The organism is Erythrobacter sp. RANMB8 (genome assembly GCF_056848235.1).
The window spans coordinates 1-56,715 of sequence record NZ_JBREHG010000008.1 but is presented as its reverse complement, the minus strand read 5'-3'; the positions used below and the strand labels follow the sequence as shown (position 1 = coordinate 56,715).

Sequence of the window (56,715 nt, the reverse complement as noted above, 5' to 3'; positions counted from 1 at the left end):
CGACGCATTCGACCTTGCCGAACTATCCTCGATCAAGATGCGCTCGTTTTTCTCGTCTGCCTCCGCCCGCGGCGTCCCGGTGACGCTGGTTCTGTCCCGCAAATCGTTCGATAGCTTGGCTGAGGTGGAGCGCCGGTTCTTGCGCGACACGGCAGTACGCAACGACTTCCGGCTTGCACTGGGCGAAGCTGCAGGAGGCTGTTTCGGAAACCATCGTATCGCTGAATTGGTCTCTCAGGACAGCGCCAAGGGTTTCTTTTCACGCGACGAGAATGCAGCGCAGCCCGGCGAGCGATGGGGGGTTGGTGAAACTCATGCTGTCGTTGCCGGCAGCGTCAATCCGTCGACGCCCTTCACTCTGATAGCTGCCGACGACCTGGAGCGCCAAGTCGCTCCCGGGGACAAGGTGGAGGTCATGCTTGGCTTTGGCCAATGCCCGGTGGGACAGTTTGGCAAACGTTTTGGCGCAAAGCTGAAGCAGCATATGGAAGCGGCCGAAATCTGGCATCCGGGCCAGCTCGTCCGAATTTCCTATTCGGACCGCTACCTCAATGCACCGTTACCCATGCTTCTGTTCCTTAGGACCTGCGAGGCTCTTGCCGCAGAACTCAAGGCCGGTGACACAGTCGAAGTCGATGTGGTTGTACAGCCGTTGAAGAAAGACCGCGTGCCGTATCGGATCTTCAATGACTGGGATCATGAGGGCGACCGTGAAGAGGTCGCGCAGTTTCTGGGTAAAAAGCTTGGGCTCGACGTCGCCCTCGAGGTGTCCGATAGCGCAATTCATGGGCGGAAACTCGAACTGGAGTACGCAGACGGGAGCAAGGCTATCATCCTGCTCGATCAGGGTTTTGGTTACTGGCGCATCGTAGGCAGTCCGCCGAGACATGACTTCCGCGCGACACCGGCCGCTCAGGCAAGTGACCTCTTCCGGTCAAACGCTGCAGTGTCGGGGACTGGGGAAAGCTACTTCGCTGTGGCGCGCCGGTAACGTTCACCGCTTTGGAGCGGATGTTTGACCAATAAATCGCTGAGCTACCAACGTGTTCGTTGCGATATTGTAGGCCACCGGTTACTCAAGCGGGAATGGCAATGAGCGATAAAGATAATCTGCAGATTGATGCCTTTGTCGCTCATTGGCGCAATACTGGTGGCAGCGAACTCGCCAACACGCAGAGCTTCATCAACGGCCTGTGCCACCTGCTGGGGCTGGAGCCGCCCGCTGGCAGCCGGACCGACGATGCGCACAACGATTACGTATTCGAACGCCGCGTGTTCCAGGACAACGGCGACGGCACGCAGAGCTTCGGTCGGATCGATTGCTACAAGCGCGACGCTTTCATCCTCGAGGCGAAGCAGGGTAGCGAGGCTGATCGGGCAGCCGCTGACAAGGGCGAGGACGATCTCGACATCTTCGGCCAGACGGCCAGCGCCCGCATAAAGCGCGGCACTGCCCGGCGCGGCACGCCCGGTTGGGCTAAGGCGATGGTCCAGGCCAAAGGCCAGGCCGAACGCTATGCCAAGGCGCTCCCTGTCGATCATGGCTGGCCGCCGTTCCTGCTGGTGGCCGACATCGGTTACTGCATCGAAGTCTATGCGGATTTTACCGGCACCGGAAAGGCCTATGCGCAATTCCCCGACCGGGCGCGTTACCGGATCATGCTGGAGGATCTGCGCGATCCTGATGTGCGCGACCGTCTCCGCGCGATCTGGACCGATCCCAAAAGCCTCGATCCCACCGCCCGGGCCGCCCGCGTCACGCGTGACATTGCCGACCTGCTGGCAAGGGTTGCCCGCAGGCTGGAAAAGCGCGGCTACAATGCCGAGACAACCAGCGGCTTCCTGATGCGGGTGCTGTTCACGATGTTTGCCGAGGACAGCGGCCTGATCCCGGAACGCAGTTTCACCACCCTGCTGAAGAACCAGCGCGCCCACCCGGAACATCTGGAACATCAGCTGTCCGCGCTGTGGGCGGCGATGGACAAGGGCGAGTTTTCTCCCGCACTCGGTGTGCCGCTCAAGAAGTTCAACGGCTACCTGTTCAAGGAACGCACCGCGATCCCGCTCGATGCCGAAGAGCTGGAAGTGCTGATCAAGGCGGGCGAGCATGTCTGGACCGAGGTGGAGCCGGCGATCTTCGGCACCCTTCTGGAACGCGCGCTCAACCCCAAGGAACGGGCTAAGCTGGGCGCGCATTACACCCCGCGCGCCTATGTCGAGCGGCTGATCGGCCCGACCATCATGGAGCCGCTGCGCACCGACTGGGACGGTGTGCGCGGCGCTGCCGCCACCCTGATCGAGGAAGGCAAAGCCGATCAAGCCAAGGGATACGTCGAGGCTTTCCATGCGCGCCTGGCGCAGACCAAGGTTCTCGATCCCGCCTGCGGCACCGGCAACTTCCTCTATGTCGCCATGGCACGGATGAAGGAGCTGGAAGGCGAAGTGCTCGACCTGCTGGTAGAGCTGGGCGACGATCAATATGTGGCGGAACTGACCGGCCACACGATCACGCCGGAAAACTTCCTGGGGATCGAGATCAACCCGCGCGCCGCCGCGATTGCCCAGTTGGTGCTGTGGATCGGCTACCTGCAATGGCACTTCCGCGTGAACGGTGCGGGCCGCGCCCCGCCCGAACCGATCCTGCGCGATGTGCGTACCATTGAGAACCGCGACGCCCTGATCGAATGGGACGACAAGGTGCTGGAACTGGACGAGGCCGGAAAGCCCGTCAGCCGCTGGGACGGTGAGACGATGAAGCCGCATCCAGTCACCGGCAAGCTGGTGCCCGACGAGGAAGCACGGGTCGAGGTGTGGCGCTACGTGAAGCCCCGGGCGGCGAAGTGGCCGAAAGCCGATTTCATCGTTGGCAACCCGCCGTTTATTGGCGGCAAAGACGTGCGCGACCGGCTTGGCGACGGCTATTTCGAGGCACTGTTTGCCACGACTGACGTTCCCGAAAGCGCCGACTTCGTCATGCACTGGTGGGACAAGGCGGCCACTGCCGTGCGCAAGAGCGGCACGCGCCGGTTCGGCTTTGTCACAACCAATTCAATCACGCAGGTGTTCAGCCGGCGCGTGATCGCAAAGCATCTGGACGCGAAGGACCGGGTGAGCCTGCTCTTCGCCATTCCTAACCACCCCTGGGTGGACGAGAAGGACGGGGCGGCCGTGCGCATCGCCATGACGGTCGCCGCACCTGGGAAGGCCGCAGGTCGGCACTGGGGCGTCGCTGATGAAAGCCAGGCCCCCGCCCATCTCGTTTATACAGAGAGGGTCGGCCAGATTAGCAGCGATCTCCGCATCGGCGCCGATGTGACGGCGACCGTAGCGCTCAAGGCAAATGATGGCCTGTGCTCGCCCGGCGTGAAGCTGCACGGCGATGGCTTCATTGTTACGCCGGAACAGGCAACGACACTTTCGCAGGTTCAAATCAGCGGCACGCCACCACCTCACCTCCGCACCGGCGTCGGCGATGGTGATGCGGTGATCTTCGACTATCGCAATGGCCGCGATCTCGCCTCGCGACCGCGCGGTGTGAAGGTGATCGATCTCTTTGGTCTGAGCGAAGCCGAAGTGCGCGAACGGCATCCGGCGGTTTACCAGTACGTGCTGGCCAGCGTTAAACCGCACCGTGACCAGAACAATCGCGCTAGCTACCGCGATAACTGGTGGGTGTTCGGCGAGCAGCGCACAGAACTGCGCAAGGCCTTGCGCGGAGTAAATCGCTACATCGCCACCATCGAAACGGCGAAGCACCGGGTACTCCAGTTCCTGCCCATGTCGATCCTGCCCGACAACAAGCTGATCTGCATCGCACTGGATGACGCCTATTCGCTCGGTGTCCTGTCGAGCCGATTCCACGTGCCCTGGGCCATTGCCAGCGGTGGAAGGCTGGGAATGGGCGACGACCCGGTTTACGTGAAATCTCGCTGCTTCGACCCCTTTCCGTTCCCCGCAGACGTCCCCGAACCGCTTAAGGACAAGATCCGCGCCCAGGCCGAAGCGCTCGACGCGCTGCGCAAGCGTGTGCTGGTCGAACAAGAGGACCTGACCCTCACCCGGCTCTACAATGTGCTCGAAGCCCTGAAGGAAGGCCGCCCGCTCACGGATGCCGAGCGCGGCATTCACGATCGCGGGCTCGTCACCCTGATCCGCCAACACCACGACGCAATCGATGCCCTCGTCGCGGAGGCCTATGGCTGGCCTGCCGATCTCTCCGACGAGGAAGTGCTCACCCGCCTCGTCGAGCTCAACAAGAAACGTGCCGCCGAAGAGGCTAAGGGGCTGATCCGCTGGCTGCGCCCCGAATTCCAGGCGCCGGACTACAAGGCCCCGGTCGCCCAGACGCTCGACCTGGGCGAGGCCGCTGCCGCGCTGCCCGACAATGTCATCCCTTGGCCCGGCTCGCTCCCCGAACAGGTCAGCGCAGTGCAGACCATCCTCTCCGCCGCCGGCGCCCCGCTGGCCCCGCAGGACGTCGCCCGCGCGTTCAAGGGCAAGCGCGCTGCCACCGTACGTCCGGTTCTGGATGCGCTGGCCGGCATCGGCATGGCCCGGCGGCTAATGGATGGTCGCTATGCTGCGTAAAGTTTCGCAAAGGAGTTTCCGGTGAAGATCTGTCAGGCACTTGATAAATTTGATGAGCGGCAGCTCTTCGTTCCGGCTTTTCAGCGTGAATACGTGTGGAAGCGTGACGACGCTAAGCAGCTGATAGACTCTTTGATTAAGGAATATCCCACCGGCACAATGCTGACTTGGGAGACAAACAACCCACCTGAACTTAAAGGCCCCCACAAGTACGATGAGAAGCAAGGTGCTGTGCGAATTTTGCTGGATGGGCAGCAGCGCCTTACGACACTTTACATGCTCATTCGTGGCGAACTGCCGCCATATTACACTGCACCTGAAATCCTGAACGACACCCGCGGCCTGTACGTGAACGTCGAGAGCCTGGAGCTCGAGTACTACAAAAAACTCAAGATGGAGAACGACCCATGCTGGCAGAATGTTACGGACATTTTCCAGCGTAAGGTTCGCGCCAAAGACGTTGTGCGCGCTCTAGAATCTCGAGGTGAAATGGTCTCGCGTGAACGCGACGATCTTATCGATGACAACGTGAAGGCGATCGAGAACATTCTCGATCGCGAGTTCCCTGAACAAACAATTCCGGTCAAGGCGACCATCCGCGAAGCGATCGATATCTTCTACAAGGTCAATGCCAGCGGCGTTTCCCTCACGGAAGCTGAACTCGCACTTGCGCAGATCTCTGGCTATTGGCCGCAAGCGCGCGACACATTCAAAGCCAAGTTGACCGAGCTCGAAGCCCGGGGCTTTTCCTTCAAGCTGGACTTTATCGTCTATGCACTGCTCGCGTGTCTACACCATTCCGGCTCCAACATGCGCCTCTTGCATGATCAGGCCAATGACGGCCCGATCCAGGCAGCATGGAAAAAACTCGAATCACAGACTTTGGATTATGTCGCGAACATCATGCAATCGCATGCGTTCATCGACCACACGGATGAGATCAACTCGATCTATGCCCTCATTCCGATCATTGCCTACTGCTACCAGCTAGATGGCCATTTGACCGACCTGCAAATCCGTAAGGTGGTCAAGTGGTTCTTTTACGCGCAAATCCGAACTCGATATGTCAGTCAGCTGCCGCAGAAGCTGGACCGAGACCTGAAGGTAATAAAGGATTCCTCTCAACCGTTCGATGATCTGCTTCAGATCATAAAGGACGAACGAACCCTAGAAATTAGCCCCGATGAATTTGTCGGAAGAGCAATCTCGCACCCGCTCTATCCGATGATGCGCTGGTATTTCAAAAGCAAAGGGGCAACGTGCTTCACTACGGGCATAAAGCTGGCGCGGCCCATGGGCAAAAAGTACGCGCTAGAGAACGACCACATCTTTCCGTTCTCCAAACTTAAGGCTGCCGGCTACGGGACTGAGAACCGCATCAAATATGCTTTAGCGCAAGAGATCACCAACCGGGCCATTCTCTCCCAGATTGCCAATCGCACCAAGAGCGCGACGACTGCGGAGACCTACCTCGCGGAAATCGCGGCGATTAATCCCGAAGCTCTAGCCCGCCAGTGCATCCCAGCGGATCCAGACCTTTGGAAGCTCGAAAACTATGAGCGCTTTCTGCAAGCTCGCAGGGAGATGCTGGCGAGCGAGCTCAATACCTTCCTAAACTCGATCACTGAACTTACGGTCTCTGACGTTCCGATCACGCTCGAGGAGATGATCGCGGAAGGTGAAAGCGAAGAACTCGAGTTTAAACAGACACTTCGTTGGGATGTCAAAGAAGGACGAGTAAACAAAGAGCTGGAGGGAGTCATCGTCAAGACCATCGCGGCATTCGCGAACAGCTTCAACGGTGGCACGCTGCTCATCGGCGTTTCCGACAATGGCGAATCCGTTGGGTTAGAACACGACTTCGCGTGCCTCGGCGATGCCGACAAAGATCGGTTCGAAATTCACCTGCGCAACCTGTTTGGCCAGTCGTTCGGACAGAACTTCACGGCGAGCAAATTGAAGGTTTCGTTCCCCGTCGTGAACGGGGTTGAAATATGCCAGATCGAAGTAAAGCCTGCGGACGCTGCTATTGTCATCGCTGTGCCCGACAAGCACGGTCTAAAGGCAGAGAAACTATATGTTCGCAGCGGAAACTCTTCGCCTGAAATGCCATTGAGCGAGGTTCAAGCATTCTTGAGCAAGCGGTTCGGCGCGTCGGCACTGACTTAACGTCGGAAACCCCCGTTTTGGGAAGGTTCACCGCGGTCAGTGCACAGCTAACCTTCGCTTGGTGTTCATGATTTTCTGTGTCAGAATCGCGGCATTAAGCCCGGAATTCTGGGATGATGCATCGATTTTTGAACAGTCTGCCTGCTGAATAGGTGCCCTATGTTGAAGTCATCCGATGACCCTGTTTCGACCGAGGACTGGAAGGGTCTCAAAGAGATCGACCGGGCCATCGCAGAAAATCGTCTCATGGAATATCGCATCAAAAAGGCTTGGGCCGACCCCTGGGAACGTCGTGGCTTACTCGTTTTTGCAGGATTGATCACAGCCTTCGCGATCTACGCCATCATCCACGATGTGATCTACTGAATCACCATTCTTTGACATCATCCGCCGCCTCTTCCGATGCTCCTTTTGCTCCACGGGTGACAGCGTCAAGATTGCCCATGGATTGACCTATCCGACCGCGGCCTCGCTCCTGCGCCGAGCGGACTTCGTCCCTGATCCCCGATGTGTCAGGAGCCGCACCAAGACTGCCTGATCCACCGCCACGGGGGCCGTGTGCGCGGACGCTACCCTGGCTCGCAACGGCAGGGCGGCTGACCGGCGCGAAGTCGGGCAGCGTCAATTGCCCTTCAATGTCATCCTGCAGCCGGTCGGCGTAGCTCTCCACGAAACGCCCCTGGAGCTGCTGGCCCTGTGCGCTCATCTGGAAATTGATGTCGTCGAACCGGACTGGGCCGTAATAATCGCGGTTCGCTTCAAGCTCCGACATGCCCCATTCCCGATAGGCCTGGCTGAGATTGAGCGAACCGGCAGCATTCGCACCTTCGTACCAGGATGCCTGGTTCTCGAGCCGGCTTGCCAGTTCTTCGGCGCGGCGTGCCTCGACCGAGTACGTCTGCGCTTCGGTCAGCGAGCGGCTGAGACCTGCTGCACTGGTCGAGACCTGCGAACTCGAACTGGAGCTCGTCTGGCGTAGGAAGCCTTCGCGCGTGCTCGACCAGTTCCGGGTATCCGAAAGCTGCTGCAACGTCCCAGTAATCCGGTTGCGATCCTCAGACGCGATACCGACGTCGCTGTCGGTCCAGCTTTGATTTCGTCCACCTTTGGCACCAATGCCGCCACTAAGAACCCCACCTTGTGCTTTTGCCTCAATTCCTGCCTCTCCATTGAGAAACCACGAGACAGTGATGTCGTCAGCCGCACGCCGCGACAGCCCGAACTGCCGCTGAAGAGTGGTGGAGGCGTTGTCGACCTCGCTGAAGGCGGTGCCGATGCTGTCGTTGCTGCCGGTGCCGCTGACCGTCTCCGTGGAGTGGCCTTGGCTGTAGGCATTGCGGATCTCGTTGAAGCGGGTGACGGCCGAGCTAGTCGATTGCTGGGCAAGGTTCGAATAGGTCTCGCTCTGGCCCCGGCTCTGGCTCGCCATGGTCGAGAGCCTGCTCGTGAAATCCTGCCCCAGCGTTGGCGTGAAGGGATACTGCGAATTCGGCACCGTCGCGAATTCCGCTCCGCCAAAGCTCGTCGTCTGGGTGCCCACTTCGCTGAACCCGCGGGTCTGTGGAGCGCCATAAGAAATGCTCGGGTTGAGCGCCCCTTGGGCAAACTGGCGGGAGAACACCGTCGAATTGTCGAGGTTACTGTTGCCAAGCGACACATTGCCCGTGCTCGCCTCGCGCGCCGCTTCCTCTGCCGCATTCTGCGAGGGGTTGAGATAGGAGGTCGCCTGGCCGGAAATTGCCAGCGCGCCCTTGGCGATGCCGCCAGCAAGGAATGGCACTGAAGCGACGAGATAGCCGGCAAGGAGGCCGATATCGCGGTTTACATCGGCCATGCTGGCAAAGGTCGCAAGCGACAGGCCCGTTCCGCTCCCAGCTGCCGCCACATCGCTCGCGCCCTTGAACATCAAGATCATGTGCAGGATCACGAAGAGCGGGCCCCAGGCCGCCAGGTAGAAGAACCCGGTGACATAGCCGCGCAGCGCAAGCGGCCCGGTCTTCGGCATCAGAAACAGCGGAAAGATCACCGGGAACATCGCGTAGAACACGACCGTCAGCACGACATTGAGGATCGGGACCCACTTCATCGCGTTCTCGGCGATCGAAGCGTAGGTCCGCTCGGTCTGAATGTCGGCACGGGTCTGGGCGAAGACATCGACGCTCGAGGTGCCACTGGCGCCCGCGAACCCGTGCATGGCCTGATTCATGGCATTGATTGTCAGGACCTGGCGAAAGATGTCGCTCGCATTCTTCGAGACCCCCGAGAGATATTGGTAGGCCACCGGCAGGTCAGCAAGCAGCTTGGTCTTGGCAAGCGCTGCCGTCTGGCGCGGATAGAGTTGCCGACCGGCGCTGAGCGCCATGGAATCGACCAGCCCCGCCCATTGGTTCGAAAGACCGGTATAGGCATCACGGCAAGTGACGATCGACGCCGTGACGCTGTCATCGGCCTGCCGGGTGACGAATTTCTGCGCCCGCGCCGCGCTACCGGGTGCGATTGTCGTCCAGATATCGTCGCTCTCTGCCAGCTGCTTCATCGAATAGCGGCCGAGCAAGAGATCATAGAACACGCATTGCCGGATGTGCTCGTCGAGATTGGCGGCAAACTCGGGGTCCGAGATGCGCAAGGAGCGCGTCGCTTCCATCAGCCGCGCGCCGTAGATCATGCCGTTCTTCGAGTAGTTGAGGTCGTCCGGCAGGCCGAAGACCAGCTCGGCTGAGCGCGTAAGATAGTCGCCAACCTGGCTCGTGAAACTGGCCATGAGCGCAAGACCCAGGGGCACGTTCGCGACATTTGCGGGGGCAAGGCTCGGGTTGACCCGGTCGGTCACATGGACGTCCATGCGCGGCACCATCAGGCACATGTAGATGAGCGTCGCCCCAAGGAACCAGTTGAGCCAGGCCCGCCAGTCCTGGTTGAAGGCGAGTACGATGACCGCAAGCGCCAGGCCCATGACCATGGTCACCTGGATCAGGCTTTTGTAGCCGCCGGCACCGGTCCAGCTGGCGACGGCATTCAGGACATTGACGATGTACTCGCCGCCGCCAACCGTGAAGATCTCGATCATGGATTGTCTCGCCTTTAAGGGACGATGGAGCGGGACTGGAGCGCGCGCGACCAGTCGAGCGATGCAGCCATCGAGGGGGACATCGAGGCCGCCAACATGTTCTCGATCATCGCTGTCTTCTCGATGATCTGCATGATGGCCGAGACCTTGGCTTGGCCCGTCGCCTGGCGCTGCGCGAGGCTGGAGCGCACTTCGGCAACCTGCGCGCGCCAGATCGCGAGCTTGGCTTCGTCCGCGGCGATGAAACTCGCCATCGAGCGGCCCGCCTCCGACACGATCCGGTCGAGCACCGCGTAAAGCAGGTCGATGCTGGTGATCTCCGCGAGCGTGTCGCGGTCATCGGTCGCCATGCCTCGGCCATAGGCGGCCTGGACCGTCAGAATCTTGTAGAGCGGGACCGAGGCAACCTGGAGCAGTTCCTTCTCGGCATCGCCGATCGCCGTATCCGAGCGGATCGCGGCCACCATACTGCCGATGAGCGCGGCCACCCTGGGTCGGATGGCCTTGGCTGAACTGAGGCTCATGTCCCGAAACGTGGGATTGAGGCACTGGTCCGGCTCGTCGCAGGCAAAGACCCTGACCGTTTGGCCCTGCGTGCCATCGAGCAGCGCGGTCACCAGCGTTGAGGAGGCATCGCCGGCGAAGGGCACGAACTTGCCCGGCTCGTCGTCCTTGGGCGGCACGTAGATCACCGTGCCGATCAGCGTCATCGCATATTCGGCAAGATCCCGGTCGAAGGTGCCATTGGGCGAAAAGAAGGCGGACTTCTCGAGGACGTGCCAGGTGTAGTTGCGCGGCACAGCCGGGTTCACATCGGCATAGTTTGCCCCGGCCCCGGAGTTGGTCGAGCTCCTTTGACCGCGCGTCCCGCAGCCATGCTTGGCCGCCGCATAGTCTGTGAAGATGCCCTCGCTGTTACCAATTGCCTCGCAGATCGCCTTGTCGGCAAGGTCGCCCTTGGGCCAGATGCCGCCGACCAGCCCTTGCGCCATCTCGCAGCTGTTGATCGACAGGTTGTTCATGAGCTGCGCCTTCTGGGCGAACTCCTGCATGATCTTCGAGCACTCGGGGCAAACCGTGTCGATCGCCAGGCTGAAGGCAAAGCCCACGGCATTGTTCGCGACCGCTTTGAGCAGCGCGACGATCTCGCTCGCGTTGATGAAGCTGAAGCTGCCGGCAAAAATGTCGATGCCGCCGCAGCCCGCCCGCGCCCGGGGCAGCTGGAGATTGGCGATGTTGGTTGTCTTCTGCGGAAAGCGCGTCCAGACATTGCCGAGGCTGTAGTAGCCCGCCGATTGGCCCTGGAACGCGCTCGGACCCGTGACGTTCGCGGCGCCGCCCATGTCGTTCATGAAGCGGTCCATGCTGTCGCCGACATTGGCCTGGAGCGGGGTTACAACGAGGCTCGTGGCGGCAAGAGCAAGCGCCGCCGTGCGCAGCTTAGAAATCATGGCCGGTTTCCTTCGAGGTCAGGAGAAAGATGCGGTCCTGCAGTTCGTCGGCTGACAGGACGCCATATCCGATCGGTATCGCGCGCTTGGCTTCGCTGTCCCACAGAACCAGCGCCGGCGTGATCTTGGGCTCAAGCCCCATGCGCGGCCGCTGCCCGCTCTCGACCGTGTAATTCGGGAAATGACGCGACGGCCCGCCGTCGGTCGAGATCGCTCTCACCGTGAGCTGCCAGCGATCGGCGACCGCCTTGACGATCGGGCTCATCACCTCGCAGGCCCCACAGGTCTGGGCGAAGAAGTAGAACAGCCCGTAGCGATCGCCGAGATGAGCCATCACGCTATCGCGCTCGGCAGTCCGGGCATCCTGCCATTGCCGCTTGGCGACCGCTCCAACCGGGCGCTCGAGTGTGTAGTCGAGCCCCGGATCCTGCCAGATCGCCCGCTGCCAGACATCGGAGAACAGCGAGGCCCGGTCGAGTTGCTCGCGCTGGAAGCGGATATAGGCCGTCACATTCGCAGGCGTCGGCTCGATGATCGCCCGAGCCTTGAGCTCACGCAGCGTCGCGGTGATGGCGTCGAGCGCAGCCGTGGCGGTCGGTGCCTGGGACTTCGGCTCGGTGGTCTGCGGCGGCGAGGGTTTCGGCCGCACGCAGTAGAACCAGTAGCCGAGCCGGCGCTCACCGCAGTAGAAGGCGTCACCGGTGTCGGTGGCAGAGGTGCTTGGGAACCTGCCTGCATCCTGGGCGGTGCTCGGGACTGCCTGGCCTAGGATAGCGACCAGTATGATGGCCGTGCGGAAGCGACGGGCGCTCATTGGCTGCTCCTTTCGTAATAGTCGCGGATTTTCTGCTGGATGAGCTCGGAGGTCTGGAGCTCGTCGGGGAGCCGCGCCGCATCGGTGAACTCGGAATAGACCTCGGAGAAATCCATGCGGCTGAGATCGAGGTGGGCGAACTCGTCGAGGGTGAAGCCGAGGCACTGCTCGGTCTTAGGCTTGCCCCAGGGCTTGGGAAGCTGCGCGCGGCCCTGTTCCTGCAGGATGCGGGTCAGCTTGGACTCAAAGCAGCAGTAGACCTTCTTCTTGGTCAGGCAGACGCCGAGGAAGCTCGAGGAACAATAGGTCCCGACATAGGCGCAAAGCCCTTGCGCATCGCGCTGGTGGAGCAGGACCTCCTCCCGGCTGCAGCCCAGCATGACCAGGAACTGGATGCCAGGGATCAGCGGGAAGCCTTTGCCCTTGCAGCAGTTGAGCACCCCGAAGACCTTGGACGAGCAGGTCTCGCGCTCACCCTTGAAGAGGGTCATGGTCGCAGGGTCGAACTCGCGCCGCGCCTGGTCCATCGCGTTCAGGGCCACGACCGCATCCTTGAATTCGTCGTTGGCCTCGCGGGTGATCGTCTCGCACGAGCCGTCGATGCAGTAGACGTCGCCGTCGCAGACATATTGCTGGCCTGCGTTCTCGCCTGGAGGCACCGGGCACTCATAGACCCGCTCAGCCGTCGAGCAGGGGCTGTCGCCCGTCAGGCAATCCTCGCGCACGAAGCGGCAGCTGCCGTTTGCCTCCAGTTCGCCGCAGTCATTGCCGGGCATCTTGGCCGAGCAGGTATAGCTGCGCTGCCAGGCCCAGCATGGCTGGGTAACCGCGACGCCATCGACGATCCGGGTGACGGGGTCGCTATCGGTGCAGACTTCGGTGTCGAGTGTGCAGTTGGCATCGCCAGCCAGCGCGGAGCACTGGCTCTCGTTTCGTTCGGCGGTGACCACGGTTTCGGTGGTGGTCGTGTAAGGCGTTGCCCCTTCAACCGGGGCCGTGCAGCTCACCAGATCGACGCGCAGGTCACCCGAGTTGCAGCCCCAGTAGATCCCGAAATAGGGATCGCAGAGGTTAATCGGCCAGGACTGCGTAACCGTGCACTGCGGCGCCGGATAATGGTTGCAGGCGTAAATGCCGGTCGGATCGACCCCGCTTCCCGCAACGCAGTAGTAGCCATAGACTTGGCGCGGCTCGGCGCGCACCTCGAGGGGCACCTGGCACGTCGCCGTCTTCTGCTCGGCCGTGTAGCCCGTGTTGCAGGTCGCCATGTAGATGCCGACCGAGCCAGTTCCAGGCGGAAGCGGGACGCAATTGCCCTTCGAGCCGGAGACCGACATGCCGCTCGTGTAATCGAGCGGGGTCTCGCTGATCTCGCCCGAGCGGGCGAGAATGCTCTTGATCTCCTGGGGTGAAAACCGGGCGCGGTTATCCATGCTGTCCTCGATCGTCCGGATCGCGGTGTTGCCGGTTGCCGCGCTACGGGCGGCGCCCTCGATCCGATCGGGATGGTCGGCCAGGTCCTCAAGGCCTTGCGTGGCGGCAGGATTGAACCCCGGAACGCGCGAAGCATCGGGCGCCGTGGTTGCCGCGCCCTTGGCGCGATCGATTACGCTGGCGCCGAACGCTTTGCCGTCAGCCTTTGCGTCGGCAGTCGTCTGAGCGGAGGCCGCCTGGGCCACTCCTGCCAGAAGCAGCAGGGCGCCATGTACCGAGCGAAGCCATGTCATGGGCGGTGCTCCTGTTCGAGGCGGGTAAGGTGCAGGCGCGCCAGCTGGGCGCCTGGGCCGTTGCCATCGCGGAAGGTCTCGAGAACCTGGCTCACCGTCACATTGCCTGAGAGCCGGTCATGCGGCGGCGGCGCGTCGCGGCAGTCAAAGCCATCACACGGCGCAAAGTCGCTGCCCACCATCACGAAGCTGGGGGCGGTCTCGATGCCGAAAGCCCGGAACAGCCGGGGATCGATCCCGAGCGCCTGGGGGGCATCATCGCCCTGCCAGATCGCCGCCAGCGTTGCCTTGAACTTTGCAGAGTCCCCGGCCGGGAAGCCGCGCAGCACGGTTACGCCGCCTGCGCGTCCCATGTCGCGAACCAGCGATTTGAGCGCCTCGGGCGGCATCGACAGGCTCGCAAAGGCGATGAAGCGCGGGCTTTGGGAGAGCGGTGCCTTGTCCGCCTCGGCGCGCTCGCGCACCATCGCGTCGAAGTCGAAGACCTCTGCGCTGTTAGCCTTTGTCGGAACAGTCTCGGCAAAGCGCTTGGCCGCAGTCTGAGCCGAATTCTGGCTCTGCAAGGCCTCGTCATGCACGGCCTCCGCTCGGGTGCGGACCGTGCTCGCAAGGGCATCAGCATCCTTGGCATGCTCGGCCGAGCGGGCACGGATGGCCTCGAGGTCGATACCTTCGGGCGCGCTTTGGGCCAGCGCCAGGCCTGCGAGAGAAATGCCCGCAGCGAGCGGGATAAGGAGAAGTTTCCGGTTCATAGCGCGCAGCAGTTCCGCTTGCGCCAGACGAGGTATCCCATGTCCTCACCGATCGCGGGGATGACCTGTCCAGCTGATTGAAAGGTGGTGGCGGCGCCAATCGGCGGGCACGCGTAGCGCCCCTTGGTCGCCGGGTTCGGGTTGGTGGCCTGGAACCGGTATTGCTGCTTGCGCATCACCGGCATCAGGTACTTGCCGCAAAGTCCCTTGCCGCCCATCGTGCCCCAGGCAACGAGCTCGCGGTGGAGCTTGTAGGCAAAGCGCGAGAGCACGAGCCGCGAGGCCTGGACATGGCCGATCGACGCCGAGACGTTGCCGTTCATCGGGTACATCGAGCCTTGGCAGCCAGCGCACCAGAACATCTCGTCGACCGGCAAATTGACCGTGGCTGAGACGCAGTCGGCCGCGCAGGCAGCTAGTGCCAGCGGGTTCGCAAAAAGCACCGCCTCGGGGTTGATGATCGCGGTGAGCTCGCTGTCCTGCCAGAGCGGATCGATCTCGGAAATGTAGAGGATATCGATCGAGCCGGACTCAAGGCACAGGAAATCGGCAATGATCTCCATCCAGTAGATCAAAGGGTAAGCGTACCAATGCACGTGCCAGCTCGAATAGTTCTGGCTGGCCCCGCCCACGGCAGAGGGCCCCTTGATCGAGCGGAAGCCGATGTCGAACCCAGGATCGAGCTTCATCCCGCCCAGATTGACGAAGCACCATGGTTTCATGCTGACGTCGGCAAGCCGGACCGGCTCCCAGAAGCCCATGGCAATCCCTGGCCGCAGCCCGCACAGGCAGAGCGGCAGATCAGGGTTGTCAGGATCGGGCCGGTTGGAGGGCCAGATCTTCAGCCCGCCGACCGAAATCGGAAACAGGCACGACCAGCAGATATCCGTGATCGGGTTGACGAAGCTGCCGGTGCAGCGACCGGGCCCGGCATCGGCGCCGGCCGGACTGGCCAGCGCCAGCCCGAGGCCTGCGAGCAGGCTCGCAGCGAGGCGACGAAGCGATTTCATGGGCGGGCTCCTTGTCGGGAAGGCAGGACGACCTCGCTGACCTCGAGCACCCGGCCATTCTGGCGCACGCGGGCGGGCAGCGCCCTGATCCCGAAATGCGCGATCAACTTGCCGCCCTGGTCGAAGTAAAAGCGCCGCTGCCGCGCCTTCATCAGCTCCAATGGTGCGCCCTTGGTCAGGATGAGCTTGGCGCCTGGCGATACCCTGAGCGCCCAAGCGAGCTGGTCAGGATCGTCGCCATCGAAGAACAGGAGCTCGCTGCGCAGCGGTACGCTGTCGAGCGGATTCACCCGGGTCCCGCGGGCATGGATGAGCTCGCCCTTGGCGCCCCGGATATCGGTCTCGAGCGTGATCGTCGGATCAAAGCTCCAGCGGCGAGCCACGCTCGCCCGGACGAGGCCTGCCACCGGCTCTGGCCGGTTGACGCGCGCCGCCGTGCGCCGCTTCAGCTCCTGATTGAGCCGCTGGGTCTCACCTGATTTTTCCATGGCAGTGAGCCGCGTGTGGATCTGTTCCAGCAGATCGCGTTCGATCACCGGGAACACGGCACCTTGCTGGCCATAGTCCCGCGCATCGGCCGGAACGGCGAGGACAAGCGCAAAGGTTACAAGCAGGGCGCGCTTCACAGGATTGCCCTCCCGCTGCCGAGAATCTGCCCGCGGCAGGCAAAACCCACCTCGGCGTAGCGGCTGTCGAACCCGCGCGGATGGTCGCTGCCGACATAGTAGCAGCCGCGCGGGATGAGGCCTTCCGGCCCGGGACTGAGCCTGAGCCCAAGCCGGGTCTGTTCGAGACGTGTGCCAACAACCCGGCCATTCACCCGGACTTGCGCGCCCTCGTGGCTCACGACATCGCCCGGAAGACCCAGCACACGCTTGCCGAAGAGGTGCGGCCCTTCGCCGAAATGCTTGTCGAGCAGCGGCGAGCCCGGCGGCTCGAAGAAGATCAGGCTGCCACGCGCAATCGGCGCCGACTTGTCGAGCCAGAAGGCCCAGTTTGGCAGGCTCGGGCTCGAATTGATCAGGAAGGCATGGTCCTCGCTGAAGGCCGCAAGCGGCGCCCAGGCGAATGGCAAGGCAACGATCCCGGTCAGGAGCAGCGGACGCCGGGCTCCGCGCAGCAGGTGGGCGATGCGGGTCATGGCTGCCGCTCCCGGCCGAGCCGCGCGGCAATGCGCTGCTCCAGTTCGGCGGTCGCGTCGGGCACTCCACCCGCAAGGACCGCCTCGGCCACCAGCACCACGCGGCCATTCTTGCCCATGTCCTGGACCGCCGCCTCGGCCGCCTTGAGATAGGCGAGCGTGCGGGCCTGCCCGACTTCAGGGTCTCGGGCCGCGCGGGCTTCAGCATCGACGAACCGCGCGATGGTCTCAGCCAAGCGCACCGTGACGATCTGTTCACGGGGACGGGCCACTTCGCGGCTGACCCAAGCCCCCCACAGCAGAACGCAGACCGTGAGGAGAACCCCGCCAAGCCGGAGCGCAAGCGGGCGATTAAAAGATTGTAATCGGCGAACGTCAGCCATTGACAGTCTCCTTGGGTGCGGCCGGAGCGAGGGCTGTTTCGAGGCGCTTCAGGAAGCGCGGGATCCGCACCAACACCACGCCGAGCACGGCAGCGATGAAGGCACCCTGCAGGTCCTGGGAGAAAGCGATCCGGCGGATCGCGTCCGCCTCGCGGTAGTGATCGGCAAGATTGGCGAGCTGCGCGAACAGGAGCCCCATGTCCCAGCCCGCAAGGGACAGGAACGCAAACAGCGGCAAGCCCAGCACGATGAGCAGGCTCGAGGCCGCAAAGCGCGATGCCTCGATAAGCACGAGGCAGGTGCCCTGCAGGAACGGGATGAGCCGCATCGGCGGCGACCAAACACCGATGTGGTCGAACGGGGTTTGATGGAACGCCATCAGCGCTCTCCCGGAGCCAGGCCGGCGACCGTGCGGATCGCGTCAGCGAGCGGCATGCCCTTCGCCTCGAGCGCCTGGATCGCGGCATAGGTGCCCGGGTCAGACGAGAAGATCGTCGCCGAAAGCGGATCGAGCACGAGACGACCGATCGCTTCGGTCTCCGGGCCCTTGATGAAGATCTCGGAATATTCCGCCCCCGAGCGCTTCAGCGAACGGATCAGCGTCTCGGTCCGGTCGTCCATGTCGAGCCGGGCGCTCTGCCGGAAGTCCGAGATTGTCTCGGCCTTCTGCTGGAGGATCAGCATCCAGTCGCTGTTCTCAAGCGCGGCGCGCGCGCCGTCCGACTTGTAATAGTCATTCAGGGACTGGGTCGCGGTTGCGAGCGCGCCCCCGTATTTGCGGGCGGTGCGGGCATAGGTCTCGACGAACTCGCCCATCGAGCCGCCCTTCAGCATCGACCAGGCCTCGTCGATCAGCAGCAGCTTGCGCGTCGCTCTCGAGGTCCGCGTCATGGCCTGGCCGGTCATGAACATGATCGCCGAAAGAACGACGCTTCGAAGCTCCCCGCGGCTCGCAAGATCGCTCATCTCAAAGACCGTGAAATCATCGTCGAGCGCGAAGCTGGCCTTTCCTGAGAAGAACCCGCCATAGCTGCCGCCCCGGCAATAGGGCGCAATCGCGGTCGCGAGATTGACGCCGAGCTCGCCGCCGCCCTGTTCGAGAGCGCCTGCGATATCGTCGATGCTGCCGCCGCTGCCGAGCGTGTCCCAGACCGTGGTGACCGCGCGGTCGATCAGGCCCCGCTCGGTATCGCTGGGCTTGTCGTCATGACGCGCCATCTGGCCGATGATCGCCTTGATCATGGCAAAGCAGTCGAGGCGGTAATCCTCGTCGGCCTCAGCCCGGGCATCATCGACCATCGAGAAGGGATTGAGCGAGAAGCCCGCAGCAAGCGTGAACTCGACGAAGCGCCCACCCTGGAGCTTGACCGAGTGCTCGAACGACCGGCCGTCGTCGATCACCACGACCTTTGCGCCTGCACCGCGCAGGGCCGCACAGAGCTCCTGGAGCAGGACCGACTTGCCCGACCCGGACTTGCCGCAAATCGCGATGTTGTGGTTGCCAGCACCGTTTTCAAACGGCGACCACCAGAACGGCTGCCCCCGGCGGCCAACCAGCAGGAGGTGGGGAACCGTGCGGCCAAGGTACTCGCCCTGCATCGGCGCGATATTGGCGGCGGTGGTCGACAGCATCGTGCGCATGCGCTTCAGACGCAGCATGTCGTCCGCCAGCCCATCGGCGAGGCTCAAAGGGAACGCGGCGACCAGACCCTGGAGCTGGAGGAAGCGCTCATCGGTGAGGTCCCATCCTGCCGCCTTGAAGATCGCCTTGATCACGCGCTCATGGCCATCGCCCGAGCCCAGCGGCGAATAGCTGGTCAGCCCGTAGAACAGCTTCACCAACTTCTTTCCGGCCTGGAGCTCGTTCTGGACGTGGCGCCACTCGGCCGACTGGTCGGCAAGCTTGGGGAGGAAGCGCGCGCTCTTGGTCTGGCTGAGGCTCGTCGTGCGCATGAACTTGTAGCCCGCGCGGGCCGAGGCTGCCTCCTGGTCCGGATAGACGAGGCACAGCATCGTCGCCGTCGGACAAGGAAAGCGCAGCTTGTCGGCGAACATGTCACCGATCAGCCGCGCGCACTCCCACGGTGCCCAGCGCTCGGGAAACGAGCGCACGGCAAAATGGCGCACGTCGAACGTATCGGGGAGGCACACCCCGACCTCGGGGTTGCCGGCGCTGTCGCGGCCCATCTCGCGGAACCGCTCGGTCCTCAGCACCATGCGGTCGTCCTCGACCTCGAGCTCGATATCGGCGCGGATCGCCTGGACATCGATCTGCTCGAGCGGGTTCCAGGTCTGGCGCTCAGGCTCGCGCGCCGTGGTTGGCGAGGTTAGCTCGTCAACAAGGCCAATCAGCGCCGATGGCCGCAGTGGATGCGCATCGAGCCCCAGCGAATGAATGAGGCCCAGCAGAGCCTCGCGGCATTCGGCAAGCTCGGCATCGGTGACGTTTGTGTTTTCCGGGACGCCGAGCGAGACGATCAGGCGGCTGCTGCGCACATGGAAAGGGGCAAAGGCCGAGCCGCTTTCCCAGACCAGATCGTAGAACCGGGCAAGCCGCTCCCGCGCGATCGCTTCGTAGATACCGCCCTGTTCATAACGCGGCGCAAACCATGGGGAGACGATCTGCCCAATCCGCGGGCTCGCGAAATTGAGCACCTGCAGACAGGCCCCCTGGGGCAGTCCTTCAGAGAAGAACTGACCCAGGATTTCGCCGGTGCGCTCGTCGGCGCCGATCAACGGGGTCACCTCGAGGATGAAACCCTTTGAACGAGCGTTGCGGTAGAGCCCGGCACTCTCGTCGAAGACCCGGTAAGGCAGCCAATCGGACAGCATGTCGAGACCGAAGCGCGCCCGCGGCTTCTCCGCTGACGCCGTATCGGCAAACAGCGCACCCATCAGGGCATCGCGGGCTTTGGCAAGGGAGAGGCTCACGGCACGTTTCCTTCCTGGGGAGCAGGCTCCCCTTGTCCTGCGATTGGTTGGGGGACCCGGGGCGGGAGGGAGGCAGTCCCGGATCCCCCGGCCGGCGCGTGCTGCAAGGGGGCAGTAAGCACGTCCGGCAAGGCGGAGTTGGTGGTATCGGTGGCAGGCGGCGCTGTTTCGCCCTGCGGCTCGCGTGCCGTGGCGACGGCCCGCGCAAGCGCCCGCGCGACTTCGCGGCGGCTTGCCGGATCCTGGAAGTGCGTGCCTGCCGGCTCGGGCAGCGGCACTTCGACCACCCGCGCCGCATGGCTGCGGCCCTGCGCATCGCGGTAAGCGGCCAGGACAACCTTGAGGCTGCCCGAGGTCGAAGCCGCGGCGACCGGACGCTGGGCTGGGAGATCGTCGGCCTTTTCACCGGCGGTCGCGGTCGCCCGGCCATCGATGACCGAAGTCGGCGCGCAGTCTCCGGCCGGTGTCCGGCAGGAGAAGTTGCCCTTGACGTTGCCGCCGAGCACCGCGCAGCCGCTGGTTGCCAGCAGCAGGCCGAGCAGCGCCGCGGAGCGAGGGACATGGCTGAAGCTGCGCATCAGCGGCCTCCCTGGTTCGAGGCGAGACCAAGGAATTTGCGGATTTCAGCAGCCGGGCGATAACCCTGCAGCACGGCGCCATCGCTGGCGCGCACCAGGACCGGCGTGCCCGAGAAGCCCTGCGCCCGAGCAAACGCCTCATTCGCATCGAGCCCCTTGGCCGTGCAGCCCTTGCGCTGCGGCACGGCCTCGCCGGCGTAAGCCTTATGCAGGGCTGCGACCGGATCGGCAGCGCACAGCACAGCTTCAGAAATCTCGCGGCTCTTGGCCCCGAAGATCGAAATCGGCCGCTCCTCGACCCGGACGCCTGCCTTGACCAGTTCGCCGGTCAGGCGCTGGCAGTAGCCGCACTGGAAATCCGAAAAGACGACGACCTTGGGAGCATTCGCCGGTCCCCACTGGATTGCGCCGTCCGTCGGCAGACGGGCCAGGTCGACCTTGGTTGCTGTCGGTGCCGGCGGCCCGGCTTCGTGACCGGTCTCGTGCCGGGCATTTTCTGCGTCCACGCGGGCAGCGCCGGCCGCCAAAAGATCGGGGTTGAGCTCGAGCAGCCGCGCTGCAGTGACATCGCGGCGCGTCTCCATGTCATAGAGGCGGCCGACCATGAGATATCGGGCAGTCTCATCGACGTAGAACAGCGTGTTGCCCGAGACCACTTCGCACAGCCCGCCGAAGCCTTCACAGGACAGGCCGGTGATCGGCGTCTTGGGCAGGCGGGCCATGAGCGCTGCGCGCACGGTGCTCGCCATGCCCTCGGCCCGCGCAGGCTCAGCGGTGACCGCGGCGAGGCCGAGGCTGATTACGGTAAAGGCTGTGGTGACAGCGAGGGCCGCGGTCGCGGCGCGCGCCTTCAGTCCCGGCTGGAATTCCGAGTACTTCATTTTGTATTGCTCCTGACATGAACGCCGTCGAGGAAGACGATCTCGACTTCGATGCCGGTCGGCATCTCGACGACGGGTTGGTATTGTTCGGCGCGTTCGATGAGGTATTTGCTCACCGTGTCGGCAGCTTCGCCCGCGCCCTGGCCAAAGCCGCCCGCGACAATGTCGGTGGGCGAGAGCGCCTGGCGCTTGCCGTCAGCGCCGATCTGGCCCGTGAAGACGCCATTGGCGTTGGCGGAAAAACCGCGACCAAAGCCGCCGACGATCCCGGCAAGCAGGGCCTGGCCCACGAGGCTGCCCTCGCGGCTGACGACGCGGCCGCGCACGCCCGACTTGCCGGCAAAGCTGATGAAGCCCTTGACCTCGCTCACCGCATAGCGGCCGCCGGGCTGCGCGCAGGTCATGCGGGCAAGCTTCACATAGACCTTCTCACTGCTGAGATCGCCGCGCGCTGCGCCATTGACGAGGCAGCCGGTGAGATCGGTCGTCAGCACCTTACCGCCCCGCATGACCGAACGCGCTGGCCCGGTGATCCGGAGCACCACGGGCAATGGATCGGTCTGGCTGGCAACTCCGGTCGAGGCATCGACGCCCACGATCACGCGCGCCGGCGCATAGCTGTTGGGCGGCAGGTAATCCCGGCTGTCCTGCAAGACGAGCGGCGGGGCTGCATTGTCGGGGGCGGGCTTCTTGGTGCCGGCGGCGCCGGTCTCGAAGCTCATCAGGCTGACCTTGCCCTCCTCGGGCAGCGGACCGCTCGCCGCCGTCCGGCCAGCGGCAGGTGCAGCGCCAGGGGCGACGCCGGGACCATAAGCCGGGGGCGGCGGAGCCGCGGCAGCTGAGGCGCGCGCAGCCTGGTCGAGCTGCGCCTTCAAGGCGGCATTCTCGGCCGAGATGGCGTCGATCGCGGTCTGGCCGTCGGTCCGCATCTGGCTGTTTTCGGCCTTTAGCGCGGCGAGCTGCTGCTCGAGCTCGGGCCGCGAAACCTGGCCCTCCTTGAGCGCCTTGATCTCACGGTCCTGGGCATCGGCCCGGTTGCCGTAGGTCGCGACGAACTCGCGTTCGGAAAGGTTGCGATTGACCAGCCCGCCCGTGTCGATGCTCACCGTATCGCCGGAGGCACCCGCGTGTCTGTCGTCGGCGCCGCTGAACAGGAAGGTTGCCCCGCCGATCAGCGCAATAGCGCCGACGCCTGCGAGCAAGGCCTTCTGCCGCTGCGCGATCTGGTGGTTCAGATTGCGCCTGCCAACCTCACGCCGGCTTTCCGGAGTGGCGCTGGCATCAGCCGTCTCAGGGGTCTGGGGAACCGGATCGGTCGCCGGCTTGTCTGCGTTTGCCATTACTCCAGCCCTCCCTTGCGGAAGACGAGGAAGGCGCTGGTCACCTCGTTGGGGGCGAGGATGTCGCGGCCATAAGCAAAGGCGATGGCGCCAGCGGGGCCTTCGCGATCCTGACCCAGCTCGAGCGGCACCTTGCCGAGATTGCGCAGGCGAAAGCGCTGACCGGTCAGCTCGGCGCCGGAGTATTCTGCAACCAGCTGGACCTCGATGGTGCCAGTCTTGCGCGGCAACCCGAGTTCGGTCCGTCCGGTAAAGCCCGGAAGCACCGCATCCCCTGCCATGGCCTCGATCAGCCGGATGGCCGCATCGTCAGGGCCGCTGGTCTGCTCCCATTCTTCGGCCTCGCGCACCTTGAGAGCCGGATTGGTCACAAAGATCTGGCTCGCCTCCTGGGAGACCGTCCGGCACGCAAACTTGTAGACGAACCCGGCCTTGCTCGTGGCAAAGAAGCTCACCCGGTCCGAGGCGAATTGCGGCGGCACCGAGATATAGATGTCGCCGCGAACCGGCTCATGGGTGATCGTGAAATCGTTGTAGGGATAGGCGCTCGCGATCTTCGAGACGTTGGCAAAGCCATCATCGATGAGCGCAATGCGGGTCAGTTCACCGCGCGAGAGCGTGCAGTCGATCTTGGCATTGTCAGCCGCGTCGACGAACTGGTCGGCACGCGCTGGCGCCGCGCTGAACGCGAGGGCGCAAAGGGCAATGCCCAGCGCCTTCCAGCCCGTATCGATACGGCGCGTTGCGCCCAGGGAAAGGCAGGCAACACCGGCGCCAAGCGCCGATGAAGCACAGGGTGTGAGAGCGCTCATGGCTGTGTTCAATCCTTCTGGCTGGGGTCGGGCAGCTGCTCGAAGCCGGTGAGCGCGAGGGAGAGGCCTCGCCTGCTCCAGCGAAACCGGAAGCTGCGATCGTTGCTGGCGATCACCTGCGCGCCGACGAAGGTCTTGAGCGTGCCGGTGACAGTCGAAGAGAGGCCGCCTGGATCGACATCCATTCGGCGGATGACGAAGGCCTGGGAGATATCGGAGCCGCGCTGCTCCTCAACGATCTTGACGAGCTCGGCCTTGAGCCGCCCATGGGCAGCCGGATCGGCGAGCTTCAGGATCTCGCCCATCCAGTAATCGAGGCCCTGCGGGCTGCGATTGAGCAGCATCAGCGCGGTGTCGCGGGTGACAAGCTCGAGATAGTGGGCGTCCGGCCCCGCACTGGTGAGCGAAAGCCGCTCACTCGTCACGGGCACGAGGACAACCTCGCGGTCCCGTGTGGCAGCAGCCCCAAGCCCAAGCAGGCTCGCAAGCCCGAGCACCCCGGCTACCACCGCCAGGCGATTGCGCTGGCGCAGGTATTTCTGGGCCTCTTCGTAGGCGAATTCAGCGCGCATGGCGTCCTCCCTCAGCCGGCCAGGAGGCGGCAGTGGGAGGGCGGCGTGGCCTTGAGCCCGAGGAAGCCCCCGGGCAGGTACCAGTAGGCAGCATGCACCAGCGCCGAGCCCGCGTTTCCGGATTTCGCCTTCCGCAAGACGAACCAGGCCGCAAAGGCGAGAGCGATCCCGATGAAGATGTGCTGCGCCAGGATCCCCCAGGCAAAGGGGATCAGCAGCCCCGCGAACTCGTCGATGGTCCAGAAGCCGATGAGCTCCGGATCGTCGAGCCGTTGGGGTACGAGGTACTTGTCAGCCATGATGCCGCCCTCCCGCCGTGACCGGATCCGCTGTTCAGATGACCGCGGTCACGACCGAGGTGACGATCGGCACGCCAGTGCCGACGCCGATGCCGACGCCCACGGGAACGGCGACCTGGCCGAGCGAGAAGCGCCCGGAGGCAAGGCCGATGAGACCGCCCGCAAGGCTGAGAACGGTGATGATCTTGCCGCCCGAGCCTTCGAGGAAATCGGTGAACTTGGTGAGAGCCGGATCGAAGGTGGTGTCAGCGCCGGCATAGGCCGCACCAGCACCGGCGAGCGCCACCAGAGCGGGCAGGATATAGTCCTTGAGCCGGGAACGGCGGGCAAGCGGAACAGGGGTATTCATGGGCAGGACCTTTCGAAGGTTGGTCAAACAGCAAGCGGCCAAGCCGTTCGCTGTCTGTTCTTCGTGATCCCTCGATGTGCCTGTAGGAAATCGAGACCTACGCTCTCGCTACGTCGACCAAGCAAAAAGCGACGGGAAAGACCTGTCGGGCCGACCTTCGCGCCAGTTCGCTCGTCTTGAGCGCGAATTCAGCCGGAAACTGCGTGGACCATGCCGAAATGTGCGCGTTCGTGGCGGATTTCTGCGCGAATCGCCGAAGCCGAGTGATTCGCCGCTTCCTTCATGTTCCTTTTATGTTCTTTTCGTTTTCCTACACCCTTCCTCTTCGCATAGCCGATGAGTCGGTCATTCCAGCCAGAGGAGAAACAGCAATGATCGACATGGGCGTACTTGATGAAACCCAGACCCGGCAGGAGCTCGCAAACCTGCTGCACACCGCCGTTGAACTGAGCGGTCGCAATCGCTGCGAAATCGCGCGCGAGGCCGATATTCATAAGGATGCGCTGCGCCGGACGCTGATGGGGGAGCGCAGCCCCAGTGTAGGAGAAGCGCTTCGGATTCTGGCGTCCTCCGGGATGGCCCCGCACGCCCACATGCTGTTGTTCCTCGGGGCTGGCGGCGATCAGGCGACCCGCTGGCTTCAGACCGACATCGCCAAGTTCTTCGAGGAACTCATCTGCGAATTGCCTGCCGCCCTTGAGCGCGTTCTTGGTAACCAGGTGCACGACGTGAAACCGCGCTGGGCCAAGGGAACCGCGCACCGGGTGGCACGGCTGCTTGCCGATCATATCGACGAACTTGAGCGTAAGGATGCCCTGCTGGGAGATATCTTTGCCGCTACCGTTGGAGGCCGTCATGACTGAAGGTGCCGTGCCGCCGGCCGCAGAGCCGAAGCGCGTGACACGCCTCATCCGCTTCAAGGAAGTTCAGCACCGTGTCGGGCTGGGCCGATCGACGATCTATCGCTGGATGGCCGAAGGGAAATTTCCGAGACCGGTCCAACTCGGCGGCTACGCAGTTGCTTGGGCGCAGGAGGACATCGACGCGTGGATCTGCAATAAGGGCCGCAACTGATTACAAGGCTCTCCATGTCCCTGACGATATTTGAAGAATTTGTCCCCGTCCTCACCAGCCTGAGCGATGCGGAAATCGAAGATCCGCAAGCAGTTCAAAGATTGAGAATGGCCAGCGAACGCGTCGGCGCGCGGCATGTGGAGATGATCTACGCTCCATTCGATCACATCAACACATCAGCGCGCGTCGTCATCGTCGGCATGACTCCCGGCCGGTTCCAGGCAGCCAATGCGTTGCGCGCCGCGCGAAAGGCCCTGCTGGAAGGGCGAACCGTTGCCGAGGCCGCCGCTGCTGCGAAAACCTTTGCCAGCTTCTCGGGTGAACCCATGCGAACCAATCTTGTCCGCATGCTCGACCTAATCGGTGTCGGACAATGGTTGGGCTTGGCATCAACGGCTTCGCTTTGGTCCGACAAAGGCGACCTCGTGCATTTTACATCGGCGCTGCGGTATCCCGTGTTCGTCGATGGGCAGAACTGGTCAGGGCAGCCCGACATGGTCAAGACGCCCGCTTTGCGAGGTTGGCTCGAGGCCTATACTGGCCAAGAGCTCCGTGCCTTGTCCGATGCGGTGATTGTCCCTCTGGGGCCGAAGGTCGCTGCGGCTATGCAAGCTCTTGCGGCCGAGGGTCTGGTAGATGGTCGCCGAATATTGGATGGTCTACCTCATCCCAGCGGGGCCAATGCTGAGCGGATCGCGTTTTTCCTGGGCGACAAAGCAGCAGAGCGCTGTTCAGCAAAGACCAACACAGCCGCACTTTCGAGGGCAAGGGCGGACCTTCAAGCTCGGATTGCAGCCTTCAGACGGTCCTGAACCCGCCGAGCAGGATTTGCTATGCCCACATACCGAAGTCAGAACACGGGCTATTTAATCTGGCTTGAAGAGACCCGCACAGCACGCCAACCAATCTTGCCTGTTTTTTCCTGACGCCTAACGGCAAGGCAGCAAACATCGTATGTTTGCCCCGTCTCGAAACCTTTCGCCAAATCAGGTGGGACAAAAATATCGTCGCGGGAGGCGCGGATGAAGGCAAAGGATTTACCTTCATGGCGTTCTAAACGACCGGAGATCGTTTCGCAAAGCCCTGGCAATTCCGCCACGTCTGACAACCGCCAGTCCAACGGCGGACCCTCGGGTTCTGCACGCCCCACTTCCACAATCGTCCCGGCAACGAGGTCGGCGATCTGGGGAAATCTGGCGTGCTTCAGGGCGATTCCGGTATTCACGCTCGTGGCGACATAGCTGAGCGCTTTGTCATTGTTCACGTGATCCACCACGCCTTGAACGTAGGTAAGACTCTTGCGGTCCAGGTTGCGAAGAAGGGCCATTGCTGCTGGGCCCGCATCGGGCATATCCTGCATGCCGCCATCGGCATTGATGCGTGCATACCACCCGCTGCTCGCTAGTTGCTGCAGCTCTTGGGGGATCTTGTACCCAGCCTGTTCGCGGTATTTCAGTGCAAGCGATATCTGACGTGCAGACTCGGCATAGCGCTCTGCAAGCGCAAGTCTGTGGGCGAGATGAATGCGGATTTTCGCCACCTCTTGCTCTTCTCTTGCGAGCTGTGTGGCATAGGCAAAACATACCAGGGCATCGTCGGGCTGTGACTTTTCGAGTATCTCGCCGAGTAACGCCCAAGTCCAGGCTGCGCGTGACTGGCGCCGTAAAACCGGCGCCAAACGCTGGATCGCAAGCTCATCCTCGCCGCGAGCAAGGTGAGCTTTGCTTTGGTAGTAATTCAACCACTGATCGTTGGGGTGTTCGGCAAGCGACTTGTCGAGAACGTCCAATCCCCAGTCAATCAGCTTGGAAGAGGATTGACCATCGACAAGACGGGCGACTGCTTCCCTGCTGATTGCTCGTCGGAAACGCTGTTCCAGACTATCGATGGTCTTACCTTTGTCATTGATGAACGGCTTCCGATCTTCATCGGAAAAGTCATCGATCCCGACCCAACGGGCAAAGCCAAGAAATTCGCGCCAGTCTTTCGAAACCTTGCCGGACAGACGCAACATCTGGGAAAAGGCAGTATCGCGTCTCAGCAGGTCTGCGAACCTGACAAATTCCCGCATGCAAGGCGTAAATTGGTTGTTCAGTTCAGAGGCAGACAATTGACCTGTCTCGTACCGACCCACAACATCCTTCATCTGGTCATAGAGAACCCAAGCATATGCACGCAGAAACCAGATGTCCGAAGCATTCGTTTCGAGGTTTTGCCGGGCCACACCCAACGCCTCGGATGAACGCCCCTGCTTCCGTAGTTTGAATATGACATCGGATGTCATTGATTGCCAACTGTATCCGCTGACATAAGCCTCTTTACATCTTCATAGAGTCCGTTGGTGCGTCCTGGGCCGCCCACCTCTTGCGCTGTCGTCCAGGTCGACTTGCTGTTGAACGAAAAGTCGATATCCCCGCGGCGTGAAGCATCGGCGACACTAACGCGCAGACGATATGGCGACAATTCAACTCCGGTGCGTGCGATGGGTGACCCAGCCAGCGCGCGGTCCATCAAATCGAGGAACTCTTGAATGAATGCGTCGGGCTGGATGGCATCCTTCTTCCCGGCAACCTCACCGAGAATGGCGAGTGCATCATCGGCAAGCTGGCGGTCAGACACAGAGCCAGGCACTTCACCGGATCGACTGATCTTAAACTGTCCGTTGTAATGGTACTGCACAGAAGCACGCTTACCTTCGCGGGTCAGCGTGTAGCGCTCGCAATAGTCGAGATGCCGTAGTTGATCGATTGTGATACCTCGCGCAGACCACGCGGAACGAAGCTTCTGGTGAACTTCCATCAGCGGGGCGACTGAGGAAGAGAAGGAGAAGCGATCCCAGTCGGGATCGCCAGACGGGGGCGGACTGGCTCCTTCGGCGATTGCGCTTTCCTGATCTTTTCCCCGCCAGATCTGGTCACTATACGGCTCAAACTCCGGAACATTTACGAGCACCAACCTTTCTGCTGCTCGGGTAATCGCCGTATAGGCCCATCGATAGAAATGCTCGTTGTGAGGATCGCCAAAGCCATCGAAGTCCACGACAACGGTTTTCCATTCACCGCCCTGCGCCTTGTGGCAGGTCAAGGCGTAGCCGTACTTCACCTGGAGCGCGTTAAAATACGCATCGTCGCGAATGGTACGCTGAAATTCCTCGGAAGCTGGCCGAAGATGCGGATGCCGCATCCGGAAGTCGACTAGTAATGCACGCTGTTCAAGCGCGGATAGTTGGCGACCGGGTGCGTCAAGAAGATTTTCTAGGATGAGCGTGTCGTGCTTGACGATGGTTCCGTCGGTGTCACGAAACGCAAGACTGACCTCGCGGAACGAAATATCAACACGATGCCCTCCGCGCAAAGGCACCACAATTTTCTTCGGTTCGGCGCCAACTTTCATCACGCGGACCAGATCACCGTTACTGAAGGGTGGCTTGTTCTTGTTGACAAGAAGCGTTTCACCGATCTGGATCGGCATGCCGGCATCGCCCCACCGGCGTTCCCTGATGGTTCGATTGTACTCCAGTGCAATGGAGTTCGAGTGAACGACAACCACACTTGAGTCCCGGTCGCGTATACCCTTCTCGACGAGATCGACGGCCTGTCGGACATCGGCGCGCTGGATATCTTCGAGTTTGGTGGTCAACGAAAACCTGTTGAACCTCCTCGCTTCGATAGCGTCTCGGATTTCGCTGGCACGAGCCAAGATGGCGCTTCCCTGCGCCTGCCTCATCACGGTCCGCAGTTCGAACGAAGCAACTCGCAGGCCAAACTCGCGCGCGAGATATTCGTCCGAGAGGGCGGGTGAAATGTTGTCACCCACCGGTGGGAGCTGAGCTGGATCGCCTACGAACAACAACTTCGTCAAAGGCCGTTCGATGCGCCCCGGCCGCTTCGCTCTCACGAACTGCACGACATCGCTCAACAGCCGTCCAGAGCCGAACTGCATGAAGTCGCCGGACTGCTCCTTGTCCCCCACCATGGAGGACTCATCGATCACGAAGAGCGAGGCGGTTGGCTCGTCGGTCTTGAGCGGGAAAACCAATCGGACACCGGGATCGTTCTCCGCTTCAGCGTTTTCGTTGACGCTGATTTTCGGAGAGCTGTAGATTTCCTTGTGAATCGTCGAACTACCGTAGGCGCTGTCGCCAGCAATCTGACCGATTTTGTTACCGATAATGCGGGCAGCTCGGCCGGTCGGTGCCATCAGCGCACAGGACAAGTTCATCTCATCCAATGCTTCAATCAGCCTTGCTATGAGCGTTGTTTTGCCCGTTCCCGCGCTGCCACGCAGAATGAAAGCATCGAGGTCATCGTCGCGCAGAAAGGATTTGATCGCTTGAAGCGCGGAAGCCTGCTCCGCATTTAACTCAATCACAAAATTCCCCTGCTGGCCGAGCGAACGAAACGAGGCATTGCATCCCGGCTATCATCCACGAGTTCGATCAAAAAATGCTGAATTGAAAGCGCAAAAGCCAGGGGCAGCGCTAGGCCATGCGGCAACCTCTATTAGTCACATGGGGTGATGCGCCGCGAATAGCGGTTCTGCGCCGTAATTTTTGCGGTTCTGATAACCTTGTCGGATCTGTAAACTTCGGACCGCAGAAATGACTTTTCCCCCTCCAGTTCGGCCTCTCCAATATCCTTCCACCAGGCCCGGGGTAGCCCGTTTGCCTCGCCATTCCAGCGATACCCGCGCTCTTTAAGCACATCCTTCGCTTCGAATGGGGCATCCTCTGCCCAGCAGCGAAAGGAAGTGCGTCGAGCCGAAGCAAGGAGTTGCGAAAGTGCGCCCTGGCCGCTGATCGGCAATTCGCGGGAGAGAAGCTCGATTGCCGCACGACAGTCGCTCTCGGCACGATGACGGTCGTAAAAAAATCCACTGCTGAGCGCCAAAAACGCGAGCTTGCTGCTTTCGTAGCCTTCGTCGTTCCAACCAATTTCGCTCATCGAACAAGCCCAAGGATTCTGCTGCATCATTGGGCAAAATCGCTCGATGAAAGGTCGATCGAAGGCTGCATTGTGAGCAATAATGAGGTTGCGACCCGCAAATTCGGCAACGGCATTCGGATCGATCACTTGTCCGGCCACCATGTCGTCGGTGATTCCAGTTATCTTTGTGACTCCAGCCGGAATGGTGGAGCTCGGCTGCCGCAGGCCAGTGAAGGCCTCCCCCACATAGACGACTTCGTCTTGTTCGGAGTAGTAGAACGGGACCATAGCGAGCTCGATGATCTCGTCATGTTCCGAATTGAGGCCAGTAGTTTCTACATCAAGAAAAATTGCTCGGCGCGCATTTTTCGGCGCAAGGCCGAAGTGTATTTTCGGTTCTAGGCGGCGCAAAACCTTAAAGTCTCCACTTGATTCAAGCGCCGATATCATTTCCTCTTGATGCAATTTTCTTTCTCAATTTTATCAATGATGAGCCCGATAACACCGATGGATTCAACTCACAGTGTGCGCCAGCCGCATTCTCGAGCCTCTCCCCGGTTAAGTTTAATAGAGAGCACAGATTGGAGGTGAACGCCTATTCGACCATCAGCCTCCTCCTTGGGTCAGTCTCTTCTGCATTTTTTTGGAGCCAAGCTAAGGTGTGCTGGCAGTCCTCATTGGAAATGAGCGGGTCGCGAGACAACCGAAAGCCCTCCATGCGGGCGTGCTGCCGGTTGGACAGCATTGAATCATCGAGATACGTCCGGACTGAAAAAACAGGCATCGGGCTCGAAAAAAACGACTGTTGGGTCGCGTTAATTCGGAGGGTGCGGAGGATCAGTGCGCCATCACGATATGGAACAATCAAGTCATACGTCATGCCATCTTTTAGCTTGGTTAGGCTATGATCAGATTTCGATGACAGAAAATCCCTTAAAGCCCTTGCTTGCTGCAATATTTCTAGAACATCAATCTCAATTGATTCTGGATTTGAAGCACCCCTTTCCATCAATCTGGAAATAGCATGATGAGATATGTTCGCCGATATGCTTATTTTGGCGCTAAAATTGTTACCTACCGAAAGAAGCAATAAGTCAGATATAATGACTGATCGTTCGGAAAAGACCTTTTCCTCATCTGCATGCATGGCGAAGACATCAGTCTCACGAACCGAAGCCAATCGCACGGCGAAGACTGCCTTCATCACCTTGTCCCACTGGGCCAAGTGGACGGCATCGAAAGCAGGGCGCACATATTTGGAGACCCGTTTGACGACGCGGCCAGGCTTTTTCGCGTACGCAGACTCGCGAAAAGCCAAAACCGCCGCCTCTCGACGTGGTGAGCTCAGCCAATCGGTAATGTCAGTCAGGCGGGGCCGACTTTGAACAAAGTTCGTAGCATGGCCGTCGGCAAACCTCTTGTACAAGCCCAGCACTCCATGCCTTGAAGAAGTTCATATAGTTCAGTTGAGGCAAGGCGAAGGTCTAGAGCCAAGACACGGATCCGCCACTCGCAGCCTGCGATAGCCCTCAGCGCAATCGAGCCGAACTCACCAACGCCCGAAAATCGGAAATGCTACGGTCAAAATAATGAAGACGCGGTGCGTCAAACGTGATCATGTACAGCTTGCCGGCGATGATCGCGGCCCGAGCCTCACCCCTCCGCGTGAGCAAATCGGCATCCACATATTCATACGTGAATGACACGCCGTCTTGGCCCAGGAACTTTGAGGGCTCCGTGGTCAGCAGGCTGAAAGCACCTATCTCCTTGTGAGTGCGGTAGGTCCCTTCCAATAACTCTGGGATTTCGATGAGCAGGGTCGAGCTCGTAAACTTGGGCAACGGATCGCGCTTCCTGTCGCGCTCTTTCACCAGCGGTTTGCCAGCTTCGATCCCGCCGAAGAATGTAACGTCGTTGAGCTGCTCCCCGTCCAGTGTCCAGGTCTCGGTATTCTTGCCAGCCTTGGCGTCCAGACGATTCCAGTCTCTGCCTGGTGTTACCGTGACCCCCGAGTCGGCGACCGCAACCGCTTCGCCGTTAACGCGCAGTTTGTGAGCGGCAGCCGGGGAGGCAAGGAGAAGGATGGCTGCAGTGGATATCAGCGCTGCTCGAATGTTGCCCGTCTTCTTCACTGAAATCACTCCCCCGGAATCATCAGTCGGATCATGCCCGCATCATCTGCGCCGGGCTTGATCTCCAGATATGTGCGAAGCGCTGCTTGGCCGGCTGCACGTTCGCCAGTTTTGATAAGCGACAACCCCAGCCCTCGATGTGCCTCGGCAAATGCAGGGTTGAGACCGATCGCGCTGCGATAGAATTGCACCGCGTTCACCAGATCGCGCTGATTGCCACGGGTGCGATAGAGCTCACCTCGTGCAAACCACAGATCTGCGTTCCACCCGTTTTCGGCCAGACGATTGATGAGGTAATCGCTGCCACCGAAATCATTGAGCTTGATCTGGTCCTGAAGGAAAATCGGGAGCCAGGTTGCCATGGCTGCGCGATAGCGGTCCACTCCTTCATCACGGTCTTTGGCTGACGGATCGGCTAGCTCAGCGAGGTATTCGGCCCGCTCTCCCTGGGGAGGGTGCGACGCCGTGAATGCAATTGCCTTGAAGTCCGGCTTCCGGATGCCTCGAGCTGTTGCCGAGGCTTCAATCTCACCCATCAGATTCTGCCAGACCTGGGCTGCAGCTTGCGGACGCAGATCGCTAGCATTGAGATATCCGAGTCCAAGCAGGTCGGCTTCACGTTCCTGATCCCGGCCAAAGCGAAAGAAGCTGCCGTAGACCGATATCTGCAGATCCTGGTAAGCTCTCTGGGTATTGTAGCTGGGAGACATGCTGGCGAGCAACGCGCTCCAAGCCAGCAAATCGCTACCACCTCTCGCTGCCTTGAACTGCATGAGAGAGTGCCGCTTTTCGAAATGGCCAAACTCATGGCCTAGCACGGCTGCCAATTCCGCCTCGCTACGCATCCGCAACAACAAGCCGCTAAAAACGCGCATCGTTCCATTCGGCGACATGGTCGCATTGAACGTGGGCTCCCGGAGAATGTAGACACGCGTTGCGTTGCAACGATCAGCGCCTACAGCTCGGCAGAGCACGCTCTTCACGTAGGCGGACAGGGCTTCATCCCGGATGACAACCGGTGACGCTACCAACGCGCGCTCGTACTCGTCATCCCTCTGCCACAGGCCGATCTCGTCCACGCCCTTGGGCTGATAAGCACCCTCGTATGGCGGAGGCGCCGATGCTGGTCCCGCGTGAGCAGTGGAACCGAGAACGCTGGAGACCAGCAACGTCGCCGCTGCGATCGCTCGCGATGGTTTGGTCATCATTCGGCCTTGATTTCGCTGCCCGGGAAATCTTCGAGCAATTGACGCATTCGTTTCTGGGCACCGTCGGGCTCGCGGACATCACCGCCCATCGCACCGTCGGCGTTGAGCCAGAGCAGATCCCCGGTCTTCAGATCAACCAAGCCAGCATAGCCGATATGCTCCCCGGATTGGACAGCGAGCCCAGGACCGAGAAGAGCCATGACCTGCAGGATCTTCCGACCGGTCGATCCGTAAGCATCCTTCGTGAAAATGAACAATCCGTAGTCAGCTTCAGCAGCTCCCGGCAAACTGGCCACCGTGGAACCAAGGGACCAGTCGAAAACGCCCTCCCGGTTATCGCGCTTCTTGGTAGGAAGCCGATTGCCAACAAAAAACTGATACTGAATCACTGCTTCCGAAACGGCAGCAAACAGGCTCATGTGCTCCTGGACTGCAAGAGCATCCTCACCATAGGCTTCGGGGGCTTCGATGACCTGATTGCCAAGGCGCTTCTGGAGTTCCGCCAGGGAGGATTGCATGTTCAGTTTGGCGCGATCTGTCCATTCAGCGTTCGGCTCGAACATGCCGCCTGTAGACTGAGAGCCTACGCTAATTCTGGGGCGAAAGATCAGAATTTTCTTGCCGCTGTTGGCAGGCAGCTCGAATCCTGCCCGGACTGCCGACCTTTCTTGCGCCTGAAGAGGTGACGTCCAAAAGATCAGTGATCCAAAGCAGATCGCGATCAGGCGAATTAGTCGATTCATCCAAGCCCCCTCGTCGAGCACCAATATGTGCTAACGCAAAGCCTGCGCTAAAGCATCGAAAAGCGACGGGGCAAGAGCTATTTTACGTTTACGTGATGCCGACGATATCAGTGAATTTAGTGCTCGACCTCAATGACTTGCCACCTTAACACAACATGTTGTGGTTAAAATGCCCCAAGAACATCATTTGGCCTATAATGTTGTGGGGCGCTCCCGATTGTGTCGACAGATTTCCTCACCGCTCAAACGCGTGGTCTTCTGAGTGTGGCTACATTCTGGAAACTGGTTGCAGCCATAGAATGTCGTGTTGTTCCGCCCTTGGCGCTCAACCATCTGCCCGACAAGGCAGCGAGGGCACTGATCTAGTTCTTTGCCGTCAATCGTTTCGAAGCGAACGTCGTCACCGGCAATCTCGCAAAGCTCGCGGATATAGCGTGAGGGCTTGCGCCGGTTACAGAGGATGAAGGCCCCTCTGCTGGCGCGGGTCAGCGCCACATAGAAAAGGCGCCGCTCCTCAGCATAGGCATAAGTCTCCGGCCGCGGGATGACGAGGTTGAGCAACTCGTCATCTTCGATCCGGCTCGGAACTCCGTAATCGCCCTCGCTGACGTCGAGCAGGATTGTGTAGTCTGCTTCCAGGCCCTTGGACCGATGAAAGGACATGCCCGTGACCTCGATGTTCGAGAAGTGCGGCATCTGTCCGCCGAACGGATCAAGGAGGTTATAGCGCCACAGCACGAGGACCTTCAGCTTCTGCCCTTCGTGCTGGCGCCATTGGGAGGCAATGCTTTCCAGGAAAGTGTCGAGGCGCTCGAGCAGCTGGAAACATGCAGCCGGAAAACTCGGCTTACGCCATTCCACAGTAACAGGAATCACTCGAATGGATCGCGGGATGGCGGCACGCGTCGAGCGAACGGTTTTGGTGATTTGCGCGGGATTGCGCTGAACGAAGCGTGCGGCCGTATCGGCCAGTAGCTGGTTGCATCGGTAGGTTTGCTCGAGGCGTCCTTGCCAGCAAGCCCCAAAGTTGGCCTCGAACTGGGTGAAGATCGTGATATCCGATCCGGCAAAGCGGTAAATCGACTGCCAATCGTCTCCGACGGCGAAGACCTTGGTGAACGGTTTTTGGTGCTTGAGCGCCTTGATCAGGTTCGCCCTTGGATCCGAGATATCCTGAAATTCGTCGACGAGGATGAGCGAATAGGGGCTCTGGTAGCGGCCCGTCTCGACGAGGTGCACAGCGTCGCCGATCATCGAATCGAAATCGATCCGTTTGGCCTCTTCGAGTTTTCGCGAGTAGGCTTGTGTAATCAGCCAGACCGCCCTCGCGAAATATTGTGCACGGGGCTTGTCATGCAGGGTTTTGGCCCGCTCCAGCAGCATTTCCAAGGTCAGCTGACTGGCCCTGATGTGCTTGATGCAGACGCCGATCAGCTTCTGGTAATGCGTAATCACCACCGGCTCGATTGCTTTCAGGATTTCCTCGGTGCTTTTCTCGGTCAGCGGGATTTCCCGTTTCACCAGTTCGGCCTCGAGCCGCTGAAGCAACGTCCCGTCTCGCGCCTGTGCCGAGGTCGTCTCGAAGACATCCAGTTCTTCGCGTTTGTACCCGGCGCGTTTGCCCTTCATGTGTTCGACGTAATTGTCGAAGGGCGATGACCCATCAGCATTGATGGCGAAATGCTCATGGTACGTGTCGGTTAGAGGGTAATGGAAGTCAGGCTGAACGAAACGCTCGCTCCCGTCCTCCTCCTCCTCGAATGAGATCTGCTTCTCATACTCGAACTCGACCGAGTGGACCCACAGCCAGTTCGCGATGCGCTGCTCCTGAAGCGATCGCACATAAATCTCTGCAAGGGTGCCGATGGTGCTGCCGCCCTTGTCATTTCGATCGGCAATGTAGCGATTGTAGTCCGCTTCCGAGTCAAAGACCTCCGCTGGAATATCGGCTTTGGGCAGGATGGAGAGCAGGTCGATCCAGAGCCGCTTGAACTCGTCGTTCGTATCCATCAGCTCCCGAATGATCTTGTCGATCACGCGTGCTTCACCAGCCGGGTGCTCTACCCAGTTGGCCAGTTGAGGCGGCCGTCCCTCGGTCTCCTCGATTATACCCCGACCCAAGGCGTGAAAGGTGGTTACCGGGCATTCCAAGGCGTCCTCGTCGATGCCGAGCTGCTTCGCGATCCGCTCCTTCAGCTCGTCGGCCGCACTCTTGTTGAAGGCAAGAACGAGAATTTCGCCGAGCTGGTACAATCCTTTCTCCAGGACGTAGGCTACTTTCCCGACCATCGTCGCGGATTTGCCAGAGCCGGCTGACGCCACGAGGAGATTGTTGTCTTCAAGTCGGATGCAAGCCTCTCGCTGCTCCTGCGAGAGCGAGAATCCGCCCAGGTTCGAAAAGAACCCGTCGAACTTTTGCATCTCGTGAACCACGAAGCTCTCGTTGTAGCGGCTGCGAACAGCCGGATCGGTGAGCATGGCAAACGAAGTGGGGAGATATTCTCTCAGCGAAGCCGGGATCAGATTGGCGTCAAACAGAGGGTGGGCCAGGGCAACCGAGGCGCTGCCGGGAACGCTGGCAATTGCCCGGCTCACATCAGCATGGGCCAGGTACTGCTGGTTGCTGTCCGTTATGGCGCGGATCTTGGTGTCCACCTCACGGAGACGTTCCTTGTCGGAATCGATCAGCTCCGCGAGATGTTGGTTCACGAAAGCCAGCAAGTCCTGGCGTAATGTCTGAGCGGACTTGGCAGTCAGGCCTGACAGCGCATCGACGCGGCCTTTCGACCGGATTTCGACTGTATGCCATAGCAGCGCCTTGGTCGATGATACGTCTGTGACATCGAGGCATAGGACCTCGTCGTCAGCCTTTAATTTCAGCCGAATGCGGTCCGACATGGATGCGCTAAGGACCAGCTTCCAGTTTTCCGACAGGAAGATGCGTGCCCACAGGCTGGGCCGATATGTCCGGGATCTTCCAATCATCGCCAAGCTCGCTGCCACAGTACCCGCTCTTCGTCACCTGAGCGGCCGAACCATTTTCTTTCCGATCTAGAGCAACTGGCCCTGCGCTCGGGAGGATTGCCGGTGCCGTCTTTGTCGTCTTTTGAAGCTCCACGGAGGCTCGGGGTTATCCATTTGCCATAGTCCACGCCCATTTTTCTGCGCATCTTCCTGCGCCTCGAAGTACTCGTCTTCCCGTTCGAAGCTGTATTGCTCGACAACCCATGCCCAGCCGTTCACGATCATTTCGAGTTCGATGTTGCGGGTCACCGGCCGAGGCCGCTTCACCAAACCGCTGCCGCATTTGCCCTGATGGTAATAGTCAATCCTGCCGGCTTCCATCTGCTCGGTCAGGAAGCCAACGCAGAGCAGGCGCTTGTAGGGATCGATTGGCATGTAGCCCGTCGATTCCTTGCCAACCGGATCAAGCCTAAGCTCCTTGCCCACGATGAGTGCTGCAAGAAACTCCCTCGCTTCGGGACCACAGGGCTGTCCCATCTCTGGTGCATCGATGAATGCGAAGCGAAAGGGTATGCGCTCGACCCAAGTCTCTCGGAAAGGATGCCACACGTTGGCAAGGAAGCCGTCGCCGTCGAATACCTTTAGCACTGAGGCCTTCAAGACCTCATCCTGACCTGCCGAGCCGGGATCGTCTGGCACGATAATCACGCAAGCCCAGCCTTTGTGACTCGGCCTTGTCCGCAATCGCGAGACTCCCGTCGGCCCAGCAACCAGGCGAACCTCTCGGGGTCTTCAGCGATAAGATAGTCGCAAATCCGCTGCCGCTCTTGCGAGGGCAATCGCACCAGCAGAGATCGCAAATCTTGGTCAATGGCCTTCCGTGACGCGCCCAGCTGCTCGGCCTTGGCGTACCAATCATGCCCTCCCGCAAGGTCAGCGCGCTCGAGCAACACAGCCCCCAGCAGCGTGCAGGGTCGGTAATCTCCTGGCGTCAGGCTGTGGGCCTGTCGTCCAAGCGCTTCCGCTTCTTCAAGCCGCCGCAAATCGCGCATCGCCCCGCCGCGGGTCGTCGAGAGGGCAGATTGCAGCTTCGGCGAGAGGGAGGTTCGTGCCAGCGCCTTTTCGGTCAAGGATAGAGCTCGCTCGGCGTCATTCGCCTTGCGCCAATGGCCACTGGCGTTGACTACGTTCCAGGCGTCACCAGTGCGCTCCCAGGCTTCGGTTAGTGCTTGGGCCTCCAAGCGATGCCACGCCTTCTGCAGTTCATCGGTCCAGCAGTATTCGGCCTCGGCTCTGAGCCAAGCCGCGTCCTCGGTGCGGAGGCGCTGCCCTTTCGCGACTTGCTTCAAAAGACTCATGACGCGGCCGTAATGTTCGTCATCGACGTAGCCCAATCCAAAGCGTCGGCGGAGATCTTTTGCCTCGCGCTTTCGACGAAGGACCGGGTCGTTCGCCATTGCGGCAAAGGTAGCCTTCACTGCTTCGGCTTTGGCGGCCGCAATTCGCGCGGCTTCAACTTCAGCCTCGGCAGCCTGAATCGATGCCTGCTGCATGCGCGTAGCACGCTCCTCTGCGGCGTTCGCACTGAACTCTGCTCTGCTCGACTTTCCTTGAGCAAACGCCGCAAGAGCATGTAGGTTAGTCGTGGCGAGAAACTGGCATTGCAGCGGTGTGATCTGCTCCCCTTTGTCTATCCGCAAAAGAATTCCGTTCAACCGAGCGCCCGATTGTGACGCACCGGGCAGATCATCGAGGAGGTATTGATTTGCCAAATCGGAATATGAAGGTCGGGTCATAGGCTTTTATCGTGTCTTGTGGCTCGATCGAGAATTGCTTCATCGATCCAGATTGCGTGTCGACTTTCATCTCACATATTGCGCTTTTGGATCTGTTAACGCGCCGAGCCTGGCTCAGGTGCCAACAAACCACCTAATGTCAGAGCACCCATGGAAACTTGCCTGGCGTTCACTGAATGCTCTAGCAATGTGAACAAATTACGGTACGGGGCCGCTCCCATTTTCAGCTGTCTCTTACGCAATCGAAAGCATGCCTACCAAGTCTGCTACTTCCCAGCCTACGCCTAACTCCCTGCCGCCGAAGGGCTCCCACACTAAACGCAAGCCGGGCCGAAAGCCGAAGCCGATTGTTGAATTTCCGGATGCGATCACGCCAGACTGGCTTGATCCACCGTCGTTTGGCGAGGCGCTCTCTTTGCACGTGTGGCGTCACGGCGAGTCCATCTGTCACCTTCATCGGGCACTCAGCCACCAAGGTGACCACATCGAGCGGTCTACGCTTTTACAGTGGGCAGCCGGCAAGAAGGCGCCTCGCACCATAACAAGCCTGGCGATCCTGAATCAGATAGAGCGACGATATCGGCTGCCTCAGGGATACTTTAAATCGAAGCTTGCCAACCTCTGTCGTGCTTCTTCTGGCCACAAGAAGCTGAAAGGAATTTCAGACGCTGAACGTAGGCGGCTGGCGTGGCACTTGCCGGACGACTTCGACAAACGTTCCGCAGCAGAGAGAAAGGAAATCCTTGATTGGGTCCGCACCGTGATCATTTCCGGATCCACGGATTATCGCCGCTTCCAGGCCGAGGCAGCGAAGAATCGCTTTGCGTTGCGTTTCCCGAGTCTCACGGGGCGAAAGAAGCTCAAGATTGCCCCGGACTATGACAACGCCGATCACTTCATGAACGACGTTGAGCTCGATCTGCTTGCTGCCGGCATGGACGCTCCGCCCGCTCTGGCAGCCGAAGTCTCCGAGCTCATTCGCTTCAAGACATCGACGCTGACCGAGATTGGGTTTCAGCGTAACGGTGTCTGGAACGAGTATACCGCCTTCCAAAAGATTGAGCATCTGGGGCTGCTGTTTGGAGCACTTACGGCATCTCCTCGAAGTAAGGTTCTCGGTCGAGGCGTTCCCGCACAGCGGCTGACAATGGGAATGCTCGTGTTTCCAGCAGTTTGGGACTGGTACATTCAATGGCGCGAGCGCCGGCGTGGATTCTTCACTGTATGGGAGGTCAACATGCTTCAGCTCGGCCTCTCCCTCGCTCGTGCGGAGACGGGGTGGCTGCGCCAGAACCCTGCTCTGGCTGGACGGCTAAAGCCGATTCCGGGCTTGGTGTCTGAGGATGACATTCAAGCTGTACACGCAGACTGGGAAGGCGCTTGCGATCAGTTTTACCGCTATGGAACGGCTCGAGCGAAGGAGATCCAGCGGGTGGCAAGGGTTCATCGAGACCCATTTGAGCCGATCATGGCGGTACTCGAGGCCGATAGTCCTGTCGGCAGTTACCGTTTGATCACGGAGGAGATCTTGCGTTTGATGCCTGATCAAAAACGATATCCGCGCGCGGCTGCGGAATCAGTGCGCTCATTTCTTATGCTCCGCCTTGGACTCCACCTGGGCCTTCGGCAGAAGAACCTCCGCGAACTGCTCGTTTGTGCGCGGGGCGTGCCGCCCACGTCGGAACGCAACCTGACAACCCGCAAACGTGGAGAGTTGCGCTGGAACGATCGTGACAACGGTTGGGAGGTCCTCATCCCAGCATCGGCGTTCAAAAATGCGCACTCGTCGTTCTTCGGTAAAATGCCATTCAGGCTCATTCTGCCGGATCTTGGGGGACTTTATCGTCACATCGATGATTACGTGCGGGTGCACCGCGCTGCGCTGCTGAACGGTGCCGAAGACCCAGGGACCTTTTTCGTGAAGACGGTCAAGGCGACCAGTCGAGATGCGGCCTATAATCAAACGACTTTCTACGAAGCTTGGCGGCTCATCATTCAACGGTATGGGGTCTACAATCCATACACTGACCGAGGTGCTATCAAGGGTCTTTTGCCGCATGGGCCCCACAATGTCAGGGATGTTCTGGCAACGCACATCTTGAAGCAAACGGGGTCATATGAGCAGGCCAGCTATGCCATTCAGGACACCCCCGATACGGTGGCAAAGCACTATGGAAGGTTTCTTCCCCAGGATAAGGCGGCACTCGCTGCACAGATCCTAAACCGTGTCTGGGAGGCGGCATGATCGCTAGGCCCTGGACGAATGCAGCTCTTTGAATGACGCCTTCTTGAACGGCCTAGAACGATCCATGAACGAATCTTTGCGGGCCTTTTAATCGGCCCATTAAAGTGTCGATTTTCACGTTTTGTTCATGGCCATGGAATCGCGGAAATCAGACGTTTCTTGAAGATTTGAGTCCCTAAAAAGGCATCGAACCAATACATTATTTGAAAGTTGCGGGCCTTTGTGCGGGCCTTTGCGGAAAACCACATCGTTTATGTTACTGTTTTGCAACGATAAATATAATTCGATGCGGGTCCTCTTCTGGCACCAAAACTCCTGCGGGAGTGGCATCAAAAACCTTGAGAAAACCGCAGAATTCTGCCATTTTTGGCTGGATTTTGATGCCGCGTGTTTCACGCTGTTTCAGGCCGTGCCCCCACAATCAGGGGCAGAGAAACACCCGAGATTTGCGCCCAAAACGCGCTCCACCCACCATCTCTGACACACCTTGCGGCGCATCGACGCGCGCAAAGGCGCAGAACCGCGCGCTTTTCTACGATGTTTATGGGAAAAATCCTTCCTATTGAAGAATTTAATGTTTGGTGCGGTCGAGAAGACTCGAACTTCCACGGGCTTTCGCCCACAACGACCTCAACGTTGCGCGTCTACCAGTTCCGCCACGACCGCACTCGGGTATGTCGGGGCAGCCAAAGCGCTGGCCCCGCGGTAGGAGCGCGCCACTAGCAAGGGGTTTGGCCCTGCGCAAGCTCTTTGACGCAGGCGCGCGATCAGCGTTTAATTCGGTGCCCAGCCAAGGTCGGCAACCGCAGCGCCGCGCGGGATATTGGCGATGGCTTCGGTCACGGTAACGGTCTCGCCCGGGGCGAGCTGGCGCTTGGAGGGCGCCACGACCCAATCCCCCACCTTGCGCTCGCGCTGGTCGCTGAACACCACCAGCAGATCGGGCACGGCCAGCGTTTCCGGCGCGGTGTTGGTGATGGTGCCGCGCACCCGGAAGATCGTCTCACCACTGGCGAGCACTTCCTTGCGCTGCTGCGGCTTGGGGAAATCGAGTTCGAGCCCCGGCTGGCCGATGCCGAAGGTCGGACGGCTGATCGGCAGCCACTCGGGCAGGCCATAGTAATTGACCGCTGCAATCGTGCCGGTCGCCAGCAGGGCAAAGATCGCCGCTGCCATGGTCCACATCTTCAGCGTGTTGCGCCGCCGGGTGAAGGGTGGGCGATAGTCGAACTGCGATCCCTCCTCCGCCTCGTCGGACTCGTCGTCGAAGGGCGGGTCTGCGGGATAGGCGGTCGCCGGCCCGTCTTCCGTGACGGTTGCGGGGGGATCGATCCGCGGGGTTACACGGTCAGCCTCTGTGGCCTGCGGGTTCTGGTTCAGCCCGCGCCGCAGGGCGCGCACCGCGACCGAAGCCTCCTCGCTCGCCGCAGGCGCTGCCTCGGCCGCATCGGGTGTGCGCCAGTGGCTCACGGACGGGCCGCTGGCCGGAGCCTCGGGCGCGGGCGCGGGCGGCGGGGCGGCGGGTTGCGGTGACGGGTTCTGTGCGGGAGCCGCAGCCGGTGCCGGATCCGCATCGGGCGCGGGCCTCTCCAGATCGAGCACCGGCGCTTCCTGGAACCAGCTGTGCTTGCATTTGGCGCAGCGCACGGTGCGCCCTTCGCTGCCGATGGCAGCATCGGGAACCGCATAACGCGTGCCGCAGGCTGGACAAGCTATGATCATGTCGCCGATTGCATGAATCAGAGGGCTCGCTTGCACAAGAGCCCGTGCGGCAAAGCAGGCGCTTTACCGGTTGTTTTCCACACTGCCGCCTGCTTATCGCCTGGATTATGGGCCTTGAACGCGATGTTCGACTTTCCCCCGCCGTGCCCCGCTGTTAGGTGCGCGGGATGAATGATCGCGTCGCCGAGATCGTGAAATTCGACAATGTCGGGCTGCGTTACGGCACCGATCCCGAGGTTTTGAGCAATCTCAGTTTCACGCTGTATCCCGGCAGCTTCTATTTCCTGACCGGGGCGAGCGGCGCGGGCAAGACCAGCTTGCTCAAGCTGCTCTATCTCGCCCAGCGCCCGTCACGCGGGGCGATCCGGATGTTCGGGCAGGATCTGATCACCATGCCGCGAGACCGCCTGCCCGCGTTGCGGCGGCATCTGGGCGTGGTGTTCCAGAATTTCCGGCTGGTGCCGCACCTGACCGCGTTCGATAACGTCGCGCTGCCACTGCGGCTGGCGGGTGCGGACGAGAAGCGCATCGCGAAGTCGGTTTCCGACATGCTCGACTGGGTCGGGCTGTCGCACCGGGCCCATGCCATTCCCGCGACCATGTCGGGCGGTGAACAGCAGCGGGTTGCCATTGCCCGCGCGGTGATTGCGCGCCCGCGCATCCTGATCGCCGACGAGCCGACCGGCAACGTCGATCCCGAAATGGCGCTCAAGCTGCTGCGCCTGTTCGAGGCGCTCAACAACCGTGTGGGCACGACCGTCGTGGTCGCGACCCACGATGTGCACCTGCTCAAAAAAGTGCCGGATTCGCTGATCATGCGCCTTAACAAGGGGCAGTTGTCCGATCCCACCGGCGCGCTGCGCTATCCGCCGCGCCCGTCCGCGCCTGCGGGGGCAGGCCAATGACGGTGCCGCCGGTGCCCGATGCGCCCTATCCCGACAACGGCGAGGCCACACGGGCCGCGCCGGGGCGGGAGGCGGGCGCGCCGCTGTTGCCCGCACCGCGCTATTCCGGGCCGATCCCGTGGGTGATCGCGATCCTCATCGCGCTGGTGGTGATTGCGGCGGCAGGGGGGCTGGCGCTGCGCAACCTCGCCAACAATGCGCAGGCCGATCTTTCCGCCGCGCTGACGGTGCAGGTAATCGAACCCAACCCCGAGCTTCGCCTTGAACGCGGCAAGGATGCGGTGCGGGTGCTGACCGCGCTTGACGGGGTGAAAGCCGTGCGGCTGGTGCCGGAGGCGGAACTGGCGGCGCTGCTCGAACCATGGCTGGGCGAGGCGGCAGCAAGCGGCGATGTGCCGATCCCGGCGCTGATCGATGTCGAACTCGCGCGCCGCGCTTCGGCCGCCGACATCGCCCGGATCGAAACTGCGCTGGCGGCAAGGGTTCCGGTCGCACGGGTGGACGCGCAGTCCGATTGGCTGCGCCCTGTCTATGGCGCGCTGTCTGCGCTGCAATGGCTGGCGCTGGGCCTGATCGCGCTGGTGGCGCTGGCGACGGCTGCCGCGGTGTGGCTGGCGGCGCGCAATGCCTTTGCCAGTGCACGCGACACAGTCGAGATCATCCACCTGCTGGGCGCTACCGATCGCCAGATTTCGGCAGAATTCCTGCGCACCGTGCTGCGCGAGGCGGTGTTCGGTGCACTTGTCGGAACGGCGCTCGGCGGTGCGGCGGTGTGGCTGCTGGGCCAGCAGTTTGCCGCGCTCGACAGCGGGATGGCGGGTGGCGGTGCATTGATGATGGCCGACTGGCTCGCGCTCGTCGCCGTTCCGCTGGGCGGCGTGCTGATCGCGCTGGTGACAGCGCGGATCACCATTGCCTTTGCCCTGCGCGACATGCTTTAGGCGGCGGCGATGTTCCGCCGTATCCTTGCATTGCTGTTCCTGGCCTGGGTGATCGGCTTCCTGTGGTTTGTCGTCGCCTTGCCGCGACCTGCAACCGGGGAGGCGAAGACCGATGCCGTTATCGTGCTGACCGGCGGTGCCGGCCGCATTCCCCACGGGCTGGAGGTTCTGGATCAGGGCCTCGCTGAAAAGCTGCTGGTCAGCGGAGTCGATCGCGAAGTGCGCCCCGGCGAATTCGCGGCAGAATTCGGCGTCGAGCGGCGCACGATGGAATGCTGTGTGACGCTCGGTTTCAGTGCGGTGGACACGCGCTCCAATGCGGCGGAAACCGCCAAGTGGGTGGCGCAGAACGAGGTGCGCTCGCTGCGGCTGGTAACTACCGACTGGCATATGCGCCGCGCCGCCGGCGAGATCGAACGGGCGCTGCCCGATCATGTCACGATCATTCGTGACGCTGTCCCCTCGCAGCCCGATCTCGGCACGCTGTTCCTCGAATATCACAAGCTGCTCGCCAGTCGGGCGGCAGGGCTGGCAGACCTTTGAGGCTGCTCGCCGCCGGCCTGCGTTCATTCGCCTTCTACCTGCTGTTCTATGGCGGCAGCGCGCTGCTGGTGCTGGCTTCGGTGGTCGCGGTGGTGGCCCGCAAGCAATGGCTTCGCCCGGTGGTCGCGACGTGGGGGCGCTGGCACCTGTGGTGTGTCGAAAAGCTGCTCGGCATCGCGGTCGTGCTCGAAGGCACCATCCCCGATACGCCGGTGCTGATCGCGATCAAGCACGAGAGCTTTTTCGAAGCGATCGACACGCCCCGGCTGTTCGCCTTCCCTGCGGTTTTCGCCAAACAGGAATTGTTCCGCATTCCCGGCTGGGGCTATTCGGCGCGGGTATACGGGCTGGTGCCGGTGGCGCGGGATGAAGGCGCCAAGGCTTTGCGGGCCATGATCGCCAGCGCGAAGGGCAGGGTCGCTGCCGGACGCCCGCTGGTAATCTTTCCCGAAGGCACCCGCGTTCCCCACGGTCAGCGACCGCCGCTGCAAGCCGGGTTTGCCGGCCTTTACAAGCTGCTGGGCCTGCCGGTGGTGCCGGTCGCGGTGGACAGCGGTCCGGCCTATCACCGGCTGATCAAGCGTCCCGGGCGGATCGTCTACAAGGCCGGCGAGATGATCCCCGCAGGCCTTCCCCGCGACGAGATCGAGGCGCGGGTACACGAAGCGATCAACGTGCTGAACGGTTAGTCTATCACCCCCGCCGAAGTGGGCCACAGACGCAATGCATCGCGAATTACGAATTGCATAGCGACTTCATATGATTATCATCCGGCCCCGGTCGGAGGTCGCACTCATCGTTACCCGCGAAACATCTTCCCAGGTCACAAAGGCCGCGCATGAGCTTTTGCGCGCGGAAAAGTGGGATCGCGAGTTCTCGCATATCGGCCCGCAAGAAAAAATCTGGCGCATTCTGCTCGAACTTTACATCGCTGCCGAAAATGGCGGGGGTCTGACTGTCAAAAGCATCTGGCTTGGATCGGGTCTACCCGAAACCACAGCGCTGCGTGTGCTGAAGATGATGGAGACCGACGGACACCTGCTCCGCGTGCGCAATCCCGAAGATTATCGCAGCTTCATCATCGTTCTTTCAGAAGAGCTGAAAGAGCGTGTGGAACGTTATCTCGCAGTGGCCGCGGCACGTGCCGATGGATAACACCATGCGCCTCATCATCGAGGTGCTGGCCCTGGCATCGTCCGGAGTGGCGATGTTGCAGGCCCGGCTGCAATTCCGTCGCGCGCAGCGTCTGCGGGGCACGGGGTTGGCGACGGTCAGCTTGCTCGGCGCTCCATTGGTCTCCTTCGCCCTCGTCCTGCTGTTCACGCGCGCCGGCAGCATGATTGCTGGGGCAGTTGCGATCGCGCTCACGCTGGTGGCGTGTGTGCTGGCCTATGGCGACCGGCGACGCTGGCCGCGGCGGCGCGACTATCGCCTGGGCCTGATCGCGCTGGGATGTGACCTTGCCGGCAGTGTTTTGATCGCCGTTCTGATGCTGGGCGGGTGATCGATCAATGCTTTTACCGCGCTGGAATCGCAGAATTTCCTGTCACCCTGACCGCCCTGCGCGGGTGGTGAAATCCGCAGATTTCTGCGGTTCCAAGTATATAGCTGTCAAACTGAAGCAAAATCTGCCGGCGATTGGCTGTCAGACTGGTGTTGATATGAAGTGCGCATCGGATTGGGTTGTGGCAATTTCATGATGCCCAATGACAGGGCCAATAACCAAAAGGAAAAACAATGTTCGATAACCTTGAACTGCCCAATCTCGATTTCGAAGCCGGCTTTGTCGCAGTCGGTGCTGAAGCGGATGTGAATGGCCGCCTGGTCGATCAGATCACGTCGGGCATCGCCGTGTTCATCGGTTCGATCTTGGATTAACCGATAACGATCAATCTTATTCTGAAGCCACAATGCATATTATAGGGAAAACAAAAAATAATGATCCTGTGCATCATATGATTGTGGATTGAGATGATATTGATTGGTTCCAAAAATAATAAAAAGGATAAAATAAAATGGAACTCAACAACATTCCCTCGCTTGATTTCGAAGCCGGCATGGAACTCAGCATGGTCGATGATGCTGTGACGAGCCGCAACAAGATCATTGGCGCAATCATCACGGGCATTGCCATCGGTGTGAGCTCGTAATCGCGGGGCGCTGCACCGCGTCAGGACGGGCGCGGTGCAGCCTCCAACGGAGATTTGGCCATGAAAAATGCTGAAGAATTCGAAGCCATGCTGCTGGACGCGGATTACCGCGAAGGTCTGCGGGCGAGTGGAGTGGTGCAGAGAGATGCCTTGCTGGAATCGATCGACAACGCCGCGCTGGAACAGAAAATGAAAGCCGCCAACGGCGATCCGGATGCGATTTTCGATGCGGTTCACGCCCACTTTACGCTCGAACGGGTGCAGGCGATGGTTGCAGTGGAGCGCGATGCCTTTGCCCGCGTCGACTCCTACGAATCCCTGTTTACTCCCGCGATATCGCCTGAACTGGCGTCCTTTGCGGTCATGCGTTCGCGCTATGCCCTGTCACTTGTCAGCGCCATGGACCCGCACATGCTGGCCGTGTCCAAGCACCGCAAGGGCACATCGCGCCGCACCGTCAGCTTCCCCAGCGGGCGGGCCGAATATGTCGTGCTCAAGGGTGAGTTGAAGGTGCGGGTGTGGCGCATGCAGCCGTTCGATGATGCGACCGATCTGGCGACATTCGATACCGGGCTTGTGGCTGACGAGCCGATTGTCCTGAAAGCCGGCGACCGGCTGCGGCAAGCGGATTTCGAATCGCTCGAATATCTGGCGCACGATCAGGCCTGCCTGTTCATGTATACCCAGATGAACTTCGGCAGCGTTCCCGTCGATCTGTCGCTTTACGTCGATAACGGGGCGATCGCGACGGTTTCGGCCTCGAATGCGCTGTGCACCGGAATGCAGATGCAAAGCACGCTGCTGCGGATGCTGGGCCGCGTCGATGCCTACGACGCGATTGCCGAGCTGCTGGAAGACAAACACCATTTCGTGCGCTGGCATGCCATGCGCGAACTGCTCGGCCTCGACCAGGAACGGGCTTTGCCCACTCTGGCAGCTATGGCCGAACACGATCCGCAGCCCTCGGTCCGCCGGGCGGCGACCGCCACCCTGACCATGCTCGGCGCAGCGCGCCAGATGCAAGCAGCCTGAGCCAAGGAGAAGAACGATGCCAATCGTCGCCAAGGTCGATACCCAGGACACCGCCGAACTCGGCGACCTGGTCGCATTCATGCTCGATCACAAGATCGATACCACATCCCATGATGATATGCTGGCCACTTCGGAAATGCTCCGCAAGATCGGCAACAACAAGCGTCTGGTGGCCGATTTCGCCCTGCACAATCTGAAGAACCGGGCCGATTATGATGCGTCGCGGCTTTCATACGGGCCCCAGACGATCATGTTGCACCATGACCGCAGCCAGAATTTCTACATCCGCGCGAATTTCTGGCCGAGCGAGAACGATCATATCTTCCGCGCATCGCAGTCGAAATCATTTTTCTACTACGTGCCGCATGATCACAACTTCAACTTCATGACTGTAGGGCACATGGGGCCGGGGTATCGCAGTAACTACTACGAATATGATTATACCCAGGTCGATGGCTATCCGGGCGAAAAGGTGAATCTCAAGTTTGTCGAGGACACCGCCCTGCACGAAGGAAAGGTCATGCTCTATCGCGCCTTTACCGACGTGCATGACCAGCGCCCCGGCGAAAAGATGTCGATGAGCATCAACATCATGGAAAGCACGCTGCGCGGCAGCTTCATGGACCAGTACCAGTTCGATATCGAACGCGGGATCATCACCGATCTCGTCAACCGGGTGCCGGCCCAGGCGCTGATGTCGATCGTGGCTATGGCGGACGAGGGCAATGGCATGGATTTCCTCCATGAAGTCAGCCGTGTCCATCCCAGTGGCCGGGTGCGCTGCCTTGCACTTGGCGCGCTTGCCAGTGCCCAGCACGGCCTCGATGCGGCGCGCGAACTCTACCAGTCGGGCAGCGGGAACGATCAGGAGCAGGTCCGCGGCTACTGCCGCACACGGCTGATGGCTCTCGAAGAGCTCGCGGGCTGAGCGCGGGACAGCAGGAGGTTCAGATGATCACGTCGGACGTGAAGGACAATGCGGGTGTGAAGGGCTCGGCAGCGAAGATGTCGCTGGAAGAGAAGCTCAAGCTCGTGCCGCTCGATCGGGCGGTGTTCGAGCCGGACGTGACATTTGCGCCTTCTGCCCCCCGCACAGCCCAACCGGTAAGCAGTGACAAATCCAGCCGCAAGAAGCTGGCTCTGTTTGCCACCGCGGCAGCCCTTGGCACCTGCGCAGCGCTGTATTGGTCGGTTTCGACCGGTCCCGCTGCCAAGGTGCCAGGGGCTGCCGACCCGGCGGTCAGCGCCGCTGCAACTGCCACCTCTCCCCCGGCGGCAGCATCCAGCGCGCTGACCGCATCGGGATATGTCGTGGCGCGCCGTCAGGCCACTGTAGCCGCGCAGATCACGGGGCAGGTCAGAAGCATTCTGGTCAGCGAAGGGATCAAGGTCGGCGCAGGGCAGTTGATTGCGCGGATGGACGCCAGCGCGATGAACAGCATGGTGGCCTCGGCCAGCGCGCGCCGTTCGGGCAGCTTTGCCCAGATTGCCGGGATTGACGCCGAGCTGGCAGCTGCCCGCGCGACACTCGGGCGGTACGAGGAACTGTCCGCCCGCGGATTTGCTACGCGCAAGGATCTGGAAGCGGCTCGCGCCCAGGTTGCCGTTCTGCAGTCGCGACGGGCACAAGCCATGGCCGAGGTCTCTGCTGCCGCGGCCGATCTTCAGGGCGCCCGTGTGCAGGCCGACCAATACAATATCTACGCGCCCTTTGCCGGCACGGTAATCGCGATCAACGCGCAGGAAGGGGAGATTGTCTCTCCCGCATCCTCGGGCGGCGGCTTTACCCGCACCGGGATCTGCACGATCGTCGACATGGACAGCCTCGAGCTCGAAGTGGACGTTGCCGAAGCGCATATCGCGCGGGTTTCAGCAGGCGATCCGGTCGAGATTTCTCTCTCCGCCTATCCCGACGTGGCTTACCGCGGGAAGGTTATCACGGTCGTACCGATCGCCGACCGCAGCAAGGCCAGCTTCAAGGTCAGGATCGAAATTCTCAACAAGGATGAACGGATGCTGCCGGAAATGGTGGCCAATGTCCGCTTCCTCAAAACCCCGCAAAGATAGCAGGAGTACCATGCTCAAACCGCCAAGCGATCCGATCCTCCGTCTGGAAGGCATCTGCAAATCGTATCACCGTGCCAATTTCGAGATTCCGATCTTCCGGGATCTGGATCTTGAATTCCGTTCGGGAGAATTCACGGCGATCATGGGGCCTTCGGGTTCGGGCAAGACCACGCTGCTGAACATTCTGGGCGGGATGGACCGGGTCGACAGCGGCAAGGTCATGTTCCACGATCGCGATATCTCGCAGATGACCGATCGCGAGGCGGGCCAGTGGCGCGCCCGCAATGTCGGTTTCATCTTCCAGTTCTACAACCTGATGCCTGGCCTGACCGCCGCCCAGAATGTCGAATTGCCCTTGACCCTGACCAAACTGAACAAGAGCCAGCGTCAGGCGCGGGTGCATGCAATGCTCGGGATCGTTGGCCTCGATGATCGCACCGATCACCGACCCAGCCAGCTTTCCGGCGGACAGCAGCAGCGTGTCGCGATTGCCCGCGCGCTCGTGACCGATCCCGCGTTGCTGCTGGCCGACGAGCCGACCGGCGATCTGGACCGTGAAACTGCCGACAGCGTGCTCGATCTGCTCCAGCTGCTGTGCGTGTCGCTGGGCAAGACGGTGATCATGGTCACCCATGACCAGAGCGCCGCCGACATGGCAACGCGCACGCTGTTCCTCGACAAGGGGGTGCTGATCAACAACCGCAGCGCCGGAGGGAGCGAATGATCCTTCTGTGGGCCAATCTGCGGCGGCACAAATTGCGCACCGGGATGCTGGTTCTGGTCGCGCTGATCGCCTTCCTGATTTTCGGCACGCTTGCCGGCGCGCTGCGGGCGATCGACCCCACCGGTAGCGTGGACGACAGCGACGAATTGATGGTGCATTCCAAAATGAGCCTGCTGAACGGCATTCCGCTGCGTTACGGCGAGACCGTGGCGCAGATGGAAGGTGTGGCCGACTGGGCTCCGGTGCTGCTGCTTGCCAGCTATTTCAGGGAACCGTCCAGCCCGGTCACCACCACCATGACCGATGTGGATGCCTATCTGGATTTTCACGCACGCGACCTGATCGTCGATGCACCCATGCGCGAACGCCTGCTGGCGCAGCGCGACGGGGTGATCATCGATCGGGAACTCGCCGCGCAATTCGGCTGGAAGACGGGTGACCGCTTTTCGCTGACCAGCGATCTGATCCGCGGCAAGGATGGCAACGGCGAATGGCCGGTGCAAGTCGTCGGCATATATGATGTCACCGATGATCAGGGCGGCTGGGGGGTCATCGGCCATTATGACTATGTGAACAGCAACGTGCTGGCCTTTGAGGACAAGGTGCACTGGCTGCTGATCCGCACCATCGCGCCCGAACGCAATGATGCCGTGGCCACCATGATCGATCGCCATTTCGCCAATTCCCCTTCGGAAACCCGCACCGAACCTGGCGCGGCGATGGCCAAGGCGTTTGTGGCGCAGCTCGGTGATCTGACCTTCATCGTCCAGATGATCGTCGGCGCGGCCTTCATCACAATGTTGCTGGTGGTGGGCAATTCGATCTCGCTGTCGGTGCAGCAGCGCACCAAGGAAATTGGCATCCTGCGGGCGCTCGGCTTCAGCCGGCGGCGGGTGTTTGCCCTGATTTTCGGCGAGACTTTGCTGCTGGTCGTGACCGCCTTCGTGCTGGGCATGGGGATGAGCGCATTTCTTGTTGCGCGCATCTTCGAAGCCTTCGCCGGAGGGCAGATGCCGCTGTTCTATCTGCCGCTGGAGACCGTGCTGACCGGTCTGGCGCTGGCAGTGGGTGTGGCGCTGCTGACTGGCGGCCTGCCGAGCTACCGCGCCATGCAGCTTGAACCCACCGAAGCTTTCAGGAGAGGGTGATGAACATCATATCCCAGATCATCGCCGTTGCCCGCTGCTCGCTGCAGAGCCTGGGTTATCGCTGGCGCCTGGCGGCCTCGACCATCGTGGGCGTGGCACTGGTCGTGATGGTGCTGCTCGGCTTTCTCTCCATGTCCGAAGGCTTCCGCCGGACGCTTGAGGAAACCGGATCGGATCGTGTGGCCCTGCTGGTGAGCAAGGGTGCGAACGCCGAGCCGGGAAGCTGGATCGAGCCGAGCCAGGCCGTCCTCGCCCGCGAACTGCCGGGGGTTCGGCAGGATGCCGGGGTGCCGATGGTGTCGGCCGAGGTATTCCAGGGCATTTCCCTGCCCGACCAATCGGGGGCGGAGGCAACGCTGGGCCTGCGCGGGATCGACAGTTACGGAATTGCGATACGCCCTGATCTGACAGTGACCAAAGGACGGGTGTTCGCTCCGGGTGCGCGCGAACTGCTGGTCGGCGAAGCGGCATTGGCCAGTCACCCGCAGCTGGCGGTGGGGCAAACAGTCGCCATCGGCGGCGCTCGCTGGCGCGTGGTGGGGCACTTTGCGGCCAAAGCCGGGCTGCACGGTTCGGAAATCTGGACGGATTCGCAGTCGCTCAAGGATGTCTATGGCATGGGGCCGGGCTTCAATGCGGTGCGCATGGCGCTGGCCAGTGGCGCGACGGCGGCCAGTCTTCAGGCCGCAATCTCCCGCGATCCCCGCCTCGCCAGGCTTGAGGTCGTCAGCGAAGACGCATTCTACAGCGCGCAGGCGCAGGGCGTGGTCAAAATCATCGAACTGATCGGCTGGCCGATTGCGATCATCATGGCGGTGGGTGCGGTCGCTGCAGCGGTCAACACCATGTACAATTCTGTCGAGGCGCAGACCCGCGACATCGCCACCTTGCGCGCATTGGGTTTTGGCAGTCTGCCGGTGTTTGTGGCGGTCATGGCCGAGGCGGCAGTGCTGGTGCTGGTTGGCGGTTCGATTGGCGCGTTGGCAGCCTTCCTGCTGTTCCAGGGCCTCGAAGGCTCCACCATGAGCAGTTCGCAATCGCAGATGACCTTCAAATTCGCCGTTTCGGGCATGGCGGTGGTGCAGGCGATTGTCCTTGCCACCGCCGTGGGTCTGATCGGCGGGTTGTTCCCCGCACTCCATGCCGCGCGCAAGCCGGTGCTGGATGGCCTCAGGGAATGACTGTCACGGGACGCAATCAATCAGAACATAAAACAAGAACATAATAACTGTCTGGAGGATTTCATGGACGATCAGGAACATGTTGGCACGGCTGCCTGCCGCGGTACCACGGCAAGCTTGCGCAAGGTGCTGGTTGCCAGTGCGCCGCACAAGGGACTGATCGTTGCCGGCATTGCGGTGGGCCTGTTCGATGTGGTGGCCACTATCGCCTTCCCGCTGATCGCAAAGCAGCTGGTCGATTCGATGGGCGATGGCGGCTTCTCGCTTGCCACGCTGATGACATCGCCCACTGCGCTGGCGCTGTTCGGCCTGCTGGCGATCGGCGCGGTCGCTAGCGGGGTCAGCGGCTATCTGCTGTCCAAGGCCGGGATGCTGATCGCCCGCCAGCTGAAGGGGGCGCTGTTTGCCCGGCTGCTGCGGCGCCCGGTCAGCTATTTCGATCGCACCGAAAGCGGAGAACTGGTCAGCCGCTTTGCCAATGACACCCGCAACATTTCCGGTCTCGTCACCAAAAGCCTGGCTGGAGTGTTCGAAGGCGCTCTGGTGCTGGTCGGGTCGGCGGTGCTGCTTGTCATGCTGGATGTGCCGCTGACACTCATGATCTTCGGGGTGATCCTCGGCACCTTTGCGATCATGGCTCCGGTGCTGATCAAGACTGCGAGGTTCACTGAGCGGATCAACGATCAGAACGCCCGCTTCGGCAGCCTGCTTACGGGTGTGTTCGGGGAGATCCGGCTGGTCAAGGCGTTCAACGCCGAACCGGTCGAGGAATGTCGCACTCGCAAGCAGCTGGGCATGATCTATCGGGAAAACCTGCGCATCAGCCGCATCGAAGCGCTGATTTCGCCGATGAACGGGCTGGCGCTGACCATCGCGATGCTGATCATCTTCGGTTACGGCGGGATGCGGGTCGCGCAAGGCACGCTGACCATCGGCACACTGACGGCCTTCATCCTGACGATCTTCAACATTGTCGCCCCCATCATCCAGTTTTCGATGATCTTCAACCAGTACCAGTCTGCGCTCGGCTCGTCCGCCGTGCTGGCCGAGATGCTCGACGAGTCGCTCGAGGAACCCGATGCGGGCACCGCGGCACCCGCTGCGGCTGCGGGCGAGAATGCGATCATCTTCGAGGGTGTGCGCTTCAGCTATGAAGGCACTGCCGGCAACGCAGGGCCGGAAACGACCGAATTGTTCGATTTCGATGGTGTTGCGATTGCGCTGGGCAAGCGCACCGCGATTGTCGGGCCGAGCGGCGGTGGCAAATCCACGCTGTTTGCCCTGATCGAGCGGTTTTATACCCCGCAGGCTGGCCGCATCCTGTATCGCGGGCGCGATATTGCCGGGTTCGATCTGGGGCAATGGCGGTCGATGATCGGGATGGTGCCGCAGGGCAGCAACCTGTTTGCCGGCAGCGTGCTCGACAATATTGCCTATGGCGATCCCGATCCGTGCGCCGAGCGGGCCTGGCGGGCTGCGCAATCGGCCAATTGCAGCGACTTCCTGAGCGGGCCCGACAGCCTGCTGCGCGAAGTCGGCGAAGGCGGGGTGCTGCTTTCGGGCGGGCAGAAGCAGCGCATTGCGATCGCCCGGATGTTCTACCGCGATCCGCAAATCCTGCTGCTCGACGAAGCGACCTCGGCTCTGGATGCCGGTAACGAAGACAGCGTGCTGGGCGCGCTGGAGCAGCTGATGGCAGGCCGCACCACGCTTGCGATTACCCACCGGGTCACCAGTCTTGATCGCTTCGATCACGTGCTGGCGATCGAACATGGTCGCCTGCGTCCCCTGCCCGGACGCGGCGAAGATGAAGCCGCTGCGGTCATCATGCCCCAGCAACTGGTCGAGGAGATGGTGCTATGACGACACTGACTGCCAAGCCCGCCGGCCTTGCAGGTGCGGCGCTTTATGAACGGCTGATTCTGGCCAGCTTCGCGCTCTCGCTGTTGCAAGGCGCGCTACAAATGGCCCCTTCGCTTGCGGTCAACGGCTGGGCGATCAGCCTCACCAAACTGTTCATGTCGCCGGTTTTGTCATTGTTGCTGGGCTTTGCCGTAAGCCGCCTGCGCAGCCGCATTGCAGCGGCGGTGTTCGTGCTGTCGCTGCTCGCATCACTGTGGCTGGTCTGGCTGGATCTGGTCGAGAGCTATTGGAACAACATCCCTTTCGCGATCGGTGCGGGCACCGTCCTGATCGATCTGGTGGCTGCCGGCATGATTGTCCGCTGGGTCGCCAAATCCGAGCTTTGAACAATGATGCTGCTTCCGCGATTGCAAGGATTGCTCTCGATGTGTCCCGAACTGCCAACGGTGCCCGCCCCGGCCGCGCATAAAGTGTGGGCTGCTGCCAGTG

53 protein-coding genes and 1 tRNA gene (1 of these 54 only partly in view) are annotated in these 56,715 nt (G+C 61.2%); 24 read left to right on the top strand and 30 right to left on the bottom strand.

Annotated features, from left to right (window positions below; genetic code table 11):
• From ACU0AG_RS10900 to ACU0AG_RS10885, 4 genes are all read left to right on the top strand, one after another.
• Nucleotides 1–991 carry the 3' end of a DEAD/DEAH box helicase gene (locus ACU0AG_RS10900; RefSeq protein WP_482782307.1) on the top strand. 4,973 nt of this gene lie to the left of the window's left edge, so 991 of the gene's 5,964 nt are visible here — the last part of the coding sequence; the start codon falls outside the window, past its left edge; it ends in the stop codon at nt 989–991.
• Between the two features lie 101 nt (nt 992–1,092).
• On the top strand, nt 1,093–4,587 hold the full coding sequence (locus tag ACU0AG_RS10895; RefSeq protein ID WP_482782306.1) for a class I SAM-dependent DNA methyltransferase: 3,495 nt from the start codon (nt 1,093–1,095) through the stop codon (nt 4,585–4,587).
• A gap of 21 nt (nt 4,588–4,608) precedes the next feature.
• The gene (locus ACU0AG_RS10890; protein WP_482782305.1) at nt 4,609–6,756 is read left to right on the top strand and encodes a GmrSD restriction endonuclease domain-containing protein; all 2,148 of its coding nucleotides are present in this window, start codon (nt 4,609–4,611) and stop codon (nt 6,754–6,756) included.
• A 159-nt stretch (nt 6,757–6,915) separates the two neighbouring features.
• Nucleotides 6,916–7,122 carry a hypothetical protein gene (locus ACU0AG_RS10885; protein WP_482782304.1) on the top strand — a complete coding sequence of 69 codons (207 nt, stop codon included), beginning with the start codon at nt 6,916–6,918 and terminating at the stop codon, nt 7,120–7,122.
• A gap of 1 nt (nt 7,123) precedes the next feature.
• Here ACU0AG_RS10885 and ACU0AG_RS10880 read toward each other — a convergent pair whose 3' ends face one another.
• From ACU0AG_RS10880 to ACU0AG_RS10795, 18 genes are read right to left on the bottom strand one after another with little or no spacing between them, the layout of a single operon-like run.
• Entirely contained in the window at nt 7,124–9,823 is a 2,700-nt protein-coding gene (locus ACU0AG_RS10880) for a conjugal transfer protein TraG N-terminal domain-containing protein (protein ID WP_482782303.1), read from the bottom strand.
• A gap of 14 nt (nt 9,824–9,837) precedes the next feature.
• Nucleotides 9,838–11,274, bottom strand: a complete 1,437-nt coding sequence (locus ACU0AG_RS10875) for a conjugal transfer protein TraH (protein ID WP_482782302.1) — start codon at nt 11,272–11,274, stop codon at nt 9,838–9,840.
• The gene (locus ACU0AG_RS10870) at nt 11,264–12,088 is read right to left on the bottom strand and encodes a conjugal transfer protein TraF (RefSeq protein ID WP_482782301.1); all 825 of its coding nucleotides are present in this window, start codon (nt 12,086–12,088) and stop codon (nt 11,264–11,266) included. The genes ACU0AG_RS10875 and ACU0AG_RS10870 overlap by 11 nt, the downstream gene beginning before the upstream one ends.
• Nucleotides 12,085–13,815, bottom strand: coding sequence for a conjugal transfer protein TraN (locus ACU0AG_RS10865; RefSeq protein WP_482782300.1), 1,731 nt, complete (start codon nt 13,813–13,815; stop codon nt 12,085–12,087). Before ACU0AG_RS10865 ends, ACU0AG_RS10870 begins: the two co-directional genes overlap by 4 nt.
• Complete coding sequence (trbC, locus tag ACU0AG_RS10860) at nt 13,812–14,567, bottom strand: type-F conjugative transfer system pilin assembly protein TrbC (RefSeq protein WP_482782299.1); 756 nt, start codon at nt 14,565–14,567, stop codon at nt 13,812–13,814. Before trbC ends, ACU0AG_RS10865 begins: the two co-directional genes overlap by 4 nt.
• Nucleotides 14,564–15,577: a conjugal transfer pilus assembly protein TraU gene (traU, locus tag ACU0AG_RS10855; protein ID WP_482782298.1), complete on the bottom strand. Its 1,014-nt coding sequence runs from the start codon at nt 15,575–15,577 to the stop codon at nt 14,564–14,566. Before traU ends, trbC begins: the two co-directional genes overlap by 4 nt.
• Nucleotides 15,574–16,203, bottom strand: a complete 630-nt coding sequence (gene traW, locus ACU0AG_RS10850; RefSeq protein WP_482782297.1) for a type-F conjugative transfer system protein TraW — start codon at nt 16,201–16,203, stop codon at nt 15,574–15,576. Before traW ends, traU begins: the two co-directional genes overlap by 4 nt.
• Nucleotides 16,200–16,718, bottom strand: coding sequence for a S26 family signal peptidase (locus ACU0AG_RS10845; protein ID WP_482782296.1), 519 nt, complete (start codon nt 16,716–16,718; stop codon nt 16,200–16,202). Before ACU0AG_RS10845 ends, traW begins: the two co-directional genes overlap by 4 nt.
• Complete coding sequence (locus ACU0AG_RS10840) at nt 16,715–17,101, bottom strand: TrbI F-type domain-containing protein (RefSeq protein ID WP_482782295.1); 387 nt, start codon at nt 17,099–17,101, stop codon at nt 16,715–16,717. Before ACU0AG_RS10840 ends, ACU0AG_RS10845 begins: the two co-directional genes overlap by 4 nt.
• Nucleotides 17,094–17,480, bottom strand: a complete 387-nt coding sequence (locus ACU0AG_RS10835) for a hypothetical protein (protein WP_482782294.1) — start codon at nt 17,478–17,480, stop codon at nt 17,094–17,096. The genes ACU0AG_RS10840 and ACU0AG_RS10835 overlap by 8 nt, the downstream gene beginning before the upstream one ends.
• A complete protein-coding gene (gene traC / locus ACU0AG_RS10830) occupies nt 17,480–20,032 on the bottom strand; it encodes a type IV secretion system protein TraC (protein WP_482782293.1) in 2,553 nt (850 codons plus the stop codon). Before traC ends, ACU0AG_RS10835 begins: the two co-directional genes overlap by 1 nt.
• The gene (locus tag ACU0AG_RS10825) at nt 20,029–20,610 is read right to left on the bottom strand and encodes a hypothetical protein (RefSeq protein ID WP_482782292.1); all 582 of its coding nucleotides are present in this window, start codon (nt 20,608–20,610) and stop codon (nt 20,029–20,031) included. The genes traC and ACU0AG_RS10825 overlap by 4 nt, the downstream gene beginning before the upstream one ends.
• On the bottom strand, nt 20,610–21,491 hold the full coding sequence (locus tag ACU0AG_RS10820) for a DsbC family protein (protein ID WP_482782291.1): 882 nt from the start codon (nt 21,489–21,491) through the stop codon (nt 20,610–20,612). The genes ACU0AG_RS10825 and ACU0AG_RS10820 overlap by 1 nt, the downstream gene beginning before the upstream one ends.
• Entirely contained in the window at nt 21,488–22,831 is a 1,344-nt protein-coding gene (locus ACU0AG_RS10815; protein WP_482782290.1) for a TraB/VirB10 family protein, read from the bottom strand. The genes ACU0AG_RS10820 and ACU0AG_RS10815 overlap by 4 nt, the downstream gene beginning before the upstream one ends.
• On the bottom strand, nt 22,831–23,643 hold the full coding sequence (locus ACU0AG_RS10810) for a type-F conjugative transfer system secretin TraK (RefSeq protein WP_482782289.1): 813 nt from the start codon (nt 23,641–23,643) through the stop codon (nt 22,831–22,833). Before ACU0AG_RS10810 ends, ACU0AG_RS10815 begins: the two co-directional genes overlap by 1 nt.
• Before the next feature lie 8 nt (nt 23,644–23,651).
• Nucleotides 23,652–24,215: a type IV conjugative transfer system protein TraE gene (locus ACU0AG_RS10805; RefSeq protein WP_482782288.1), complete on the bottom strand. Its 564-nt coding sequence runs from the start codon at nt 24,213–24,215 to the stop codon at nt 23,652–23,654.
• Nucleotides 24,216–24,226: 11 nt separating this feature from the next.
• Nucleotides 24,227–24,514: a type IV conjugative transfer system protein TraL gene (gene traL, locus ACU0AG_RS10800; protein WP_019053870.1), complete on the bottom strand. Its 288-nt coding sequence runs from the start codon at nt 24,512–24,514 to the stop codon at nt 24,227–24,229.
• 34 nt (nt 24,515–24,548) lie between these two features.
• Nucleotides 24,549–24,863 carry a hypothetical protein gene (locus ACU0AG_RS10795; protein ID WP_482782287.1) on the bottom strand — a complete coding sequence of 105 codons (315 nt, stop codon included), beginning with the start codon at nt 24,861–24,863 and terminating at the stop codon, nt 24,549–24,551.
• A 203-nt stretch (nt 24,864–25,066) separates the two neighbouring features.
• Here ACU0AG_RS10795 and ACU0AG_RS10790 point away from each other — a divergent pair, with 203 nt between their 5' ends.
• The 3 genes from ACU0AG_RS10790 to ACU0AG_RS10780 are packed head-to-tail and all read left to right on the top strand — an operon-like array spanning nt 25,067 to nt 26,749.
• Nucleotides 25,067–25,726, top strand: a complete 660-nt coding sequence (locus tag ACU0AG_RS10790; RefSeq protein ID WP_482782286.1) for a hypothetical protein — start codon at nt 25,067–25,069, stop codon at nt 25,724–25,726.
• Nucleotides 25,719–25,937, top strand: a complete 219-nt coding sequence (locus ACU0AG_RS10785) for a helix-turn-helix transcriptional regulator (protein ID WP_482782285.1) — start codon at nt 25,719–25,721, stop codon at nt 25,935–25,937. Before ACU0AG_RS10790 ends, ACU0AG_RS10785 begins: the two co-directional genes overlap by 8 nt.
• Before the next feature lie 14 nt (nt 25,938–25,951).
• The gene (locus tag ACU0AG_RS10780) at nt 25,952–26,749 is read left to right on the top strand and encodes a hypothetical protein (protein ID WP_482782284.1); all 798 of its coding nucleotides are present in this window, start codon (nt 25,952–25,954) and stop codon (nt 26,747–26,749) included.
• A 50-nt stretch (nt 26,750–26,799) separates the two neighbouring features.
• Here ACU0AG_RS10780 and ACU0AG_RS10775 read toward each other — a convergent pair whose 3' ends face one another.
• From ACU0AG_RS10775 to ACU0AG_RS10730, 10 genes are all read right to left on the bottom strand, one after another.
• Nucleotides 26,800–28,221, bottom strand: a complete 1,422-nt coding sequence (locus ACU0AG_RS10775; RefSeq protein ID WP_482782283.1) for a DUF7017 domain-containing protein — start codon at nt 28,219–28,221, stop codon at nt 26,800–26,802.
• Entirely contained in the window at nt 28,218–30,308 is a 2,091-nt protein-coding gene (locus tag ACU0AG_RS10770; RefSeq protein ID WP_482782282.1) for an ATP-dependent DNA helicase, read from the bottom strand. Before ACU0AG_RS10770 ends, ACU0AG_RS10775 begins: the two co-directional genes overlap by 4 nt.
• Before the next feature lie 131 nt (nt 30,309–30,439).
• Entirely contained in the window at nt 30,440–31,327 is an 888-nt protein-coding gene (locus tag ACU0AG_RS10765) for a 3'-5' exonuclease (RefSeq protein WP_482782281.1), read from the bottom strand.
• Between the two features lie 130 nt (nt 31,328–31,457).
• Nucleotides 31,458–32,288, bottom strand: a complete 831-nt coding sequence (locus ACU0AG_RS10760) for a hypothetical protein (RefSeq protein ID WP_482782280.1) — start codon at nt 32,286–32,288, stop codon at nt 31,458–31,460.
• A 103-nt stretch (nt 32,289–32,391) separates the two neighbouring features.
• On the bottom strand, nt 32,392–32,994 hold the full coding sequence (locus ACU0AG_RS10755) for a hypothetical protein (protein WP_482782279.1): 603 nt from the start codon (nt 32,992–32,994) through the stop codon (nt 32,392–32,394).
• A 5-nt stretch (nt 32,995–32,999) separates the two neighbouring features.
• Entirely contained in the window at nt 33,000–34,202 is a 1,203-nt protein-coding gene (locus tag ACU0AG_RS10750) for a M48 family metallopeptidase (RefSeq protein ID WP_482782278.1), read from the bottom strand.
• Nucleotides 34,199–34,945 carry a hypothetical protein gene (locus ACU0AG_RS10745; RefSeq protein ID WP_482782348.1) on the bottom strand — a complete coding sequence of 249 codons (747 nt, stop codon included), beginning with the start codon at nt 34,943–34,945 and terminating at the stop codon, nt 34,199–34,201. Before ACU0AG_RS10745 ends, ACU0AG_RS10750 begins: the two co-directional genes overlap by 4 nt.
• A 192-nt stretch (nt 34,946–35,137) precedes the next feature.
• Nucleotides 35,138–37,843 carry a UvrD-helicase domain-containing protein gene (locus ACU0AG_RS10740; RefSeq protein WP_482782277.1) on the bottom strand — a complete coding sequence of 902 codons (2,706 nt, stop codon included), beginning with the start codon at nt 37,841–37,843 and terminating at the stop codon, nt 35,138–35,140.
• Between the two features lie 153 nt (nt 37,844–37,996).
• Entirely contained in the window at nt 37,997–38,617 is a 621-nt protein-coding gene (locus ACU0AG_RS10735; RefSeq protein WP_482782276.1) for a thermonuclease family protein, read from the bottom strand.
• Entirely contained in the window at nt 38,614–39,705 is a 1,092-nt protein-coding gene (locus tag ACU0AG_RS10730) for a hypothetical protein (RefSeq protein WP_482782275.1), read from the bottom strand. The genes ACU0AG_RS10735 and ACU0AG_RS10730 overlap by 4 nt, the downstream gene beginning before the upstream one ends.
• Nucleotides 39,706–39,955: 250 nt before the next feature.
• Between ACU0AG_RS10730 and ACU0AG_RS10725 the strand changes: the two genes are divergently transcribed.
• Nucleotides 39,956–41,950 carry a hypothetical protein gene (locus ACU0AG_RS10725; RefSeq protein ID WP_482782274.1) on the top strand — a complete coding sequence of 665 codons (1,995 nt, stop codon included), beginning with the start codon at nt 39,956–39,958 and terminating at the stop codon, nt 41,948–41,950.
• A gap of 579 nt (nt 41,951–42,529) precedes the next feature.
• Here ACU0AG_RS10725 and ACU0AG_RS10720 read toward each other — a convergent pair.
• Together ACU0AG_RS10720 and ACU0AG_RS10715 are read right to left on the bottom strand one after the other, a co-directional pair.
• Nucleotides 42,530–42,616 (bottom strand) — tRNA-Leu (locus ACU0AG_RS10720).
• 108 nt (nt 42,617–42,724) lie between these two features.
• Nucleotides 42,725–43,672: an MJ0042-type zinc finger domain-containing protein gene (locus ACU0AG_RS10715; protein ID WP_482782273.1), complete on the bottom strand. Its 948-nt coding sequence runs from the start codon at nt 43,670–43,672 to the stop codon at nt 42,725–42,727.
• Between the two features lie 167 nt (nt 43,673–43,839).
• Between ACU0AG_RS10715 and ftsE the strand changes: the two genes are divergently transcribed.
• The 16 genes from ftsE to ACU0AG_RS10635 all read left to right on the top strand — a co-directional run bounded on the left by ftsE (nt 43,840) and on the right by ACU0AG_RS10635 (nt 56,612).
• The gene (gene ftsE / locus ACU0AG_RS10710; protein WP_482782272.1) at nt 43,840–44,577 is read left to right on the top strand and encodes a cell division ATP-binding protein FtsE; all 738 of its coding nucleotides are present in this window, start codon (nt 43,840–43,842) and stop codon (nt 44,575–44,577) included.
• Complete coding sequence (locus tag ACU0AG_RS10705) at nt 44,574–45,518, top strand: cell division protein FtsX (RefSeq protein ID WP_482782271.1); 945 nt, start codon at nt 44,574–44,576, stop codon at nt 45,516–45,518. Before ftsE ends, ACU0AG_RS10705 begins: the two co-directional genes overlap by 4 nt.
• Nucleotides 45,519–45,527: 9 nt before the next feature.
• On the top strand, nt 45,528–46,061 hold the full coding sequence (locus tag ACU0AG_RS10700) for a YdcF family protein (protein ID WP_482782270.1): 534 nt from the start codon (nt 45,528–45,530) through the stop codon (nt 46,059–46,061).
• Between the two features lie 2 nt (nt 46,062–46,063).
• Complete coding sequence (locus ACU0AG_RS10695) at nt 46,064–46,750, top strand: lysophospholipid acyltransferase family protein (protein WP_482782347.1); 687 nt, start codon at nt 46,064–46,066, stop codon at nt 46,748–46,750.
• Nucleotides 46,751–46,820: 70 nt separating this feature from the next.
• Nucleotides 46,821–47,216: a hypothetical protein gene (locus ACU0AG_RS10690; RefSeq protein WP_482782269.1), complete on the top strand. Its 396-nt coding sequence runs from the start codon at nt 46,821–46,823 to the stop codon at nt 47,214–47,216.
• A gap of 4 nt (nt 47,217–47,220) precedes the next feature.
• On the top strand, nt 47,221–47,565 hold the full coding sequence (locus ACU0AG_RS10685) for a hypothetical protein (RefSeq protein WP_482782268.1): 345 nt from the start codon (nt 47,221–47,223) through the stop codon (nt 47,563–47,565).
• Nucleotides 47,566–47,798: 233 nt separating this feature from the next.
• On the top strand, nt 47,799–47,939 hold the full coding sequence (locus ACU0AG_RS10680) for a hypothetical protein (protein WP_482782267.1): 141 nt from the start codon (nt 47,799–47,801) through the stop codon (nt 47,937–47,939).
• A 137-nt stretch (nt 47,940–48,076) separates the two neighbouring features.
• Entirely contained in the window at nt 48,077–48,211 is a 135-nt protein-coding gene (locus ACU0AG_RS10675) for a hypothetical protein (RefSeq protein WP_482782266.1), read from the top strand.
• A 60-nt stretch (nt 48,212–48,271) separates the two neighbouring features.
• Nucleotides 48,272–49,243, top strand: a complete 972-nt coding sequence (locus ACU0AG_RS10670; RefSeq protein ID WP_482782265.1) for a HEAT repeat domain-containing protein — start codon at nt 48,272–48,274, stop codon at nt 49,241–49,243.
• Nucleotides 49,244–49,259: 16 nt separating this feature from the next.
• Entirely contained in the window at nt 49,260–50,171 is a 912-nt protein-coding gene (locus tag ACU0AG_RS10665) for a hypothetical protein (protein ID WP_482782264.1), read from the top strand.
• 23 nt (nt 50,172–50,194) lie between these two features.
• On the top strand, nt 50,195–51,310 hold the full coding sequence (locus ACU0AG_RS10660; protein WP_482782263.1) for an efflux RND transporter periplasmic adaptor subunit: 1,116 nt from the start codon (nt 50,195–50,197) through the stop codon (nt 51,308–51,310).
• A gap of 10 nt (nt 51,311–51,320) precedes the next feature.
• Nucleotides 51,321–52,034, top strand: coding sequence for an ABC transporter ATP-binding protein (locus ACU0AG_RS10655; RefSeq protein WP_482782262.1), 714 nt, complete (start codon nt 51,321–51,323; stop codon nt 52,032–52,034).
• A complete protein-coding gene (locus tag ACU0AG_RS10650) occupies nt 52,031–53,182 on the top strand; it encodes an ABC transporter permease (protein ID WP_482782261.1) in 1,152 nt (383 codons plus the stop codon). Before ACU0AG_RS10655 ends, ACU0AG_RS10650 begins: the two co-directional genes overlap by 4 nt.
• Entirely contained in the window at nt 53,182–54,363 is a 1,182-nt protein-coding gene (locus ACU0AG_RS10645) for an ABC transporter permease (protein ID WP_482782260.1), read from the top strand. Before ACU0AG_RS10650 ends, ACU0AG_RS10645 begins: the two co-directional genes overlap by 1 nt.
• A 63-nt stretch (nt 54,364–54,426) precedes the next feature.
• Nucleotides 54,427–56,226, top strand: coding sequence for an ABC transporter ATP-binding protein (locus ACU0AG_RS10640; RefSeq protein ID WP_482782259.1), 1,800 nt, complete (start codon nt 54,427–54,429; stop codon nt 56,224–56,226).
• Nucleotides 56,223–56,612: a hypothetical protein gene (locus tag ACU0AG_RS10635; RefSeq protein ID WP_482782258.1), complete on the top strand. Its 390-nt coding sequence runs from the start codon at nt 56,223–56,225 to the stop codon at nt 56,610–56,612. The genes ACU0AG_RS10640 and ACU0AG_RS10635 overlap by 4 nt, the downstream gene beginning before the upstream one ends.
• Nucleotides 56,613–56,715 lie beyond the last annotated feature (103 nt).

What these genes read in the sequence shown, in the direction of transcription:
- ACU0AG_RS10775 (WP_482782283.1), bottom strand. Translation starts at nt 28,221, where the DNA reads ATGACATCCGATGTCATATTCAAACTACGGAAGCAGGGGCGTTCATCC.
- ACU0AG_RS10690 (WP_482782269.1), top strand. Translation starts at nt 46,821, where the DNA reads ATGATTATCATCCGGCCCCGGTCGGAGGTCGCACTCATCGTTACCCGC.
- ACU0AG_RS10885 (WP_482782304.1), top strand. Translation starts at nt 6,916, where the DNA reads ATGTTGAAGTCATCCGATGACCCTGTTTCGACCGAGGACTGGAAGGGT.
- ACU0AG_RS10785 (WP_482782285.1), top strand. Translation starts at nt 25,719, where the DNA reads ATGACTGAAGGTGCCGTGCCGCCGGCCGCAGAGCCGAAGCGCGTGACA.
- ACU0AG_RS10680 (WP_482782267.1), top strand. Translation starts at nt 47,799, where the DNA reads ATGTTCGATAACCTTGAACTGCCCAATCTCGATTTCGAAGCCGGCTTT.
- ACU0AG_RS10650 (WP_482782261.1), top strand. Translation starts at nt 52,031, where the DNA reads ATGATCCTTCTGTGGGCCAATCTGCGGCGGCACAAATTGCGCACCGGG.
- ACU0AG_RS10870 (WP_482782301.1), bottom strand. Translation starts at nt 12,088, where the DNA reads ATGAGCGCCCGTCGCTTCCGCACGGCCATCATACTGGTCGCTATCCTA.
- ACU0AG_RS10845 (WP_482782296.1), bottom strand. Translation starts at nt 16,718, where the DNA reads ATGACCCGCATCGCCCACCTGCTGCGCGGAGCCCGGCGTCCGCTGCTC.
- ACU0AG_RS10795 (WP_482782287.1), bottom strand. Translation starts at nt 24,863, where the DNA reads ATGAATACCCCTGTTCCGCTTGCCCGCCGTTCCCGGCTCAAGGACTAT.
- ACU0AG_RS10750 (WP_482782278.1), bottom strand. Translation starts at nt 34,202, where the DNA reads ATGATGACCAAACCATCGCGAGCGATCGCAGCGGCGACGTTGCTGGTC.
- ACU0AG_RS10740 (WP_482782277.1), bottom strand. Translation starts at nt 37,843, where the DNA reads ATGTCGGACCGCATTCGGCTGAAATTAAAGGCTGACGACGAGGTCCTA.
- ACU0AG_RS10805 (WP_482782288.1), bottom strand. Translation starts at nt 24,215, where the DNA reads ATGCGCGCTGAATTCGCCTACGAAGAGGCCCAGAAATACCTGCGCCAG.
- ACU0AG_RS10810 (WP_482782289.1), bottom strand. Translation starts at nt 23,643, where the DNA reads ATGAGCGCTCTCACACCCTGTGCTTCATCGGCGCTTGGCGCCGGTGTT.
- traL (WP_019053870.1), bottom strand. Translation starts at nt 24,514, where the DNA reads ATGGCTGACAAGTACCTCGTACCCCAACGGCTCGACGATCCGGAGCTC.
- ACU0AG_RS10880 (WP_482782303.1), bottom strand. Translation starts at nt 9,823, where the DNA reads ATGATCGAGATCTTCACGGTTGGCGGCGGCGAGTACATCGTCAATGTC.
- ACU0AG_RS10715 (WP_482782273.1), bottom strand. Translation starts at nt 43,672, where the DNA reads ATGATCATAGCTTGTCCAGCCTGCGGCACGCGTTATGCGGTTCCCGAT.
- ACU0AG_RS10875 (WP_482782302.1), bottom strand. Translation starts at nt 11,274, where the DNA reads ATGATTTCTAAGCTGCGCACGGCGGCGCTTGCTCTTGCCGCCACGAGC.
- ACU0AG_RS10730 (WP_482782275.1), bottom strand. Translation starts at nt 39,705, where the DNA reads ATGACCCGACCTTCATATTCCGATTTGGCAAATCAATACCTCCTCGAT.
- ACU0AG_RS10780 (WP_482782284.1), top strand. Translation starts at nt 25,952, where the DNA reads ATGTCCCTGACGATATTTGAAGAATTTGTCCCCGTCCTCACCAGCCTG.
- ftsE (WP_482782272.1), top strand. Translation starts at nt 43,840, where the DNA reads ATGAATGATCGCGTCGCCGAGATCGTGAAATTCGACAATGTCGGGCTG.
- ACU0AG_RS10675 (WP_482782266.1), top strand. Translation starts at nt 48,077, where the DNA reads ATGGAACTCAACAACATTCCCTCGCTTGATTTCGAAGCCGGCATGGAA.
- ACU0AG_RS10635 (WP_482782258.1), top strand. Translation starts at nt 56,223, where the DNA reads ATGACGACACTGACTGCCAAGCCCGCCGGCCTTGCAGGTGCGGCGCTT.
- ACU0AG_RS10840 (WP_482782295.1), bottom strand. Translation starts at nt 17,101, where the DNA reads ATGGCTGACGTTCGCCGATTACAATCTTTTAATCGCCCGCTTGCGCTC.
- ACU0AG_RS10745 (WP_482782348.1), bottom strand. Translation starts at nt 34,945, where the DNA reads ATGAATCGACTAATTCGCCTGATCGCGATCTGCTTTGGATCACTGATC.
- ACU0AG_RS10655 (WP_482782262.1), top strand. Translation starts at nt 51,321, where the DNA reads ATGCTCAAACCGCCAAGCGATCCGATCCTCCGTCTGGAAGGCATCTGC.
- ACU0AG_RS10700 (WP_482782270.1), top strand. Translation starts at nt 45,528, where the DNA reads ATGTTCCGCCGTATCCTTGCATTGCTGTTCCTGGCCTGGGTGATCGGC.
- ACU0AG_RS10705 (WP_482782271.1), top strand. Translation starts at nt 44,574, where the DNA reads ATGACGGTGCCGCCGGTGCCCGATGCGCCCTATCCCGACAACGGCGAG.
- ACU0AG_RS10820 (WP_482782291.1), bottom strand. Translation starts at nt 21,491, where the DNA reads ATGAAGTACTCGGAATTCCAGCCGGGACTGAAGGCGCGCGCCGCGACC.
- ACU0AG_RS10670 (WP_482782265.1), top strand. Translation starts at nt 48,272, where the DNA reads ATGAAAAATGCTGAAGAATTCGAAGCCATGCTGCTGGACGCGGATTAC.
- trbC (WP_482782299.1), bottom strand. Translation starts at nt 14,567, where the DNA reads ATGAACCGGAAACTTCTCCTTATCCCGCTCGCTGCGGGCATTTCTCTC.
- ACU0AG_RS10895 (WP_482782306.1), top strand. Translation starts at nt 1,093, where the DNA reads ATGAGCGATAAAGATAATCTGCAGATTGATGCCTTTGTCGCTCATTGG.
- ACU0AG_RS10665 (WP_482782264.1), top strand. Translation starts at nt 49,260, where the DNA reads ATGCCAATCGTCGCCAAGGTCGATACCCAGGACACCGCCGAACTCGGC.
- ACU0AG_RS10645 (WP_482782260.1), top strand. Translation starts at nt 53,182, where the DNA reads ATGAACATCATATCCCAGATCATCGCCGTTGCCCGCTGCTCGCTGCAG.
- ACU0AG_RS10725 (WP_482782274.1), top strand. Translation starts at nt 39,956, where the DNA reads ATGCCTACCAAGTCTGCTACTTCCCAGCCTACGCCTAACTCCCTGCCG.
- ACU0AG_RS10685 (WP_482782268.1), top strand. Translation starts at nt 47,221, where the DNA reads ATGCGCCTCATCATCGAGGTGCTGGCCCTGGCATCGTCCGGAGTGGCG.
- ACU0AG_RS10640 (WP_482782259.1), top strand. Translation starts at nt 54,427, where the DNA reads ATGGACGATCAGGAACATGTTGGCACGGCTGCCTGCCGCGGTACCACG.
- ACU0AG_RS10825 (WP_482782292.1), bottom strand. Translation starts at nt 20,610, where the DNA reads ATGCGCAGCTTCAGCCATGTCCCTCGCTCCGCGGCGCTGCTCGGCCTG.
- ACU0AG_RS10815 (WP_482782290.1), bottom strand. Translation starts at nt 22,831, where the DNA reads ATGGCAAACGCAGACAAGCCGGCGACCGATCCGGTTCCCCAGACCCCT.
- ACU0AG_RS10865 (WP_482782300.1), bottom strand. Translation starts at nt 13,815, where the DNA reads ATGACATGGCTTCGCTCGGTACATGGCGCCCTGCTGCTTCTGGCAGGA.
- ACU0AG_RS10835 (WP_482782294.1), bottom strand. Translation starts at nt 17,480, where the DNA reads ATGGCGTTCCATCAAACCCCGTTCGACCACATCGGTGTTTGGTCGCCG.
- traU (WP_482782298.1), bottom strand. Translation starts at nt 15,577, where the DNA reads ATGAAATCGCTTCGTCGCCTCGCTGCGAGCCTGCTCGCAGGCCTCGGG.
- ACU0AG_RS10660 (WP_482782263.1), top strand. Translation starts at nt 50,195, where the DNA reads ATGATCACGTCGGACGTGAAGGACAATGCGGGTGTGAAGGGCTCGGCA.